Source organism: Citrobacter sp. MGH 55, from assembly GCF_016906145.1.
GTDB lineage: Bacteria > Pseudomonadota > Gammaproteobacteria > Enterobacterales > Enterobacteriaceae > Citrobacter_A > Citrobacter_A amalonaticus.
In genome coordinates, this window is sequence record NZ_CP070239.1 from 1,834,274 (window position 1) to 1,890,971 (window position 56,698).

58 protein-coding genes and 1 tRNA gene are annotated in these 56,698 nt (G+C 53.6%); 37 read left to right on the forward strand and 22 right to left on the reverse strand.

Annotated features, from left to right (window positions below):
- Positions 1–2: 2 nt before the first annotated feature.
- From JTI98_RS07260 to aspA, 5 genes are all read right to left on the reverse strand, one after another.
- Positions 3–578, reverse strand: coding sequence for a transcriptional regulator (locus JTI98_RS07260; RefSeq protein WP_044327889.1), 576 nt, complete (start codon positions 576–578; stop codon positions 3–5).
- Between the two features lie 35 nt (positions 579–613).
- Entirely contained in the window at positions 614–2,323 is a 1,710-nt protein-coding gene (locus tag JTI98_RS07265; RefSeq protein ID WP_216082082.1) for a protein-disulfide reductase DsbD, read from the reverse strand.
- Positions 2,299–2,646, reverse strand: coding sequence for a divalent cation tolerance protein CutA (gene cutA, locus JTI98_RS07270; RefSeq protein WP_044257253.1), 348 nt, complete (start codon positions 2,644–2,646; stop codon positions 2,299–2,301). The genes JTI98_RS07265 and cutA overlap by 25 nt, the downstream gene beginning before the upstream one ends.
- Positions 2,647–2,765: 119 nt before the next feature.
- Positions 2,766–4,067 carry an anaerobic C4-dicarboxylate transporter DcuA gene (dcuA, locus tag JTI98_RS07275; protein WP_042999157.1) on the reverse strand — a complete coding sequence of 434 codons (1,302 nt, stop codon included), beginning with the start codon at positions 4,065–4,067 and terminating at the stop codon, positions 2,766–2,768.
- Between the two features lie 114 nt (positions 4,068–4,181).
- Positions 4,182–5,618, reverse strand: coding sequence for an aspartate ammonia-lyase (gene aspA, locus JTI98_RS07280; RefSeq protein WP_042999158.1), 1,437 nt, complete (start codon positions 5,616–5,618; stop codon positions 4,182–4,184).
- Positions 5,619–5,958: 340 nt separating this feature from the next.
- Between aspA and JTI98_RS07285 the strand changes: the two genes are divergently transcribed.
- Entirely contained in the window at positions 5,959–6,435 is a 477-nt protein-coding gene (locus tag JTI98_RS07285) for an FxsA family protein (RefSeq protein WP_042999159.1), read from the forward strand.
- A 53-nt stretch (positions 6,436–6,488) separates the two neighbouring features.
- On the opposite strand, the gene yjeH is transcribed toward JTI98_RS07285, so the two are convergent.
- Positions 6,489–7,739 (reverse strand): L-methionine/branched-chain amino acid transporter, encoded by a 1,251-nt coding sequence (yjeH, locus tag JTI98_RS07290; protein ID WP_109739545.1) that lies wholly within the window; start codon positions 7,737–7,739, stop codon positions 6,489–6,491.
- 272 nt (positions 7,740–8,011) lie between these two features.
- On the opposite strand from yjeH, the gene JTI98_RS07295 reads away from it, so the two are divergent.
- The 3 genes from JTI98_RS07295 (at position 8,012) to JTI98_RS07305 (ending at position 10,507) form a co-directional block, all read left to right on the forward strand.
- Entirely contained in the window at positions 8,012–8,305 is a 294-nt protein-coding gene (locus JTI98_RS07295; protein ID WP_000027827.1) for a co-chaperone GroES, read from the forward strand.
- A gap of 43 nt (positions 8,306–8,348) precedes the next feature.
- On the forward strand, positions 8,349–9,995 hold the full coding sequence (groL, locus tag JTI98_RS07300) for a chaperonin GroEL (protein WP_003025464.1): 1,647 nt from the start codon (positions 8,349–8,351) through the stop codon (positions 9,993–9,995).
- A gap of 158 nt (positions 9,996–10,153) precedes the next feature.
- On the forward strand, positions 10,154–10,507 hold the full coding sequence (locus JTI98_RS07305) for a DUF4156 domain-containing protein (protein WP_042999161.1): 354 nt from the start codon (positions 10,154–10,156) through the stop codon (positions 10,505–10,507).
- A gap of 166 nt (positions 10,508–10,673) precedes the next feature.
- On the opposite strand, the gene yjeJ is transcribed toward JTI98_RS07305, so the two are convergent.
- Positions 10,674–11,540 carry a YjeJ family protein gene (gene yjeJ / locus JTI98_RS07310; RefSeq protein ID WP_216082083.1) on the reverse strand — a complete coding sequence of 289 codons (867 nt, stop codon included), beginning with the start codon at positions 11,538–11,540 and terminating at the stop codon, positions 10,674–10,676.
- Between the two features lie 161 nt (positions 11,541–11,701).
- Positions 11,702–12,730 (reverse strand): EF-P beta-lysylation protein EpmB, encoded by a 1,029-nt coding sequence (epmB, locus tag JTI98_RS07315; RefSeq protein ID WP_104445968.1) that lies wholly within the window; start codon positions 12,728–12,730, stop codon positions 11,702–11,704.
- 41 nt (positions 12,731–12,771) lie between these two features.
- On the opposite strand from epmB, the gene efp reads away from it, so the two are divergent.
- From efp to ecnB, 3 genes are all read left to right on the forward strand, one after another.
- Positions 12,772–13,338, forward strand: coding sequence for an elongation factor P (gene efp / locus JTI98_RS07320; RefSeq protein WP_042999164.1), 567 nt, complete (start codon positions 12,772–12,774; stop codon positions 13,336–13,338).
- Between the two features lie 63 nt (positions 13,339–13,401).
- Positions 13,402–13,536: an entericidin A/B family lipoprotein gene (locus JTI98_RS07325; protein ID WP_042999165.1), complete on the forward strand. Its 135-nt coding sequence runs from the start codon at positions 13,402–13,404 to the stop codon at positions 13,534–13,536.
- Positions 13,537–13,644: 108 nt separating this feature from the next.
- Positions 13,645–13,791, forward strand: a complete 147-nt coding sequence (gene ecnB / locus JTI98_RS07330) for a lipoprotein toxin entericidin B (RefSeq protein ID WP_042999166.1) — start codon at positions 13,645–13,647, stop codon at positions 13,789–13,791.
- A 33-nt stretch (positions 13,792–13,824) separates the two neighbouring features.
- On the opposite strand, the gene JTI98_RS07335 is transcribed toward ecnB, so the two are convergent.
- Positions 13,825–14,415 (reverse strand): LuxR C-terminal-related transcriptional regulator, encoded by a 591-nt coding sequence (locus JTI98_RS07335; RefSeq protein WP_044328366.1) that lies wholly within the window; start codon positions 14,413–14,415, stop codon positions 13,825–13,827.
- A gap of 256 nt (positions 14,416–14,671) precedes the next feature.
- Here JTI98_RS07335 and sugE point away from each other — a divergent pair, with 256 nt between their 5' ends.
- On the forward strand, positions 14,672–14,989 hold the full coding sequence (gene sugE / locus JTI98_RS07340) for a quaternary ammonium compound efflux SMR transporter SugE (RefSeq protein ID WP_042321373.1): 318 nt from the start codon (positions 14,672–14,674) through the stop codon (positions 14,987–14,989).
- On the opposite strand, the gene JTI98_RS07345 is transcribed toward sugE, so the two are convergent.
- From JTI98_RS07345 to frdA, 5 genes are all read right to left on the reverse strand, one after another.
- Positions 14,986–15,519: a lipocalin family protein gene (locus JTI98_RS07345; RefSeq protein WP_216082084.1), complete on the reverse strand. Its 534-nt coding sequence runs from the start codon at positions 15,517–15,519 to the stop codon at positions 14,986–14,988. The two genes, sugE and JTI98_RS07345, sit on opposite strands and share 4 nt — an antisense overlap.
- Positions 15,520–15,626: 107 nt before the next feature.
- Complete coding sequence (frdD, locus tag JTI98_RS07350; RefSeq protein ID WP_042999169.1) at positions 15,627–15,986, reverse strand: fumarate reductase subunit FrdD; 360 nt, start codon at positions 15,984–15,986, stop codon at positions 15,627–15,629.
- A 10-nt stretch (positions 15,987–15,996) separates the two neighbouring features.
- Positions 15,997–16,392, reverse strand: a complete 396-nt coding sequence (frdC, locus tag JTI98_RS07355) for a fumarate reductase subunit FrdC (protein WP_042321376.1) — start codon at positions 16,390–16,392, stop codon at positions 15,997–15,999.
- Between the two features lie 10 nt (positions 16,393–16,402).
- A complete protein-coding gene (frdB, locus tag JTI98_RS07360) occupies positions 16,403–17,137 on the reverse strand; it encodes a fumarate reductase iron-sulfur protein (protein WP_042999170.1) in 735 nt (244 codons plus the stop codon).
- Positions 17,130–18,920 (reverse strand): fumarate reductase (quinol) flavoprotein subunit, encoded by a 1,791-nt coding sequence (gene frdA / locus JTI98_RS07365; RefSeq protein WP_042999171.1) that lies wholly within the window; start codon positions 18,918–18,920, stop codon positions 17,130–17,132. The genes frdB and frdA overlap by 8 nt, the downstream gene beginning before the upstream one ends.
- A gap of 323 nt (positions 18,921–19,243) precedes the next feature.
- On the opposite strand from frdA, the gene epmA reads away from it, so the two are divergent.
- From epmA to JTI98_RS07380, 3 genes are all read left to right on the forward strand, one after another.
- Positions 19,244–20,221: an elongation factor P--(R)-beta-lysine ligase gene (gene epmA / locus JTI98_RS07370; RefSeq protein WP_054177263.1), complete on the forward strand. Its 978-nt coding sequence runs from the start codon at positions 19,244–19,246 to the stop codon at positions 20,219–20,221.
- Between the two features lie 428 nt (positions 20,222–20,649).
- Positions 20,650–21,360, forward strand: coding sequence for a hypothetical protein (locus JTI98_RS07375; protein WP_216082234.1), 711 nt, complete (start codon positions 20,650–20,652; stop codon positions 21,358–21,360).
- The gene (locus JTI98_RS07380) at positions 21,361–21,675 is read left to right on the forward strand and encodes a YjeO family protein (protein WP_216082085.1); all 315 of its coding nucleotides are present in this window, start codon (positions 21,361–21,363) and stop codon (positions 21,673–21,675) included.
- A 58-nt stretch (positions 21,676–21,733) separates the two neighbouring features.
- On the opposite strand, the gene mscM is transcribed toward JTI98_RS07380, so the two are convergent.
- From mscM to rsgA, 3 genes are all read right to left on the reverse strand, one after another.
- Positions 21,734–25,060, reverse strand: coding sequence for a miniconductance mechanosensitive channel MscM (mscM, locus tag JTI98_RS07385; RefSeq protein ID WP_216082086.1), 3,327 nt, complete (start codon positions 25,058–25,060; stop codon positions 21,734–21,736).
- 18 nt (positions 25,061–25,078) lie between these two features.
- Positions 25,079–26,050: an archaetidylserine decarboxylase gene (gene asd / locus JTI98_RS07390; protein WP_044327157.1), complete on the reverse strand. Its 972-nt coding sequence runs from the start codon at positions 26,048–26,050 to the stop codon at positions 25,079–25,081.
- 96 nt (positions 26,051–26,146) lie between these two features.
- Positions 26,147–27,199, reverse strand: coding sequence for a small ribosomal subunit biogenesis GTPase RsgA (rsgA, locus tag JTI98_RS07395; protein ID WP_044327158.1), 1,053 nt, complete (start codon positions 27,197–27,199; stop codon positions 26,147–26,149).
- A gap of 106 nt (positions 27,200–27,305) precedes the next feature.
- On the opposite strand from rsgA, the gene orn reads away from it, so the two are divergent.
- Positions 27,306–27,851 (forward strand): oligoribonuclease, encoded by a 546-nt coding sequence (gene orn / locus JTI98_RS07400; protein WP_042999177.1) that lies wholly within the window; start codon positions 27,306–27,308, stop codon positions 27,849–27,851.
- A gap of 295 nt (positions 27,852–28,146) precedes the next feature.
- Positions 28,147–28,222: transfer RNA gene (locus tag JTI98_RS07405), tRNA-Gly, on the forward strand.
- A gap of 269 nt (positions 28,223–28,491) precedes the next feature.
- Here the strand turns inward: JTI98_RS07405 and queG are convergent.
- Positions 28,492–29,631, reverse strand: a complete 1,140-nt coding sequence (gene queG / locus JTI98_RS07410) for a tRNA epoxyqueuosine(34) reductase QueG (RefSeq protein ID WP_216082087.1) — start codon at positions 29,629–29,631, stop codon at positions 28,492–28,494.
- On the opposite strand from queG, the gene nnr reads away from it, so the two are divergent.
- The 15 genes from nnr (at position 29,630) to JTI98_RS07485 (ending at position 47,511) form a co-directional block, all read left to right on the forward strand.
- On the forward strand, positions 29,630–31,177 hold the full coding sequence (gene nnr, locus JTI98_RS07415) for a bifunctional ADP-dependent NAD(P)H-hydrate dehydratase/NAD(P)H-hydrate epimerase (protein WP_216082088.1): 1,548 nt from the start codon (positions 29,630–29,632) through the stop codon (positions 31,175–31,177). The genes queG and nnr overlap by 2 nt on opposite strands.
- Positions 31,149–31,610 (forward strand): tRNA (adenosine(37)-N6)-threonylcarbamoyltransferase complex ATPase subunit type 1 TsaE, encoded by a 462-nt coding sequence (gene tsaE / locus JTI98_RS07420; RefSeq protein ID WP_042999180.1) that lies wholly within the window; start codon positions 31,149–31,151, stop codon positions 31,608–31,610. The genes nnr and tsaE overlap by 29 nt, the downstream gene beginning before the upstream one ends.
- A gap of 16 nt (positions 31,611–31,626) precedes the next feature.
- A complete protein-coding gene (gene amiB / locus JTI98_RS07425; protein ID WP_054177260.1) occupies positions 31,627–32,958 on the forward strand; it encodes an N-acetylmuramoyl-L-alanine amidase AmiB in 1,332 nt (443 codons plus the stop codon).
- Positions 32,959–32,967: 9 nt separating this feature from the next.
- Positions 32,968–34,833 carry a DNA mismatch repair endonuclease MutL gene (gene mutL, locus JTI98_RS07430; RefSeq protein WP_216082089.1) on the forward strand — a complete coding sequence of 622 codons (1,866 nt, stop codon included), beginning with the start codon at positions 32,968–32,970 and terminating at the stop codon, positions 34,831–34,833.
- Entirely contained in the window at positions 34,826–35,776 is a 951-nt protein-coding gene (gene miaA / locus JTI98_RS07435) for a tRNA (adenosine(37)-N6)-dimethylallyltransferase MiaA (RefSeq protein ID WP_044265686.1), read from the forward strand. The genes mutL and miaA overlap by 8 nt, the downstream gene beginning before the upstream one ends.
- An 83-nt stretch (positions 35,777–35,859) precedes the next feature.
- Positions 35,860–36,168 (forward strand): RNA chaperone Hfq, encoded by a 309-nt coding sequence (hfq, locus tag JTI98_RS07440; RefSeq protein WP_042999184.1) that lies wholly within the window; start codon positions 35,860–35,862, stop codon positions 36,166–36,168.
- A 74-nt stretch (positions 36,169–36,242) separates the two neighbouring features.
- The gene (gene hflX, locus JTI98_RS07445) at positions 36,243–37,523 is read left to right on the forward strand and encodes a ribosome rescue GTPase HflX (RefSeq protein ID WP_042321426.1); all 1,281 of its coding nucleotides are present in this window, start codon (positions 36,243–36,245) and stop codon (positions 37,521–37,523) included.
- Between the two features lie 189 nt (positions 37,524–37,712).
- Positions 37,713–38,969, forward strand: a complete 1,257-nt coding sequence (gene hflK, locus JTI98_RS07450) for an FtsH protease activity modulator HflK (protein ID WP_042999185.1) — start codon at positions 37,713–37,715, stop codon at positions 38,967–38,969.
- 2 nt (positions 38,970–38,971) lie between these two features.
- On the forward strand, positions 38,972–39,976 hold the full coding sequence (hflC, locus tag JTI98_RS07455; RefSeq protein WP_042321433.1) for a protease modulator HflC: 1,005 nt from the start codon (positions 38,972–38,974) through the stop codon (positions 39,974–39,976).
- Between the two features lie 86 nt (positions 39,977–40,062).
- Positions 40,063–40,260 carry a DUF2065 domain-containing protein gene (locus JTI98_RS07460; protein ID WP_042321436.1) on the forward strand — a complete coding sequence of 66 codons (198 nt, stop codon included), beginning with the start codon at positions 40,063–40,065 and terminating at the stop codon, positions 40,258–40,260.
- Positions 40,261–40,363: 103 nt separating this feature from the next.
- The gene (gene purA / locus JTI98_RS07465) at positions 40,364–41,662 is read left to right on the forward strand and encodes an adenylosuccinate synthase (protein WP_042321439.1); all 1,299 of its coding nucleotides are present in this window, start codon (positions 40,364–40,366) and stop codon (positions 41,660–41,662) included.
- A 220-nt stretch (positions 41,663–41,882) separates the two neighbouring features.
- Complete coding sequence (gene nsrR, locus JTI98_RS07470; protein ID WP_042321442.1) at positions 41,883–42,308, forward strand: nitric oxide-sensing transcriptional repressor NsrR; 426 nt, start codon at positions 41,883–41,885, stop codon at positions 42,306–42,308.
- Between the two features lie 227 nt (positions 42,309–42,535).
- Positions 42,536–44,977 (forward strand): ribonuclease R, encoded by a 2,442-nt coding sequence (gene rnr / locus JTI98_RS07475; RefSeq protein WP_044257223.1) that lies wholly within the window; start codon positions 42,536–42,538, stop codon positions 44,975–44,977.
- A 66-nt stretch (positions 44,978–45,043) separates the two neighbouring features.
- Positions 45,044–45,775, forward strand: coding sequence for a 23S rRNA (guanosine(2251)-2'-O)-methyltransferase RlmB (gene rlmB, locus JTI98_RS07480; RefSeq protein WP_042321448.1), 732 nt, complete (start codon positions 45,044–45,046; stop codon positions 45,773–45,775).
- A gap of 113 nt (positions 45,776–45,888) precedes the next feature.
- Positions 45,889–47,511, forward strand: coding sequence for an isovaleryl-CoA dehydrogenase (locus JTI98_RS07485; RefSeq protein ID WP_044326958.1), 1,623 nt, complete (start codon positions 45,889–45,891; stop codon positions 47,509–47,511).
- 37 nt (positions 47,512–47,548) lie between these two features.
- Here the strand turns inward: JTI98_RS07485 and yjfN are convergent, their stop codons facing one another.
- Entirely contained in the window at positions 47,549–47,824 is a 276-nt protein-coding gene (gene yjfN, locus JTI98_RS07490; RefSeq protein ID WP_072140690.1) for a DUF1471 family protease activator YjfN, read from the reverse strand.
- Between the two features lie 147 nt (positions 47,825–47,971).
- Positions 47,972–48,301: a biofilm peroxide resistance protein BsmA gene (gene bsmA, locus JTI98_RS07495; protein WP_042999188.1), complete on the reverse strand. Its 330-nt coding sequence runs from the start codon at positions 48,299–48,301 to the stop codon at positions 47,972–47,974.
- 181 nt (positions 48,302–48,482) lie between these two features.
- Between bsmA and yjfP the strand changes: the two genes are divergently transcribed.
- Positions 48,483–49,232, forward strand: coding sequence for an esterase (yjfP, locus tag JTI98_RS07500; protein WP_216082090.1), 750 nt, complete (start codon positions 48,483–48,485; stop codon positions 49,230–49,232).
- 99 nt (positions 49,233–49,331) lie between these two features.
- On the opposite strand, the gene yjfY is transcribed toward yjfP, so the two are convergent.
- Positions 49,332–49,607, reverse strand: coding sequence for a DUF1471 family protein YjfY (yjfY, locus tag JTI98_RS07505; protein ID WP_216082091.1), 276 nt, complete (start codon positions 49,605–49,607; stop codon positions 49,332–49,334).
- Positions 49,608–49,907: 300 nt separating this feature from the next.
- Between yjfY and JTI98_RS07510 the strand changes: the two genes are divergently transcribed.
- The 6 genes from JTI98_RS07510 (at position 49,908) to JTI98_RS07535 (ending at position 53,345) form a co-directional block, all read left to right on the forward strand.
- Entirely contained in the window at positions 49,908–50,672 is a 765-nt protein-coding gene (locus JTI98_RS07510) for a TSUP family transporter (protein WP_044327173.1), read from the forward strand.
- Positions 50,673–50,831: 159 nt separating this feature from the next.
- Entirely contained in the window at positions 50,832–51,227 is a 396-nt protein-coding gene (gene rpsF, locus JTI98_RS07515; RefSeq protein WP_042321529.1) for a 30S ribosomal protein S6, read from the forward strand.
- A 6-nt stretch (positions 51,228–51,233) separates the two neighbouring features.
- Entirely contained in the window at positions 51,234–51,548 is a 315-nt protein-coding gene (gene priB / locus JTI98_RS07520) for a primosomal replication protein N (RefSeq protein ID WP_042321531.1), read from the forward strand.
- A 4-nt stretch (positions 51,549–51,552) separates the two neighbouring features.
- Positions 51,553–51,780 (forward strand): 30S ribosomal protein S18, encoded by a 228-nt coding sequence (gene rpsR / locus JTI98_RS07525; protein ID WP_000135199.1) that lies wholly within the window; start codon positions 51,553–51,555, stop codon positions 51,778–51,780.
- 41 nt (positions 51,781–51,821) lie between these two features.
- Positions 51,822–52,271 carry a 50S ribosomal protein L9 gene (gene rplI, locus JTI98_RS07530; protein ID WP_042999192.1) on the forward strand — a complete coding sequence of 150 codons (450 nt, stop codon included), beginning with the start codon at positions 51,822–51,824 and terminating at the stop codon, positions 52,269–52,271.
- Positions 52,272–52,415: 144 nt separating this feature from the next.
- Positions 52,416–53,345 (forward strand): DMT family transporter, encoded by a 930-nt coding sequence (locus JTI98_RS07535; protein WP_042999193.1) that lies wholly within the window; start codon positions 52,416–52,418, stop codon positions 53,343–53,345.
- A gap of 110 nt (positions 53,346–53,455) precedes the next feature.
- On the opposite strand, the gene JTI98_RS07540 is transcribed toward JTI98_RS07535, so the two are convergent.
- Positions 53,456–54,100 (reverse strand): OapA family protein, encoded by a 645-nt coding sequence (locus JTI98_RS07540; RefSeq protein WP_216082092.1) that lies wholly within the window; start codon positions 54,098–54,100, stop codon positions 53,456–53,458.
- 222 nt (positions 54,101–54,322) lie between these two features.
- Between JTI98_RS07540 and fklB the strand changes: the two genes are divergently transcribed.
- Together fklB and cycA are read left to right on the forward strand one after the other, a co-directional pair.
- On the forward strand, positions 54,323–54,943 hold the full coding sequence (fklB, locus tag JTI98_RS07545) for an FKBP-type peptidyl-prolyl cis-trans isomerase (protein ID WP_042999195.1): 621 nt from the start codon (positions 54,323–54,325) through the stop codon (positions 54,941–54,943).
- A gap of 322 nt (positions 54,944–55,265) precedes the next feature.
- Positions 55,266–56,675 (forward strand): D-serine/D-alanine/glycine transporter, encoded by a 1,410-nt coding sequence (gene cycA, locus JTI98_RS07550; protein ID WP_042999196.1) that lies wholly within the window; start codon positions 55,266–55,268, stop codon positions 56,673–56,675.
- Positions 56,676–56,698 lie beyond the last annotated feature (23 nt).

The following is a 56,698-nucleotide window of genomic DNA, read 5'->3' on the forward strand; positions in this document are numbered from 1 at the left end:
GCTTAGGTCAGCGCACCGCCCTGGCGGCACTGGGCAAAGCGCAGAATATCTTCTGCCAGACGATGCGCCGTCTCCACATCCGCATGGCTGCGATTGACCAGCATGCGGCTCAGACAGCCTTCCAGCACCAGTTCCATCTGTTTAGCCACCATTGCCGGATCGTCAATCTCCAGCGTGGTCAGCAGTTCGTGAGTGAAATCGTGCGCCGCGCTTTTTTGCTGATCTGCCAGTTGATGAATGGGGTGCGACGGATCGGGATAAAACGTACAGGCGGCGATAAACAGGCAGCCCGGGTAACGATTGTTACTCACGCACTCTGCCAGCGCCGTGTAGCGGGCCAGCAGCTTTTGCTCGGCACTCAGGGTGTCATCCAGCAACAGCTGGCGACGCCAGATATCCACCTGTTGGCTGAGATAGCGCAGCGCGTCATACAGAATGGCCTCTTTGTCCGGCCAGAAACGCTGCATTTCAACGAGCGGATAATCTACGCGCTCGGCCACCATCTCCAGTGTGGTGTTCGCAATCCCATGGATCTCGAGTAATTTTAGGGCTTCTCCCAGGACATCTTCACGTTGCACGGTCATTCCTCCGTCTTTACCTCTGAAAGTGTCGCTCACGGTTGGCGATCGCGCAAATGCGCACTAAATGTCGCCGCATCCATAAAGCCCGTCACCCGTGCCTGCGGGTGTTCCTGACCTTGCGTATCAAAGAACAGGATGGTTGGCAGTCCTAATACCTGCAAATGCTTCAACAGCGCCACATCCTGTGCGTTATTGGCGGTGACGTTAGCCTGTAACAGTACCGTATCGCCCAGCGCCTGTTTGACCTGTGGATCGCTGAAGGTGTACTTTTCAAACTCTTTACAGGCGACGCACCAGTCGGCGTACAGGTCCAGCATCACCGGTTTGCCTTTCGCCTTGGCCAACGCCTGATTAAGCTCCTCAACGCTTGCCACCGGTTTGAAGTCCAGATGCGCCTGTGTCTGGGTCACCGTCGTGCCAAACGCCCAGTCCTGGAGCGGACGCACGCTGACCAGCGCCGCCGCCAGCAGGATTATCTGCACGATGCGCATCCAGCTACGCGTTGCTTGCAGGCTGGTAATGAACGCCCAGCCAAAGAAAGCCACGCCCAGCAGCGACCACAGGCGTAAGCCCCACGTATCGCCGATGATGCGCTCCAGCAAAAAGGCCGGCAGCGCGAGAATAACAAAGCCAAACGCCGTTTTGACCTGCGCCATCCACGGCCCGCTTTTCGGCAGCAGATGGTTACCAAAGACGGTGACCAGCATCAGCGGCAGCCCCATCCCTAGTGCATAGAGATACAGCGTACCGCCGCCGAGCCACAGATTCCCGCTCTGAGCGATATACAACAAAATGGCGCTCAGCGGTGCGGTGGTACACGGCGAACAAATCAGCCCGGCAATCGCGCCCATCACAAACACGCCACCCGCAGAACCGCCTTGCTGACGGTTACTCATCAGCGTGAGGCGCGTTTGCAGCGACGATGGCAGTTGCAGGGTGAACAGGCCGAACATCGACAGGGCGAGCAGGGTAAAGACCACTGCCAGGCCGATTAAGACATACGGATGCTGAAGAGCCGCCTGGAACTGCAATCCGGCGGCGGCCACCACCAGCCCCAGCGCGGTATAGGTCAGCGCCATCCCCTGTACGTAGATGAATGTCAGCAGCAGTGCGCGTCCGGTGGAAAGACGCTGTTTACCGCCCAGTACGATGCCGGAAATCAGTGGATACATCGGCAGTACGCAGGGGGTAAAAGCGATACCAATACCGATCAGCAGCGCCCACAGGGCGGAGAAGGGGAGCTGAGCTGGCGCTTGCTCCGGCTGCGGCGGTTGCTGTATTGCTGCTGGCGCCACTGGTTTCGGCTTCGCGCTGGCGGTCACTTCACTTAGCGGCACGGTTTTGCTTTCCGGCGGATAACAGAAACCCGCATCGGCACAGCCCTGATACGTGACCGTTAGCGTGGCGCCAGACTGCGCCTGGTTGACGGTGACCGGAATGGTGAGCGTATTGCGATAGATTTCGCTTTTCCCGTAGAACTCATCTTCATGCCAGACGCCCGCTGGCAGCGTCACTTCCGCGATTTCCGCCCGTGCAGGGGTAATACTGATCTGCTTGCGATACAGGTAATACCCGTCTTTCACCTGCCAGGTGAGATTAAGATCGTGTTGGTTTTGCTGAAAGTCAAAGGCAAAGGCCTGGTCAGCAGGGACAAAATTCGAGCGACCCGGCGCGTCGAAAAGTCCGGCAAAAGTCGATGTGCTGCAAAAAAGCAGGATCAGCGTAAGGATGCGTTGAGCCATGAGAGGTAATCACTGTCTCCGTGGGTAACGGGTAAAACCAGAAGCTCGGGCGTTTGATACGGGTGATGAGACTTCAGGCAATCGAGTAAGGCGTCCTGGTGTGCCACCGAGGTTTTTAAGATCATCTGGACTTCGTATTCCTGCTCCAGTTTTCCTTCCCAGTAATACAGCGAGGTGGCACCGGGAATAATCGTGGCGCAGGCCGCCAGTTTTTCTGCCAGCACTTTGGCCGCCAGATCCTGGGCGGTGGCTTCATCCGGCGCGGTACAGAGTACAACAACGGCATCGGAGAGGGCGATATCCTGACGACTCACATCATGCATAAACACCTCGAATGAACAGAATGACCGGCAAAAGAGTGGTCACTATACAACGGACGAGGGAAGGATGTTAGACAAAGGGGAGGGAAATGCGGGGCGTGAACACGCCCCGCAGGTAACACTTACAGCATGAAACTGCCCAGCAGGAAGCCGAAGCAAACCGCCAGTAACACACCCAGCGTACCAGGGATGAAGAACGGGTGGTTAAAGACAAATTTACCGATACGCGTTGTCCCGGTGTCATCCATCTGTACCGCCGCAACCAGCGTTGGGTAAGTAGGCAGAATGAACAGACCAGAAACTGCAGCGAAAGACGCAACGGCAGTCAGCGGAGAAACGTTCAGCGCCAGCGCCATCGGCATCAGTGCTTTAGCGGTTGCCGCCTGAGAGTACAGCAGTGCAGAAGCAAAGAAGAAGATGACAGCCAGCAGCCACGGATGGCCCTGAATCACTTCACCTGCAGTGTCTTTGATCCAGTCAATATTGTGAGACACGAAAGTGTCACCCAGCCATGCAACGCCCAGAATACAAATACAGGCGCTCATACCGGCTTTGAAGGTGCTGGAGTTGAGGATGGCGTCGGTTTCCACTTTGCACATGATCGTGGTCAGCGTCGCGACGCTCAGCATGATGATCAGGATAGCGTTGGTGGTGTTCATCAGCGGTTTCTCAACCAGACCGAGGCTCGGGCTGTTGATGATCGCATAAACCACTACGCACACTACGCCCAGCAGGAACAGCCAGACGGAGTTCTTGGCCATAGGTTTGATTTCGATCTGCTTCTCACCGCGCAGCTCAATCAAACCCTCTTCCAGACGTTTGCGGTATACCGGATCGTCAGAGAGCCTGGAGTTGAACAGCATGGTCACGAGGAAGGACATTACCAGCACCGCCAGCAGCGTGGACGGAATGACCACAGACAGCAGGTGGATGTAGCTAATGCCATGGCCTTCCATGACCGAAGACATGTAGACGACCGCAGCAGAGATAGGCGATGCAGTGATCGCTATCTGAGCGGAAACCACCGCGGTGGAGAGCGGACGGCAAGGCTTGATGCCCTGTTCCTTCGCCACTTCAGCGATAACCGGCAGCGTTGCCAGGGAGATGTTCCCGGTGCCTGCAAAAATAGTCAGGAAATAGGTCACGATCGGTGCAAGGATCGTGATGTATTTTGGATTCCGACGCAGCAGTTTTTCTGTCTGGTTAACCAGATAGTCCAGACCGCCCGCAACCTGCATCGCGGAGATAGCAGCGATAACCGCCATGATGATGGAAATCACATCGAACGGAATGTTACCCGGTTTCACGCCGATAGCGGCAAGAACCAGAACACCCAGTCCACCTGCAAATCCAATCCCGATGCCCCCAAGTCTGGCGCCCAAAAAGATTGCCAGCAAAACAATGATAAGTTCGACAACTATCATATTAGCCTTCCTTGTTGTTTAACAAGTTGATATTAAATTGTTGTTATTTAGTAACTTCTTATAAGAAAAAAGGCACGTCATCTGACGTGCCCTCCATGGTACTACCCTGTACGATTACTGTTCGTTTTCATCAGTATAGCGTTTTGCTTTATAAGCCGGGTGCATCAGGTTCTGCGCGGAGAAAATATCGTCCAGCTCAGCTTCAGTCAACAGACCGCGCTCCAGCACCACTTCACGTACGCTCTTACCGGTTTCGGCACAAATCTTACCGACGATGTCGCCGTTGTGGTGGCCGATGAACGGGTTGAGGTAGGTGACGATGCCGATAGAGTTGTAGACATACCCTTCGCACACTTCTTTGTTAGCGGTAATACCGTTAACACATTTCTCCAGCAGGTTGTAGCAGGCGTTGCTCAGGATGTGAATCGATTCAAACATCGCCTGACCAATCACTGGCTCCATCACGTTCAGCTGCAGCTGACCGGCTTCAGACGCCATGGTGACGGTGATGTCGTTACCGATGACCTTGAAGCACACCTGGTTGACGACTTCCGGTACAACCGGGTTCACTTTCGCTGGCATGATAGAAGAGCCCGCCTGCAGTTCCGGCAGGTTGATCTCGTTCAGGCCGGCACGTGGGCCAGAGGAGAGCAAGCGCAGGTCGTTACAGATTTTGGACATCTTCACCGCCAGGCGTTTCAGCGCGCCGTGTACCATCACGTAAGCGCCGCAGTCAGAGGTCGCTTCGATCAGGTCTTCAGCAGGAACGCAGGCAAAGCCAGTGACTTCCGCCAGTTTCTGTACTGCCAGCGGAGAGTACTCTTTCGGGGTATTCAGACCGGTACCGATAGCCGTTGCGCCGAGGTTAACCTCCAGCAGCAGTTCAGCGGTACGCTCGATGTTTTTCACTTCTTCTTTCAGCAGTACGCTGAAAGCACGGAATTCCTGACCCAGGGTCATCGGAACCGCATCCTGCAACTGGGTACGACCCATTTTCAGGATGTCCTGGAATTCGACAGCTTTACGCTCAAAGCCTTCACGCAGTTGGTTGATAGCATCGACCAGTTTTACGATAGAAGCGTAAACGGCGATGCGGAAACCGGTTGGGTAGGCGTCGTTAGTAGACTGACATTTGTTCACGTGGTCGTTCGGGTTCAGGTACTGATATTCACCTTTCTGGTGACCCATCAGCTCCAGCCCGATATTGGCCAGCACTTCGTTGGTATTCATGTTAACGGAGGTGCCTGCACCGCCCTGGTAAACGTCTACCGGGAACTGGTCCATGCATTTGCCGTTATTCAGGACTTCATCACATGCAGCAATGATGGCGTTCGCTACACTTTTAGGGATGGTCTGCAACTCTTTGTTTGCCAGAGCAGCGGCCTTCTTAACCATTACCATGCCGCGCACAAATTCAGGGATGTCACTGATTTTGTTGTTGCTGATGTAGAAGTTTTCAATCGCTCTCAGAGTGTGAACACCATAGTAGGCTTCGGCTGGAACTTCCCTGGTACCCAACAGATCTTCTTCGATACGAATGTTGTTTAACATGTGAACCTTCTTTATTTAAAGCTGCCAATGAATGCACTAAACACACAGAATATATGTGGTTTCGATTGTTTCTTGACCGACGATTATCCCCTACATCGGTCTGGTCAACGAGATCATATTCTGCTTCAGAAATTGTGCCGTAATCTGGATCACTTTAAGTGTGGTAAATTACTCCTTAATTATTATTTTGTGAAATAGGTCACCGCTTTAGGATTATCTCTAAAAATAAGTGTACAAATAGCTTGAAATTTTGCGAACTACCCCTACATCCGACTAATGCGAATCGCAACTATTTTCGGGCCGACGTGGGCATCACGGCGGTCGTTTGAGGAGAATCCTTTTGCGCTGGATACCGTTACTTGCAGTCTTTCTCTATGTTTATATTGAGATTTCTATCTTTATTCAGGTTGCCCATGTGATGGGTGTACTGATGACGCTCATACTGGTGATCTTCACCTCGGTCATCGGCATGTCGCTGGTACGCAACCAGGGATTTAAGAACTTTTTGCTGATGCAGCAGAAAATGGCGGCAGGAGAGAGCCCGGCTGAAGAGATGATCAAGAGTGTTTCGCTGATCATCGCGGGTCTGTTGCTGTTGTTGCCAGGCTTTTTCACCGACTTCCTCGGTCTTCTTCTTTTATTACCACCGGTGCAGAAGCATCTGACGATGAAGCTGCTGCCGCATTTGCGTTTTTCCCGGATGCCGGGTGGCGGCTTTAGCGCCGGAACCGGCGGTGGCGACACCTTTGACGGTGAGTTCCAGCGCAAAGATGAAGAACGTGACCGTATCGAACACAAAGACGATCGTCGCGACTGATTCCCGTAGGCCCGGTAAGCGTAAGCGCCACCGGGCATTTTCGTAGAACCGGCCTATAAGTGATGTTCAACCTTTTTTCGTTGTGGCAAAAACAGCCACAGTATCGCCAACATAATCAGCGCATACAGACTCTTCCAGCCGACCATTGCCAGTAACAGAAGGCATAGTAATCCGCCCACCATCGCCAGCGCGCGATACCGCCCTTTCAACAGGCGACACCCTGCTAGCATGCACAACAGATAGATCATGATAAAGATGCCGTTGGCATAGACGATGAGCGCATCGAGATTGATCTCTAACGCATAAATGCACAGCGTACTGACCACGCAGCAGCTCAGCACGGCATTGAGCGCGTTGCGTGGAATATGACGAGAGGAGAGACGGGCCAGATAATGGTCCGGTTTGTATTGCGCCTGTGACCACACCAGACGGGCAAAACTCTGAATATAAATATTGAGGCTGGCAAAGCAGGCCAGATAACCGATCACACAGGCTACCCACAGCGCCTGAACGCCAAACAATTGCACGACAATTTCCGGTAATGAGGCCGCCGCTGCCATCGTTTCGCCATAGGCATCAAAGTGCAGAACCACAACGGTGCAGGCCCAATAGACCGAACCGGCCAGCAGCAGACCCATCATCAGTGCGCGCGGGAAATCCCGTTCGGGGTCTTTGAATTCTGAGGCCAGATGGGCGAACGCTTCCAGACCGACGAAGCACCAGAACATCACCGATAGCGCGGAGAATAACCCCGACATTTCAATATCGGCTGGCGCAGGGAAAGGAATCTCTGCCGGTGTGAGGTCGCCAGCCCACCAGATAGCGACAATCAGCGCCACGATCAGACCGGCAATCACCGTTTGCAGGTTTGCGCTGGAGCTCGCGCCGCGTGAACCGATAAACCACACCAGCGCCAGGGTACCCAGTTCGGCCAGCAATAGTTGCCAGCCGTGCCAGCCAAACATCGCCTGACCAAACCCGGCGGCAATGTGCAGCGCGGCGGGAAGACCCACGGGAATGACGGACAAAAACAGCCAGCCGGTGACCCGTTCAAGATGTGGGCCAAACGCCATGCCGACGAAATGTGCGACGCCGCCTGCGCTGGGGTAATGTCGGCCTAGCAGGGCAAACACAATCGCAACGGGAAACACCAGCACAATCAAAACTGGCCAGGCCCACAGGCTGTTGTTGCCTGCTACCAGTGCCGCCAGGGCCGGGACGGCAAACACGCCTGTTCCCAATAATGATGTCGACAACAGGCCAATACCCTGAGCCAATCCAAGCTCTTGTTTCAGTCCACTCATGAGTTGTTATCCGTTTGCGCCTGAATGCCAGGCCACTGCGCAGGTTTTCGATGTTATCACAATCATATTTGCTTATGACGCCAGCGATTAAATAGGCGAGAAATGTGAGGTAAGTAGGGTTTTTACAGGATTTTTTGCTGATCAGAATTTTTTTTCACATTGCCCCTTGAAGGGGCAAAAACCCATCCCCATCTCTCTGGTCACTAGCCGGGAACCTTAGCGGGCCGGCGTCACCCATAACTGATAATGACTTTCTCAAAGGAGAGCTATCAATGAGTATTCGTCCGTTACATGATCGCGTGATCGTTAAACGTAAAGAAGTTGAGTCCAAATCTGCTGGCGGCATCGTTCTGACCGGTTCTGCAGCGGGTAAATCAACTCGTGGCGAAATCATCGCTGTCGGTAAGGGTCGCATCCTGGATAACGGTACCGTGCAACCGCTGGACGTGAAAGTCGGCGACATCGTGATTTTCAACGATGGTTACGGTGTGAAATCTGAGAAGATCGACAATGAAGAAGTGTTGATCATGTCTGAAAGCGACATCCTGGCAATTGTTGAAGCGTAATCCGCGAACGACACTGAACATACGAATTTAAGGGAAAGAGAAAATGGCAGCTAAAGACGTAAAATTCGGTAACGACGCTCGTGTGAAAATGCTGCGCGGCGTAAACGTACTGGCAGACGCAGTGAAAGTCACCCTCGGTCCGAAAGGCCGTAACGTCGTTCTGGACAAATCCTTCGGCGCACCGACCATCACTAAAGATGGTGTTTCCGTAGCACGTGAAATCGAACTGGAAGACAAGTTCGAAAACATGGGCGCGCAGATGGTGAAAGAAGTCGCCTCTAAAGCGAATGACGCAGCAGGCGACGGTACCACCACTGCGACCGTACTGGCTCAGTCCATCATCACCGAAGGTCTGAAAGCCGTTGCTGCGGGTATGAACCCGATGGACCTGAAGCGTGGTATCGACAAAGCGGTTGCGGCTGCGGTTGAAGAACTGAAAGCGCTGTCCGTACCGTGCTCCGACTCTAAAGCCATTGCTCAGGTGGGTACCATCTCTGCTAACTCCGACGAAACCGTAGGTAAACTGATCGCAGAAGCGATGGACAAAGTCGGTAAAGAAGGCGTGATTACCGTGGAAGACGGTACCGGTCTGCAGGACGAACTGGACGTCGTTGAAGGTATGCAGTTCGACCGTGGCTACCTGTCACCGTACTTCATCAACAAACCGGAAACTGGCGCAGTAGAACTGGAAAGCCCGTTCATCCTGCTGGCTGACAAGAAAATCTCCAACATCCGCGAAATGCTGCCGGTTCTGGAAGCCGTTGCGAAAGCAGGCAAACCACTGCTGATCATCGCTGAAGATGTGGAAGGCGAAGCGCTGGCAACGCTGGTGGTTAACACCATGCGCGGCATCGTGAAAGTGGCTGCGGTTAAAGCTCCTGGTTTCGGCGATCGTCGTAAAGCGATGCTGCAGGATATCGCGACTCTGACTGGCGGTACCGTGATCTCTGAAGAGATCGGTATGGAGCTGGAAAAAGCAACGCTGGAAGACCTGGGTCAGGCAAAACGCGTTGTGATCAACAAAGACACCACCACCATCATCGATGGCGTGGGTGACGAAGCGGCAATCCAGGGTCGTGTGACTCAGATTCGTCAGCAGATCGAAGAAGCCACCTCCGACTACGACCGCGAAAAACTGCAGGAGCGCGTAGCGAAACTGGCAGGCGGCGTGGCAGTCATCAAAGTTGGTGCTGCGACTGAAGTTGAAATGAAAGAGAAAAAAGCCCGCGTTGAAGATGCCCTGCACGCGACCCGTGCTGCGGTAGAAGAAGGCGTGGTTGCCGGTGGTGGCGTGGCGCTGATTCGCGTAGCCTCCAAAATCGCTGGCCTGAAAGGTCAGAACGAAGATCAGAACGTCGGTATCAAAGTTGCGCTGCGCGCAATGGAATCTCCGCTGCGTCAGATCGTTCTGAACTGCGGCGAAGAACCGTCTGTTGTCGCTAACACCGTGAAAGCGGGTGATGGCAACTACGGTTACAACGCAGCGACCGAAGAATACGGCAACATGATCGATATGGGTATCCTGGATCCAACCAAAGTCACCCGTTCTGCTCTGCAGTACGCGGCTTCTGTGGCTGGCCTGATGATCACCACCGAGTGCATGGTAACCGACCTGCCGAAAGGCGACGCGCCTGACTTAGGTGCTGCTGGTGGTATGGGCGGCATGGGTGGTATGGGCGGCATGATGTAATCGCCTACACCCTGCATCCTTCAGGCTGCAGGGTGTTAATCTCCCAGAAATGAGAAACCCTCGGGCAGAAATGTTCGGGGGTTTTTCTTTTGGTCATCTTTTTAGTATAAGATTCAGTGACGGACAAAACGTCCAGCTCATTGATTATGGGGAATAACATGCACGTGAAATATTTAGCAGGGATCGTCGGTGCCGCGCTACTGATGGCGGGTTGTAGCTCCAGCAACGAACTGAGTTCCGCAGGGCAAAGCGTTCGCTTTGTGGAAGAGAAGCCAGGCGCTGAATGTCAGTTGATTGGCACGGCCACCGGGAAGCAAAGCAACTGGCTTTCAGGTCAGCACGGTGAAGAAGGCGGTTCTATGCGTGGTGCGGCAAATGACCTGCGCAACCAGGCAGCAGCGATGGGCGGCAACGTGATTTATGGCGTCAGCAGCCCGAGCCAGGGCATGTTATCCAGCTTTGTCCCGACCGCCAGTGAGATGATTGGCCAGGTTTATAAGTGCCCTAATTGATTACACTTCATCCTTCAACCAGCCTCTTTGTTGGCTGCGCTGTGAAACCCCAGTCACATAGTTATCTATGCTCCTGGGGATTTCTTCGCTTGCCGCCGCGATTCTGATTGAATGATTTTGTGTAATGACTCGAAGTTATGTCGTAGGCCTGATAAGCGTAGCGCCATCAGGCGTGCTGTGTTGCGGCGTTAACGGACTGAACCCGTAAATGATGTAGCGCGCGCAGGCATTGCTCCTGGGTCAGCGTATGCGCTTTATTGGCCGTCAGCGTTCTGACAGAGACCTGACACGGTTTACCTGCCAGCTTTTTCAGCCTCGGGCTAAAGTCGAGTACACGACGGGAAATGGCTTCCGCCTCTTTACTACCCGATGGAACGCGGGTTTTCACGACAGCGCCGCAGAACCGTTCCTTTCCTGTTTCATCCGTAAAACGATAAAGTACCGCAAGATAATGCGTGAAAAGCGCGTGTTTCCACTCTGACTGCGTGTAGGCGTCGTATTCCAGTCGCTCATGGTCCAGACAGTCCGCATCGTACAGCGGCAAAAAATCCAGCAACGAGGAGATCCTCAGTGCCAGTTCCCGCATACCCGCGTTCTCTATCGCCCGAATAATGGCATACACCAAAGTATCAATCTGCAATTCGTTCACCCGCAGGTCGCAGGTTGTGCCATCGTGAAGCGTGAAGGTCAGTGTGATGTTGTCACCACTCGCGTCAGTTAAGGCGACGGCGGTGACACGACGATGAATATCCGCATGTCGAAGTTCGTTTTCCACCATCGCGGGAATGTTTTCCTGCATTTTCTTGCTGATAGCATCGCGCGTTTTTTCGTAGTGCTGACGTTCGGCAGCGTTCAGTTGCTGTTTCTGGTACAGACGACTTTCCACGGCAATCAGCAGATCGCGTAATTCCAGCGCAGGTAGAAAAAACAGCGATTCCTTGTTCCTTAGCTCTTTAATTTTCAGCGCCAGCGCGATGAATTCGTTCGCTTTACGAATAACACCCGTATTCACTCCTTTGATACTGATAGCCATAACGGTTCTCCCTCACCAATAATAAATTCAGCGATTAGTTGCGACTTATACATATGATTTTTAAATATATAGTTCGCAAGGTGTCGCTAAAATAGCATACAGAATGGGGGAATCCGGGGTTTTGGCGACAGGTGTCCGGATACGGACACCTGATTGCGAGGTTATTGTTGACGCAGTTGTAAATCCAGTGGCGTTTTACTCGGTTCGCCGCCAATTTCCCGCGCCAGTTTGGGCACCATATAACCCGAGACCAGGGTGAGCAGTTCACGCACAATCTGGCGCGCGTCATCATCCGTCACCATGAAATGCGCCGCCCCTTGCACTTTATCCAGCACGTGCAGGTAATAGGGCATGACGCCCGCATCAAACAGCGCATTACTTAGGTTCGCCAGCGTCTGCGCGTTATCATTGACGCCACGCAACAGGACGCTCTGATTGAGCAGCGTAACGCCTGCGATGCGTAGTTTCGCCATTGCTTGTCGAAACGCGTCATCCACCTCGTTAGCGTGGTTAATGTGATTAACCAGCAGGATCTGCAGCGAAGAACGGGTGAAGCGGGCAACCAGCCCCTCCGTAATCCTCGCAGGGATGACGATGGGCAGGCGGCTGTGAATACGCAGTCGTTTGATATGGGGAATGGCTTCCAGTTGTGTGAGCAGCCAGTCCAGCTCATGATCTTTGGCCATCAGCGGATCGCCGCCGGAGAAAATGATCTCATCCAGCTCGGTGTGCGCGTTAATGTAGTCCAGCGCCGTCTGCCAGTTTCGCTTATTTCCCTGATTTTCGGCGTACGGAAAGTGGCGACGGAAGCAATAGCGACAATTTACCGCACAGCCGCCTTTCACCAGCAGCAGCGCCCGGTTACGGTATTTATGCAGCAGTCCCGGTACGACGCTATGCTGTTCTTCCAGCGGATCGGTGGAGAAACCCGGCGCGGTAATAAACTCATCTTCGGAGGTAAGTACCTGACGTAAAAGCGGATCGTCAGGATTGCCTTTTTCCATACGTGCGATAAATGCACGCGGCACGCGCAGGGCGAACAGCCGTTTGGCGTCGCGTCCAGCCAACAGTTTTTCATCTGCGTCTATATTCAAAAGACGCAGGAGTTCATCGGGATTGGTCACAACATCGGCAAGTTGCGATAACCAATCTTCTCTGGATGGGGTATTTAGGGTTACAATATGCGCCATTTTGTGGCTTAGCTACCAGTTAACAATTTTCAGAGGGCCTTATGGCAACGTACTATAGCAACGATTTTCGTGCTGGTCTTAAAATCATGTTGGACGGCGAACCTTATGCGGTTGAAGCCAGCGAATTCGTTAAACCAGGTAAAGGTCAGGCTTTTGCGCGCGTGAAACTGCGTCGCCTGCTGACCGGTACTCGCGTTGAGAAAACCTTCAAGTCGACTGACTCTGCTGAAGGCGCTGACGTTGTAGATATGAACCTGACTTACCTGTACAACGACGGCGAGTTCTGGCACTTCATGAACAACGAAACCTTCGAGCAGCTTTCCGCAGATGCTAAAGCGATTGGCGATAGCGGAAAATGGTTGCTGGATCAGGCTGAGTGCATCGTGACCCTGTGGAACGGTCAGCCTATCTCCGTGACGCCGCCGAACTTTGTTGAACTGGAAATCGTTGATACCGATCCGGGTCTGAAAGGCGATACCGCTGGTACAGGTGGTAAGCCAGCAACGCTGTCTACTGGCGCCGTAGTTAAAGTGCCTCTGTTCGTTCAGATTGGCGAAGTGATTAAAGTGGATACGCGTTCAGGCGAATACGTTTCCCGCGTTAAATAATCCGCGCGTTTAGCTCATTATGGTGCAGCAACTTTGCTGCGCCATTGTTTATCCAGGGCAGGAATGATGAAACGTCTTCTCGGTCTTGTAACACTGATTCTTCTCACCACCTCGTTGCTGGCGGGCTGCAATACCGCGCGCGGCTTTGGTGAGGATATTAAGCACCTCGGCAATTCCATTTCCCACGCGGCCAGTTAATTTTCTTCTCATCGTCCTAAAAAGCGTCTATCTCCCGGCATTGTTCGGGATCTTGTCTATGATTAAGTGGCACTACACAAATAACATTGGCTAGAAAAGGAAGACGTTATGGTTAAAAAGACAATTGCAGCGATCTTTTCTGTGTTAGTACTTTCCTCCGTGTTGACTGCGTGTAACACCACACGTGGTGTGGGCGAAGACATCTCCGACGGCGGCAACGCTATTTCAGGCGCAGCAACCAAAGCTCAGCAGTAACGGTGAAAACGGTACGGCAGTGTTGTCGTGCCGTTAATTTTTCAGTTCGGCTGGCGCAAGAAACGGCGAAAAGCGATTATCCATGTGTAACTTCATGCGGATATTGCGTTTGTAGGTGTACACCGTTTTGCCATGAATACTGAGCGCACAGGCAATAGCGTTGTTACTCGCCCCCTCCATCCACATCGTCAGTACTTTCTCTTCTTGTGGTGTAAGCAGCGTCGAGGCATTGCCGGGCGCTTCCGATACCGAGCCGCTCAGCAGGGCGTTGTGGATATTTTCAGCCAGTATCGCCAAAGAGACCTGCTTGGTTAATGACGCACAGACAGGATAGCGCTGCGTCTCTACCATCACGCCTCCTGACTCCAGTAATATCAACGGACTGCTGCCGCAGGCGAGTAAAAATGGGGCAATGGACTCGGCCGACAGGGTGTCGTTGAGAAAACCGTATAAGTCCGCAATAACCAGGTGAGGTTTCCACTGCTGGATGTGCTCTTTAACCAGTAAGAGATTATTGAGCCCAGAGACCAGAAACGACGTATTAAAGAGTTCGGAATGATTAAGCCATGCCTCGATCCCTGTGCGGGTGAAGTGGCAACGGTCAATCACTAATATTTTCAACATAGCGTTTTCGCATTCAGAAGTAAGGCAAATGGCTTCCTGACTTCAGAAAGCGTCCCATCATAGAGAAGTCGGATGAGTGCTGAATGCGCAAAATACGCAGCGAAATGCGCCTAATTCAAGCTTTTAGGTGCGGAAAGATAAAAATGTTGAAATTCACCGCCGCTCGGGCAAGAATGTTTTTTCCACCTTCAGCTTTGCAGGACGACCTGCGAACGCTTCTTTCATCGGGGACGGCCCCATTTCTCTGGAGCCTGATATGTCCTGGATAATCTTATTAATCGCCGGTCTGCTTGAAGTCGTTTGGGCGGTGGGGCTGAAATATACCCACGGTTTTAGTCGCCTGACACCGAGTATCATCACCATTGCCGCGATGATCGTCAGTATGGCGCTCCTTGCGTGGGCGATGAAAACGCTACCCGTGGGTACCGCGTATGCCGTGTGGACAGGGATTGGCGCCGTCGGTGCCGCCATCACCGGTATTCTGCTGCTGGGCGAATCGGCCAATCCCATGCGTCTGGCAAGTCTGGCGTTAATCGTTGTCGGTATTATTGGTCTGAAATTAAGCACCCACTAATCGCCGGGCTGCTTCACCCAGATAAGTTTATTGACATCAAACCCTTCCCGGGTCGCGACGGCCAGCATCTGCTGCTTCATTTCGTCAGAAATGGTTGGCGTGCGGGCGAGTATCCACAAGTAGTCGCGATCCGGGCCGCAGACCAGCGCGTGTCGGTACTCTCTGTCGAGCGCGATAACGTTATACCCGCCGTAGAAAGGCCCAAAGAACGAAACCTTCAGCGCTGCGCGGCTTGGGTCACCGGTAAAATAGGCTTTTCCTTCACTTTGCTGCCATCTGTTCCTGTCCGGATTCCAGCCTTTATTGATGACAGTAAGGCCACCGTCATCGCGCTGGCTATAAGTCGCCGTGACCTTCTCCAGTCCGCGTTCAAAGCGATGATCAAAGCGGGCAATTTCGTACCAGGTTCCGAGATAGCGTTTGGCATCGAAGTTATTCACCACGGTAACGCCCTGTGGCGGGGTTGGGGTACTACAGGAGACCACCAGACACGCAGCGGTTACAGCGGCAACGATGGGGAGCAGGCGCATAGTTTTATCCTTAGGGTGTTTTTTCCTAAGTGTAGAACCTGGCGGGGGAAATAATGGCGGGAATGATAAAAACGCCCTCTTATCAGCAGACAAGAGGGCGGATGACGTTAGACGGACAGAATGCCAATCGCCGTGACGACGGTCAGGATGGCTGCCAGACCGTAGAACACCCATTTGCCAGCCGGCACATGGATTTTCAGGTCATGCATCGCGTGGTGCATACGGTGTAAGCCACACCACAGCGGCAGGACAATCATCAGGAACAGGAAAGCACGGCCGATAAAGCTCTGAGCAAACGCCAGAACACGCTCATAGCTCAGGGCATCGCCCGGGAACAGACCCAGCGGCAGCAGAATCCCCACCAGCAGAACCATCACTGGCGCGATAATCGCACCCCACATACCGCCTGCGCCAAACAGACCCCAGAATACGGGTTCGTCAGAACGTTTTGGATTTGGATTAATCATCCCGGACTCCTTACCAGAACAGGGCAACAAACAGTATGACTACGGTCGCCACCACAGTAACCGCCCAGAGACCTTTGATGATCGGCTCTGGCCCCATTTTTTCGTCTTTTACGATGATGTTGGCGGCTTTCGGCGCCAGCTCAAACCAGGTTTTGGTGTGCAGCAATGCTGCAGCCAGGGCGATCACGTTGAGGATCACCACCACCGGGTTTTGCAGAAAACCGACGAAGCCCGCCCAGGATTCGACACCATGCTTCAGTGCGAACAGGCCGAAAATCAGCTCAATGCTGAACCAAACTGCTGGAACGGCTGTGCCTTCGCGCAGCATGTAAAAGCGATAAAACGGCAATTTTTTCCACCAGGTGGACGTCATCGGCCGCACATAGGGTTTGCGTTTAGTCGTCATGTTGCACTCCTTAGCGTGGTTTCAGGGTAGCGATAAGAAAGTCTTTCGAGCTTTCTACTTTACCCTGCTGAATGGCAGCCGCCGGATCGACGTGCTTCGGACAAACTTCGGAGCAGTAGCCCACGAAAGTACAGGTCCATACGCCGTTCGGGCTGTTCAACTGTGCCATACGCTCCTTCTTACCGTGGTCGCGGCTATCTTCGTTGTAACGATGCGCCAGGGTAATTGCAGCCGGTCCGATGAACTCAGGGTTCAGGCCGAACTGCGGACATGCGGCATAGCACAGACCACAGTTGATGCAACCAGAGAACTGGTGATACTTCGCCATCTGCGCCGGGCTCTGGATATTTGGCCCCTGATCCGGCGTACGCGGGTTACCGATGATGTACGGCTTAATTGCTTCCAGACTTTCGATAAAGTGCGTCATATCGACGACCAGATCGCGCTCAATCGGGAAGTTACCCAGCGCTTCCACCTTAATACCGTTGGTGTAATCACGCAGGAAGGTTTTGCACGCCAGTTTCGGCACGTTGTTGACCATCATGCCGCAGGAGCCGCAGATCGCCATACGGCAGGACCAGCGATAGCTGAGGTCTGGCGCCAGGTTATCTTTGATGTAGCCCAGCGCATCCAGCAGTGACGTGGTTTCATCATAAGGCACTTCATAGAAAGCACTGTGCGGCGCGGTGTCGGTCTCAGGGTTATAACGCACCACCTCAACTTTCAGGTTTTTCATCTCAGCCATTAGCCTTCTCCTTCTTATCGGCTGCTTCCGCTTCGCCACCGTAAACACGTTTTGCCGGCGGCAGCGTGGTGATTTTCACGTCGCTATAGTCGAGGCGAGTCGTGCCATCAGCATCGCGGAAGGCGAGAGTATGTTTGAGGAAGTTGACGTCGTCACGTTCGGTGCAACCTTCGTCCAGACGTTGGTGTGCGCCGCGTGATTCCTTACGCGCCAGCGCGGAATGCGCCATACACTCAGCGACGTTCAGGCCGTGACCCAGCTCGATGGTGTACAGCAGATCGGTATTGAATACGCTGGAGGTGTCAGTGATGCGAACGCGCTTGAAGCGCTCCTGCAGTTCGGCCAGCTTATCCACGGTTTTCTGCATGAGTTCCGGTGTACGGTAAATACCGCAACCTTCTTCCATCGAAAGCCCCATTTCGTCGCGGATCTTCGACCAGTTCTCGTTACCTTCCTGGTTGACCAGGTCTTTCAGACGTTGTTCAACGCCAGCAACCTGTGCGTCAAGGGCGGCGTCGTTAGCAGTGCCCGCCGTTGCTGCACGCTCCATCGCCTGCTCGCCTGCCAGACGACCAAAGACCACCAGCTCAGCCAGAGAGTTAGAGCCCAGACGGTTCGCGCCGTGCAGACCCACAGAAGAACATTCGCCGACGGCAAACAGACCTTTGATGCGGGTTTCGCAGTTCTGATCGGTTTCGATACCGCCCATGGTGTAGTGCGCGGTCGGACGCACCGGAATCGGTTCTTTCACTGGATCGACGCCCACATAGGCTTTCGCCAGTTCACAGATGAACGGCAGACGTTCCAGCAGTTTCTTCTCGCCCAGATGACGCAGGTCGAGATGTACAACATCGCCACGCGGCGTGGAGATGGTGTTGCCTTTACGCCATTCGTGCCAGAAAGCCTGAGAAACTTTGTCGCGCGGACCGAGTTCCATATATTTGTTTTTCGGCTCGCCCAGCGGAGTTTCCGGACCCATGCCGTAATCCTGCAGATAACGGTAGCCGTTTTTGTTGACCAGAATACCGCCTTCACCACGACAGCCTTCCGTCATCAGAATACCGGAGCCCGGCAGACCGGTCGGGTGATACTGAACAAATTCCATGTCACGCAGTGGAACGCCGTGGCTCAGCGCCATGCCCATGCCGTCACCGGTCACGATGCCGCCGTTGGTGTTATAGCGATACACACGGCCTGCGCCGCCTGTCGCCATTACTACCGCGTTAGCACGAATCTGTACCAGCGTGCCTTCCATCATGTTCATCGCCACCAGGCCGCGAGCATGACCATCATCGACCAGGATATCCAGGACGAAGTGTTCGTCAAAGCGTTGGATCTGCGGGAACTGCAGAGAAGTCTGGAACAGGGTATGCAGCATATGGAAGCCGGTTTTATCCGCAGCAAACCAGGTACGCTCAATTTTCATCCCGCCAAAGCGACGAACGTTGACGCTACCGTCTTCGCGACGACTCCACGGGCAGCCCCATTGTTCCAGTTGGGTCATTTCGGTAGGACAGTGGTGGACAAAATAATCCACGACATCCTGTTCACACAGCCAGTCTCCGCCCGCTACCGTATCGTGAAAATGGTAGTCGAAGCTGTCATGATCCTGGGCGACAGCAGCTGAGCCCCCTTCAGCAGCCACGGTGTGACTGCGCATTGGGTACACTTTTGAAATCAGTGCGATTTTTGCATTAGGATTTGCCTGCGCTGCGGCAATTGCAGCGCGTAATCCCGCGCCACCGGCGCCTATAATGGCAAGATCGGCTTGAAAGGTTTGCACGACATTCCTCCAGATTATTGTAATTTCGCCACCACATATTTCGGGTAAAACCCCTGAAACAGGTGGGGTGCGAATGCGTTTCCACTGCTCCTTTATAGGTACAACAGTATAGTCTCTGCGATGAGTGGGAAATTTGACGTGTTCGATTTTTTTAGCGTGTCAGAGGCCGGAATTATCAGTGATCTTGATTAATTTAATTACTAAACCATCGCTTTACGGTTTTTTAACTCTTCAGCCGTGTCGGAGTATTCCTGAGCAAAATTTGTTTCATTGCCGCGTTACGAGTAGACTTCGTGCCCTTGTCTTAAACTGGAGAAAGAACCATGAGCGAAACGGCAACCTGGCAGCCGAGCGCGTCCATACCTAACCTGTTAAAACGCGCGGCAATTATGACGGAAATTCGTCGTTTCTTTGCCGATCGCGGCGTGCTGGAGGTTGAGACGCCCTGCATGAGCCAGGCGACGGTCACAGACATTCATCTGTTCCCGTTCGAAACGCGTTTCGTCGGCCCCGGTCACTCTCAAGGGATGAACCTCTATTTAATGACCAGCCCGGAATATCACATGAAGCGTCTGCTGGTGGCAGGGTGTGGTCCGGTCTTTCAGCTGTGTCGTAGCTTCCGTAATGAAGAGATGGGGCGTCATCACAACCCCGAATTTACTATGCTCGAGTGGTATCGTCCCCATTACGACATGTACCGGTTGATGAACGAAGTGGATGATTTGTTGCAGCAGGTGCTGGAATGCCCGGCGGCGGAGAGCCTCTCTTATCAACAAGCGTTCCAGCGTCATCTGGAGATTGATCCGCTGTCTGCGGATAAAACGCAGCTGCGTGAAGTTGCCGCAAAGCTGGATTTAAGCAACATTGCCGATACGGAAGAAGATCGCGATACCTTACTGCAACTGCTGTTTGCGATGGGCGTTGAGCCGCACATTGGTAAAGAGAAACCGACGTTTGTGTATCACTTCCCGGCAAGCCAGGCATCACTGGCGCAGATCAGTACGGAAGATCACCGTGTGGCAGAGCGTTTTGAGGTCTACTACAAAGGAATTGAACTGGCGAATGGTTTCCATGAGTTGACGGATGCGCGTGAACAGCAGCAACGTTTTGAACAGGATAACCGTAAGCGTGCCGCGCGCGGACTGCCGCAGCAGCCGATCGATAATAATCTGATTGAGGCGTTGAAAGTTGGCATGCCGGACTGTTCTGGCGTCGCACTGGGTGTGGATCGTCTGGTGATGCTGGCGCTGGGCGCAGAAAGCCTCGCGGAAGTGATCGCGTTTACTGTTGATCGCGCATAACTTGTTCAATCAAAAAAGCAAAGCGGCGTGTTTTTTCTCGCCGCTTTAAAGAATGCTTTTCAGTTAATATTTAACGCCCACATTTTATTTTTGTAACTTCTACCTTAAGGTTTCAACGTTAAGTCGCTGTAGATGGTTAGTATGAACGACTTCATCATATATTTATTTTACACAAGATATTTATTTAATCATTAGATGGACATTAATTGCAGAAGCTATATTGTTCTTTATATATAACGCGCTGTGTGAATATATAAACAGCATTATATATTTTCTTGTGTTTATAGATGGCTTGAATATCTTATTGTAATAAGATTGTGTTAGGCTGACATGCGTTTTTATAATTGTGATGTCTATCCCATCCTGAGTAGTTACGAAAGAGCTATTGTCTTTTCAATAGTGAGGTCTATCATAGGGTTGTTATCGTGATCAGTTCGCCTCCTTTTTGTGATATTGATGAATATGGTTTCCCTCATTGGAATGGTTGGGATTGTTTCCGTTGGTATGCGTTGCCTACTAATTGGCATTTTATGACAGGAAAAGCATATCTTTGGTATTACAAAACAGCCTGGTTAGTATATCATCGAATAAAAATTAAACAATATACTTATGAAGCGCGAATACCTGAATTACTCCTTGCGGGTGTTGCGGTTGCTGAAGTAGGGGGAACTCCGGAGAGATTCAAAGGTGTTGGCGTTCTGCAATTCAGACAAGTAATTGAAGAGATCCTGGGAAAGAACAACAATGAGTTGTCCAATGCAACATCTGTTGGTTCTATCGCGATCCAGATAGGCGTCGCTGCCAGAACAATCGGTATTCACCCAAACACGCTTTCGCATTTTCAGCAATTTAGGTTATCACAATGCTTACTCGATGACAGTTTTAACATTCGTGTTGTAGCATTCCATTTACATGACCTTATTCTCTATGATAATCCAGATACTGATACTCTTCACCTGACTGATGAGCAAATTATATTAGCGGGGTCCAGATATAATCGCGGAATTATTCGGGCCAAACAAGATATTATTCTCTCGATTAGTGAATTACCGGGCTCTCCAGATCGTGAATATAGTGAATATGGCCGGCGAATTATAGAAAAGAAAGATATTCTACAAAAGATTTTGCGAGGAAATTAAATGAACTGGAAAGCCTTTGTTTTGAATTTTATAGGAGGTGTGGTTTGTATTTTATTGATAACCATGTTATCAACGCAAAGTAAGGAATGGTTTATCGATGGAAGGGAGATTAAAAACATCTGTGATGTCATGATGTATATTGAAAATGACGATATTCGCGAAGCTGGAATGTTCATAACACTACCTCTCTTTATTCCATTCCTCTATGTGATTATATGGAAAAAACATCGCCGTATTTGGCAATATTTTGTTGTGTTAACTCTGCTGAGTTTTTGGTTATGGCGTTTTATTATTCGATATCATTTATGCCTCTAAAAAGTAGAGATTGGCTGATAGAATACAACCAACCTCTGCTGATACACGTACAAACGATTTACAAACTCCCCGCCGGACGACTTCTTCTGCCGGCAGAACTGAGCGTTTTCCCTGTTTGTCGGCCATTCAAACTTTCCAGACGCATCTGGAATGGCGGGAACGGCATATCGATACCGTGCTCGCGGAAGCCTGCCAGAATCAACTGGTGGATTTCATGGCGCAGTGGCATGCGATGACCCATCTCGGCGGCATAGATACGCAGTTCGAAGATCTGAATCCCCTGTTGTAAGTCCACAAGGAAGACTTCTGGCGCCGGGTTATCGATGACTAACGAGCAGCGGTGTGCGGCGGTTAGCAGGATTTGCGTCACCTCTTCGCTGTTCACATCGGATGGGGCCGGAATGGTCAGCACCACGCGTGTCACGGAATCAGACAGCGACCAGTTGATGAACTGCTCGGTGATAAACGCTTTGTTCGGCACGATGATCTCTTTGCGGTCCCAGTCGCTGATGGTCGTCGCGCGGGTATTGATCTTCGTTACGCTGCCTGTCAGATCGCGAATGGTCACGGTGTCACCAATACGAATCGGCTTTTCAAACAGGATGATCAGGCCGGAGATAAAGTTGGCGAAAATTTCCTGCAAACCAAAGCCCAGACCGACGCCGAGTGCCGCCACCAGCCATTGCAGTTTCGCCCACTCAATCCCGATCATCGAGAAGCCCACCAGACCGCCAATTAACATCAGCAGGTACTTGGTGATGGTGGTAATGGCATAGCCGGTACCCGGCGTGAGATCGAGGTGTTGTAGCAACGCCAGCTCGAGAAGCGCAGGCAGATTACGCACCAGTTGGGTGGTGATGATAAACACCAGAATCGCGATCAGCACCGCGCCCAGCGTAATGGGTTCTAAACTTTCAACCCCTTGCACCGTCGAGGTGACGTCCCACAGCGAGATGTTTTCGAGGAAGCCGAATGCGGAGTGAATTTCCGACCACAGCACAATGACCGACAGCAGGGCGATCAGCATCAGGATGGAGCGCACCAGACGGAGCGACTGGGCGCTGATAGCATCAAGATCAACTTCGCTCTCATCAACGTCGATGGTCCCTTCCAGACTGGTTGAATGAGCCGGTTCTTCTTCACCACGGGCGCGCTGGGCCAGCATTTCCGCGCGGCGGTGCTTGGCACGGTCAAAGGCCAGTCTGCGACGCTGAATCAGCATCCAGCGGCGAATGACGTGGTAAATCACCAGCAGCAGGAACCAGATGGCGACGGAGGTTTCCAGTCGCGCCAGCAGCGCCTGTGACGTCGCCAGATAACCCACGGCGGCAGCCAGTATCGCCACCACCGGCGCGCCTATCATCAGGTTCCACAGCATGCTGTTCACGATATTGTCGCCGCTGCCTTCTTTATCGAGATAGAGCGGGATCCCGGCTTTTTTCAGGCTCAGGGTGACCAGCGCCAGCGCGCCGCAAATCAGCATAAAGCACAGGCGACCGAGCGAGCCGGAGAACTCCCGATCGTTCAGGTTATCGAACATGATGAGCGCCATGATTAGCGGTACGATAAGCCCGATACTCATCAGGTAATAACGCATCGCACGCGACACGCGTTCGCGCGGCCAGCCGAAGTGGGCGATAAACAGGCCATTGGGCCGGGCAAATGTCGCGCAAATCATCACTACCCACAGCAGCGGCACCGTCGCCGTGACGCCATCGCCTATCGCGACGGCAAGCGGATAAGGCCAGGCCTCGCGTAGTCCGTATCCCAGCGTCATCCACAGTACTGGCAGCGGCGAGGCCACCAGTATCGACCAGAACACGGTACGAAGCGTCAGCCAGAAGTGATCCTGCGTCACCTTGCCCACTCGGGCGGCAGAACGCTCCAGAAAACGGGTAAAGTGGCGACGCGAGTAAATGCTGAACCCGACCAGAATCAACGCGCCAAACAGTGGCAGCAGGGTATCTCTGCTGGTCAGCATCATCACGCTGGCCTGACCTAACTGGCTGAAGGTGTCGAGTGAGATCAGCCGACGCAGATCCTGCACGATATCTATTGGCCAGGAAAATGACATTGGGCGAACGTCTGAGGTCCAGAACAGATAGCGGTGGGTCGCTTCGTTCACCTCTTTCAACGCATCTTCAAGCTGGCTATTGGAGACCTTCAGCTTGGTCAGTTCGAGGATCAGCGTGTCGCCGCCCTGTAACAGCGAATTCAGCAGCTCACGTTGGGTGCGCAGTTGCGCCTCAAGAATACGGTTTTGTTCAGCGGTGAGCGGCTGCCCGTCCGCCTGATGGAGCTGGCGCAGCTGAGGCTGCTTATTGAGCTGATCTTCATAGCGCAGACGCTGGACGCGCAGTTGCGCCATTTCAGTATCCAACTGCTGGGGTTTGGGCATTTCCGGCAGACGTGCCACCTGGGCGCGTAACGCTTCACCCAACAGGTTAGACGAGCCTAACCATTGCGACTGTTCACGCAACGTCGTCAACGCCTGACGTACCTGCTGAGTCTGGCTGGCGGCCTGACGTTGCTGAGAGGCGACGAGATCCATGCGCTGCGCCTGCTGATTCAGCGCGGCTGACAGTTCCCGGTTCACTTTGAACTGGGCGACAATATCCGGCGGTAAATCAGCGCTGTTCTCCGCCAGTAACTCGGTACTTTCCAGCGCCCGTTCGGCTTCACGCTGGCGCTGGCTGTTGAGCTGATTGCGCAGCGCCTGTAAATACGCATCCAGTTGCTGGCTCTGTTTTTCCGCCAGTTCCGAGCGCATACGCGCCAGTTCCTGACGGTTGTTGGCCGACAACTGCGCCAGCTCCAGCTCATCAACCAGCGCTTTCAGGCCGGCGGATTCAGCCTGCATGCTGAAATTTTGCGCCTGGTTGAGCGGGGTGTTGCCGGTGGCGCTGCCAATACGGCGTTCAATTTCGTTGAGCTGTCGGCGGGCATCGGTTTGCTGCTGAGGCAGTTGGCTTAATGAGTCGGCAATCTCACGGGCGCGTTCCTGCTCCTGCTGGGCCTGACGGCTTTTTTCCAGCAACTGGCTACTGACCTGGAGAATTTCCTGATTCAGCGCATCAGTCGTCATGCCCGGCGATACGCTGCGGGGTTCATCGCGCAGGTTGGTTAACTGCGCGCGCAGGCTGGCGGACATTTTCGGGAAATTATCGATAACCTGCTGATATTGCTGTGCGCGTTCGAGAGAACCTTTACGTTCCTCGAGCGCGTTCAACGCAGACTGAAGGGCTTCAACAACATCAGGCTGAGCAGGCTTTGCGGATTTCGCCTGCTCCAGTTCCTGAGTGATTTGTTTGGCGTCGGGGGCGGTTGCAGCGTACGCCCCTTGGCTGAGGCACCAGGCCATCAGAAACGCGATAATCAGGCGCACAGCAACGTCCTTCTACTATTAGGTTTCGTTTTTCTTATCGTCGACCAGCGGACTGGCGTCGTGTTCAGCTTTGATCTCTTCTTCTGGCAGTGGTGCAGGCTCGGCGTCGACTGGCGCAACGAATGTCTCTGTGGAGATCGCCAGCGGCTGACCAATTTTGGTCACGGAAAGACTTTCAAGCTGCTCGACCAGATTCACTTTACCTGGCGCAAACAGGTTGATCACCGTGGAGCCCAGTTTAAAGCGACCCATTTCCTGACCCTTCAGCAGCGCCACGGAGCCTTCGCTTTCTCCGGCAGGCCAGGTCCAGCGTTTGATCACGCCCTCGCGCGGCGGCGTGATGGTTCCCGCCCAGACGGTTTCGATACTGCCAACAATCGTAGCACCGACCAGAATTTGCGCCATTGGACCAAACTCCGTATCGAACAGGCAGATAACACGCTCATTACGGGCAAACAGGTTCGGGACGTTCTGGGCCGTCAGATGGTTGACCGAGAACAGATCGCCCGGAACATAAATCATCTCACGCAGAATGCCGTTACATGGCATGTGCACGCGGTGGTAATCACGCGGTGACAGATAGGTGGTCACAAACGACCCGTTACGGAAAAGATCCGCCATCAGGTAGTTACCAGCCAGCAGGGCTTCAAGACTGTAGTTATGGCCTTTGGCCTGCAGGATTTTATCTTCTTCGATAGCGCCTAACTGGCTGATGACACCGTCAGCCGGCATGACCAGCACGTTCGGATCGGTATTCAACGGGCGAACGTCGTCACGCAGTGGGCGGACAAAGAAATCATTGAATGAGCGGTAGCTGGCGGTATCTGGCTTCTGCGCTTCTTTCATATCGACCTTGTAGTACTTCACGAACAGATCGATAACCAGCTTAGTCAGCCATCCCGCTCGTTTGCTCGCGCCCCAGCCCGCCAGGCGAGTGAGCCATAGTTTCGGCAGAATGTATTGTAGCGAAAGTTTAAATGAGTTTAACAAGGTAGCCTCCAGGCTATTGTTTTATCGTTCCTGACCCGGCGTTGATGCCGGATCCTGAAAAAGGGGGGACGATTCTAGCGATGCTTAGCTTAGTTGTCAGTCATCGGTATCAGAAAAGTTTTTACGCGTTTTTACCTGCGACATGCTTTCGAGAATACGGTGATAATTTTCGAAACGGGTTTCCGCAATTTTCCCGTCCTCTACGGCGGCACGAATGGCGCAGCCTGGGTCAGTGTCGTGCTTACAGTCACGATATTTGCACAGCCCCAGATAGTCATGAAATTCGACAAAGCCATGGGTGATTTGTTCCGGCTCCAGGTGCCACAGGCCGAATTCACGCACGCCAGGGGAATCGATGACGTCGCCGCCATGTGGGAAGTGGTAGAGGCGGGCCGCGGTGGTAGTGTGCTGTCCCAGACCGGAGTTGTCAGAGACATCATTGGTCAAAATGGCTTCCTGCAGACCGAGCAATGCGTTGAGCAGGCTGGATTTGCCAACGCCAGACTGACCGGCAAAGATGCTGATGCGCCCGGTCAGCGCTTCTTCCAGCGGTTTCAGACCATCCTGAGTGTGGCTGGAGACCATCAGCACGCGATAACCGATATGACGATAGATATCCATCTGCTCATTCACAAACGCCATGCTTTCGTCATCCAGCAGATCGATTTTGTTGAGTACGATGATCGGCTCAACCTGCAATGTCTCACAGGCCACCAGATACCTGTCGATAATATTGAGTGACAGCTCCGGTAAAATCGCGGAGACAATGACAATCTGGTCGATATTGGCGGCAATGGGTTTTACGCCATCGTAGAAGTCCGGGCGCGTCAATACCGAGGTACGTTCATGCACCGCCTCGACGATGCCTTTGACGTTGACCCCTTCCGCAGCCGCTTTGCCGGGACGCCAGACCACACGGTCGCCGGTCACTAGCGAGCGGATCGTCCGGCGAATGTTGCAGCGGTGAATTTCACCGTCGGCAGATTCGACGTCGGCATGCATGCCAAAACGGCTAATGACGATCCCTTCAGCGGTCTCGCCAAACAGGTTGTCATCGTAGTCTGGCTTCTCCTTAGACGTTTTAAGACGACGCTGGTGATTAGCGTTCACGCGGCGCTGTTGGCCTTTGGAGAGTTTATTTTTACTCAATCGTACTGGCTCCTGGTCGCCCATGTTGGGCAAAACATCTATGATACACACAATTCTAGTTGAGAGTAGTCACACAGAATGTGACGCATGAGGGGTGGAAAATAGCATGAGTGCCAATGAAAACAACTTGATTTGGATTGATCTGGAGATGACTGGTCTGGATCCCGAGCGCGATCGCATAATTGAAATCGCCACACTGGTCACCGATGCCAACCTGAATATTCTGGCTGAAGGGCCAACGATTGCTGTTCATCAGTCCGATGAACAGCTGGCGCTGATGGATGACTGGAACGTGCGTACCCATACCGGCAGCGGGCTGGTGGAGCGAGTGAAGGCGAGCACAATGGGTGAACGTGAAGCGGAACTGGCGACGATTGAATTTTTACAAGCGTGGGTGCCAGCGGGTAAGTCGCCAATCTGCGGGAACAGCATCGGACAGGATCGCCGTTTTTTGTTTAAGTACATGCCAGAACTGGAAGCGTATTTCCATTACCGCTACCTGGATGTCAGCACGCTGAAAGAGCTGGCTCGTCGGTGGAAACCCGAAATTCTGGACGGTTTGAGCAAGGAAGGAACGCACAAGGCGATGGATGATATCCGCGAGTCGGTGGCGGAACTGGCTTACTATCGTGAGAATTTTATTAAGCTTTAAAAGGTGGCTATGCCGGGTGGCGGCTTTACCTTACCCGGCCTACAGTTTACATCCGGGAAGCTTGCGTATACCGAAGATTGCCGCTAAATTACTCGCTTTGCTGATAAAATCGTCACTCAAACGAAATTCACAAAAAATTGCGTTTGAAGGGGTTGCAGGAGAAAGGATTTCTCGTATAATGCGCCTCCCGTAACGACAGAGAATTATGCGTTACGGCAGCAACAAATTTTAATCAAAGCATTTCATGTTGCAGCAAGGCAGCCAACACAGCAGCAACATGAAAGAYGAAGATTAAGCGGGAATAGCTCAGTTGGTAGAGCACGACCTTGCCAAGGTCGGGGTCGCGAGTTCGAGTCTCGTTTCCCGCTCCAAATTCTTATCTCCAGAAAATCAACCACAGTGCGTTTATGCGTTGGGGTCGTTTCGTTTTGTATCTGTCATACTCTTGTGAACAGAGTTATCCACAGCTTCGGATTTTTCTACGGAATATTCAAATACTTCGCTAAGTGAATAGTTTCTTTATAACTATCTGAAATCAAAGTTTAAATTAAGATTGCAAATTGTTAATGCGATCACTTGACGATTTTCTCGTTCTTGAATAGCAATGTGTTTTTATTTCTATGCACAGCCTGTGGACGATTCAGGCGTCCCGTGGAAGTCCCTTTTCGATAGCATTAACCAGTCGCCTTTGCTTTGGTGATTGCACCTCGATCACGTCGGCGTTTCGCTTCGCGATCTGCTGCGCGACGGCCCACTCAATGTGTTCATCAAGAAGTGGGTGCTCACCCCGGCGGCTTTCCAGTGCGGAAAGGGCGGCGTCACTCCAGGGCGCATTACCGAGTGCTACCGCAATATTACGCAGCCAGCGCAGATGACCAATACGACGAATGGCTGACCCTTCTGTGACTTTTAAAAACCAGGCTTCATTTCTGGCGAACAGCTCAATCAACTCGGGCGCATGAAGCGGCTTACGGGGACTGAAATCGTCTTCGTCAGTCAGCTGCGAGTAGCGATTCCATGGGCAAATCAACTGGCAGTCATCACAACCGTAGATCCGGTTGCCCATCAATGGTCGCAATGCTTCAGGGATTACGCCTTCCAGTTCGATGGTGAGGTAGGAGATGCAGCGACGCGCATCCACCGTGTAGGGGGCGACAATCGCCCCGGTCGGACAGGTGGTGATGCAGGCGACGCACTTTCCGCATCCTTCCGCCACGGGAGCATCGACCGGCAGGGGCAAATCAATCAGTAACTCACCAAGAAAGAAAAACGACCCGGCCTCACGGTTGAGGATTAGTGAGTGCTTACCTGTCCATCCCAGACCGGCTTTTTCTGCCAGCGGGCGCTCAAGTATGGGCGCAGAGTCGACAAAAGGTCTAAAATTCAGCGAGACACAGTGCTGCTGAATCCTCTCACCCAGCTTTTTGAGGCGGTTGCGTAAAAGCTTATGGTAGTCGCGGCCCAGGGCATAGCGACTGATGTAACCCTGCGAGGGATTTTTCAGCGTACGGGCAAACGCGGCGTGGGCGGGAAGATAGTTCATGCGCACGCTGATGACGCGAAGTGTGCCAGGCAGTAGCTCATGGGGACGCGCGCGCATCATGCCGTGGCGCGCCATCCAGTCCATTTCGCCGTGGTATTGTTTGTCCAGCCACGCCTGCAGTTTGGGTTCGGACTCGCTCAGGTCAGTATCGGTAATACCGACCTGCTGAAAGCCCAGTTCCAGCCCCCACTGCTTAATATTTTGCGCTAACTGATTGAGATCGAGGGGCTCTGACATGACGGACCATACAATGAAGAAAAACCCCATCAGTATACCACACTCCATCTGGCCCGCCGATGACATCAAACGGCTGGAGCGAGAAGCTGCTGACACGCTGGGGCTCACGTTGTTCGAACTGATGTTGCGAGCGGGCGAGGCGGTGTTTGACGTGGCGCGCGAGTCCCGGCCTTATGCCCGGCGCTGGTTGGTGCTCTGCGGTCACGGTAACAATGGTGGCGATGGCTATGTGGTGGCGAGGCTGGCGAAAGCAGCAGGGATTCTGGTCACCCTGGTAGCGCTGGAAAGCGATAAACCGCTGCCCGAGGAGGCCGCACAGGCGCGGGAAGCCTGGCTGAATGCAGGAGGCGTGATCCATTCCCCGGCGATCGCCTGGCCGGAAAATATCGACCTGATTATTGATGCGCTGCTGGGGATTGGGTTAACCCAGGCGCCGCGCGAGTCGTTGTCTGAATTAATCGAACGGGCAAACGCCCACCCTGCGCCTGTTGTCTCAATAGACATTCCTTCCGGGTTGCTGGCACAAACGGGCGCGACGCCCGGTGCGGTCATCCGGGCCGAACGCACGGTCACCTTTATCGTCCTGAAACCCGGTCTGCTGACGGGGAAAGCCCGGGATGTGACCGGGCGCCTTCATTTTAATTCGCTGGGACTGGACGACTGGCTGACAGGGCAGGACGCGCCGATTCAACGCTTTGACGCCTCACAACTTGCGCACTGGCTCTCTCCGCGTCGTGCAACGTCGCATAAAGGCGATCACGGTCGACTGGTGGTGATCGGCGGCGAACACGGCACGGCGGGAGCGATTCGACTGGCCGGTGAAGCGGCGCTGCGCGCCGGAGCGGGGCTGGTACGCGTGCTGACGCGCAGCGAAAATATCGCCCCGCTGCTGACCGCTCGTCCCGAACTGATGGTACATGAACTGACGCCGCAGTCCCTTGACGAAAGCCTCGCATGGGCGGATGTCATCATCATTGGCCCTGGGCTCGGGCAGGCGGAGTGGGGGAAGAAAGCGCTGCAAAAAGTCGAGAATTTCCGTAAACCGATGGTCTGGGACGCCGATGCGTTGAACCTGCTGGCAATCAATCCCGATAAACGTCACAATCGCGTCATCACACCGCATCCGGGAGAAGCCGCGCGGTTACTGGGGTGTTCTGTCGCAGAAATTGAAAGCGATCGCTTACATTCTGCACAGCGTCTGGTAAAACGTTACGGAGGCGTTGCGGTGTTGAAAGGGGCGGGAACGGTGGTTGCCGCACAACCGGAGGCGTTGGGAATTGCTGATGTCGGCAACGCAGGCATGGCCAGCGGCGGCATGGGCGATGTGCTTTCCGGTATTATTGGCGCATTGCTCGGACAGAAGTTTACCCCGTATGATGCAGCCTGTGCTGGCTGCGTGGCTCACGGTGCGGCGGCCGATGTTCTGGCGGCGCGTGCCGGTATGCGCGGCATGTTGGCAACCGATCTTTTTTCCACGCTACAGCGTATTGTTAACCCTGATGTGATTGACGTTTATCATGATGAATCGAGTAATTCCGCTACCTGACGAACAGGCAACATTAGACCTGGGACAACGGGTAGCCAAGGCCTGCAACGGCGCGACCGTGATCTATCTCTACGGTGATTTAGGCGCGGGTAAAACCACCTTTAGTCGGGGATTCCTGCAGGCGTTAGGCCATTCCGGTAATGTAAAAAGTCCAACCTATACGCTGGTCGAACCCTATTCTCTCGATAACCTGATGGTCTATCACTTCGATCTGTATCGTCTTGCCGATCCCGAGGAGCTCGAATTTATGGGGATCCGCGATTATTTTGCCAACGATGCCATTTGCCTGGTGGAATGGCCACAACAGGGTAAAGGTGTACTCCCGGACCCGGATGTCGAAATACACATAGATTACCAGGCGCAAGGTCGTGAGGCGCGCATCCGTGCTGTCTCCTCATCAGGTGATTCGTTGCTGGCGCGTTTAGCCGGTTAACCTTAAAGGTGGCGGGATGATTTATCGCATCAGAAATGGGTTGGTGGCCATGCTGGTTCTGCTGTGCGCGCAGGCCGGAGCCGCCAGCCTCTCCGATATCCAGGTCTCCAACGGCGATCGACAGGCGCGTATTACGCTCAGTTTTATTGGCGATCCCGATTATGCCTTTTCCCATGAAGGCAAACGTACCGTTGCGCTGGATATTAAGCAAACGGGGGTCATTCAGGGGCTTCCGCTGATGTTCAGCGGTAATAACCTGGTGAAGACCATTCGTTCCGGCACGGCGAAAGATCCACAGTCACTACGACTGATGGTGGATTTAACCGAAAACGGGAAAACCGAGGCGGTAAAACGGCAGAGTGGCGGAAACTACACGGTAGTCTTTACCATTAACGCCGATACGCCTCCGCCACCCCCCCCTGCTCCAGTCGTTGCTAAACGCGTCGAAACGCCGGTGGTGGCGCCGCGTCCGACTGAACCTGCGCGAAATCCGTTTAAAACCAGCAACGATCGCACCACCGCCGTGATCAGCAGCAATACGGCGACGCGCCCGGCGGCCAGAGCGACATCCAGCAATGGTGACAAAGTGGTGATCGCCATTGATGCCGGGCACGGTGGGCAGGATCCCGGCGCGATCGGCCCCGGCGGTACGCGAGAGAAAAATGTCACTATCGCGGTGGCCCGTAAACTGCGCACGCTGCTTAATGATGATCCGATGTTTAAAGGCGTGTTAACCCGTGACGGGGATTATTTTATCTCTGTGATGGGGCGCTCTGACGTGGCGCGTAAGCAAAACGCCAACTTCCTGGTGTCGATTCACGCCGATGCCGCGCCCAACCGCAGCGCTACGGGTGCCTCCGTGTGGGTGCTGTCGAACCGGCGCGCCAACAGCGAAATGGCGAACTGGCTTGAAGAACATGAAAAACAGTCGGAGCTGTTGGGCGGCGCGGGGGATGTGCTGGCAAACAGCCAGGCCGATCCGTACCTAAGTCAGGCGGTGCTGGATTTGCAGTTCGGCCATTCCCAACGCGTAGGGTATGATGTGGCAACCAACATGTTAGGCCAGCTCGAACGGATTGGGTCACTGCATAAACGGCGGCCTGAACATGCCAGCCTGGGCGTTCTGCGCTCGCCAGATATTCCCTCGGTGCTGGTGGAAACCGGGTTTATCAGTAATCACAGTGAAGAACGTCTGTTGGCGAGCGATGCGTATCAGCAACAACTGGCCGATGCGATTTACAAAGGGCTGCGTAACTACTTCCAGGCGCATCCGATGCAGTCGGCTCCGCAGGGAAGTGCGGCGCAAACCGCGAGCGCCGCTACGCCGGGTGAGTCGTTGATCAACTAAGGAATTTGCATGCCGATTCAGGTGTTACCGCCACAACTGGCGAACCAGATTGCCGCAGGTGAGGTGGTTGAGCGACCTGCATCGGTGGTCAAAGAGCTGGTGGAAAACAGCCTTGATGCCGGGGCAACGCGCATCGATATTGATATCGAGCGCGGCGGCGCGAAGCTGATCCGTATCCGTGACAATGGTTGCGGGATCAGGAAAGACGAACTGGCGCTGGCGCTGGCGCGGCACGCCACCAGTAAAATTGCCTCTCTTGACGATCTGGAAGCGATCATTAGCCTGGGTTTTCGCGGCGAAGCGCTGGCGAGTATCAGCTCGGTATCTCGCCTGACTCTCACGTCACGCACCGCAGAGCAACAGGAAGCCTGGCAAGCCTACGCCGAAGGGCGCGACATGGAGGTAACAGTCAAACCGGCCGCGCATCCGGTAGGCACCACGCTGGAAGTCCTCGATCTGTTCTACAACACCCCCGCCCGGCGCAAGTTTATGCGCACCGAGAAAACCGAATTCAATCATATTGACGAGATCATTCGGCGCATTGCGCTGGCGCGTTTTGATGTGACGATCAATTTGTCGCACAACGGCAAAATGGTACGTCAGTACCGTGCGGTGGCGAAAGAGGGGCCGCAAGAGCGTCGTCTGGGCGCCATTTGTGGTACGCCGTTTCTTGAGCATGCGCTGGCGATTGAGTGGCAGCATGGCGATCTGACCTTACGCGGCTGGGTCGCCGATCCCAATCACACCACGACGGCGCTGGCGGAAATTCAGTACTGCTACGTCAACGGACGCATGATGCGCGACAGGTTGATCAACCACGCCATTCGTCAGGCCTGTGAAGATAAGCTGGGCGCCGATCAACAGCCTGCATTTGTGCTTTACCTTGAGATTGACCCGCATCAGGTGGATGTCAACGTGCACCCGGCCAAGCATGAAGTGCGTTTTCATCAGTCGCGCCTGGTCCATGACTTTATCTACCAGGGCGTGCTGAGCGTGCTGCAACAGCAGCTTGAATCGCCATTGCCGCTGGAAGCAGAAGGCGAACCCGCGCCCCGGCACGTTCCGGAAAACCGTGTGGCTGCAGGGCGTAACCATTTTGCTGAGCCGGCGCAGGCCCGCGAACCTACGGCACCGCGCTACGCCTCCACACCGACAGCGGGCAGCAGCACGCCGCGCCCAACGGCGGCAAGCTGGCCGCATGCCCAGCCGGGCTACCAGAAACAGCAGGGCGAGGTGTATCGCCAGCTCCTGCAAACGCCGATACCTGCGACAAAATCATCGCCTGCGCCGGAGCCAGCTGTGTCAGCACTGTCGGGACACTGTCAGAGCTTTGGCCGTGTGCTCACGATTGTGGGCAACGACTGCGCGCTGCTGGAGCGCGATGGGAGTATTCACCTGCTGGCGCTGCCCGTGGCAGAACGCTGGCTGCGTCAGGCGCAGCTTTCGCCGGGAGAGGGGCAGGTTTGCGCTCAGCCGTTGCTGATCCCGCTGCGGCTAAAAGTGTCTGCAGAGGAAAAGGCCGCGCTGGAAAATGCGCAGGGCGCACTGGTGGAATTGGGGATTGAATTTCAGGCAGATGCCCAGCATGTGACCATTCGGGCGGTGCCTTTACCCTTACGCCAACAAAATTTACAAATCTTGATTCCTGAACTGATAGGCTACCTGACGCAACAGTCAGCGCGTGAACCTGGTAATCTGGCGCAGTGGATTGCGCGTAATTTGATGAGTGAGCATACGCAGTGGACAATGGCTCAGGCCATTACCCTGCTGGCTGATGTGGAGCGGCTTTGCCCGCAGCTCGTGAAGGCGCCGCCGGGTGGTCTGTTACAACCTGTTGATTTACATACGGCGATGAATGCCCTGAAACATGAGTGATATCAGTAAGGCGAGCCTGCCAAAGGCAATTTTTTTGATGGGGCCTACGGCCTCGGGTAAAACGGCGCTAGCGATTGAATTGCGTAAAGTTTTGCCAGTAGAGTTGATAAGCGTCGATTCCGCCCTTATTTACAAAGGGATGGATATCGGGACGGCGAAGCCGGACGCTGAAGAGTTAAAGGCGGCTCCGCACCGATTGCTGGATATTCGCGATCCGTCGCAGGCGTATTCTGCTGCGGATTTCCGCCGCGATGCGCTGGCGGAGATGAGCGAGATCACTGCGGCGGGGCGTATTCCGCTGTTAGTGGGCGGTACGATGTTGTATTTCAAGGCATTGCTGGAAGGTCTTTCGCCGTTACCGTCGGCAGACCCGCAGGTCAGGGCCAGAATTGAGCAACAGGCGGCAGAGCAAGGGTGGGATGCGTTGCACCAACAGCTTCAGACAATCGATCCGGTTGCGGCTGCGCGTATTCATCCAAATGATCCGCAAAGACTTTCCCGGGCACTGGAAGTTTTTTTCATTTCGGGTAAAACTTTAACGGAACTGACGCAAACGTCAGGTGATGCTTTACCGTACCAGGTGCATCAGTTTGCCATCGCCCCAGCGAGCCGTGAGCTGTTGCATCAACGCATCGAGCAGCGTTTTCATCAGATGTTGGCTTCAGGATTTGAAGCAGAAGTTCGGGCGCTTTTTGCCCGTGGAGATTTGCATACGGACTTGCCTTCCATTCGTTGTGTGGGATACCGCCAGATGTGGTCATACCTTGAAGGCGAAATATCATACGATGAAATGGTTTATAGAGGTGTTTGCGCCACGAGGCAGTTGGCAAAGCGCCAGGTAACCTGGTTACGCGGTTGGGAAGGAGTGCACTGGCTTGACAGTGAGAAACCTGAGCAGGCGCGGAACGAAGTATTACAGGTTGTTGGTGCTATCGCGAACTGAATGTGTACAATTAAGGCGTATCGTGCGCAATTTTCAGAATCGAAAGATTCAAAGTACAAATAAGCATATAAGGAAAAGAGAGAATGGCTAAGGGGCAATCTTTACAAGATCCGTTCCTGAACGCACTGCGTCGGGAACGTGTTCCAGTTTCTATTTATTTGGTGAATGGTATTAAGCTGCAAGGTCAAATCGAGTCTTTTGATCAGTTTGTGATCCTGTTGAAAAACACGGTCAGTCAGATGGTTTATAAGCACGCGATTTCTACTGTTGTCCCGTCTCGCCCGGTTTCTCATCATAGTAACAATGCCGGTGGCGGTACCAGCAGTAACTATCATCACGGTAGCGGCGCGCAGGGTTCTGCGACGCAACAGGACAGCGAAGAGACCGAATAAGGTTTTTGGCTGTTTTACACACGGGGAGCCAGAATTTCTGCGTTCCCCGCTGATCTATATCGAGGGGTTGACGCTTGTTTGACCGTTATGACGCCGGTGAGCAGGCGGTACTGGTACACATCTATTTTTCGCAAGACAAAGATATGGAAGACCTCCAGGAGTTTGAATCTCTGGTCTCTTCCGCCGGTGTCGAAGCAATGCAGGTGATTACCGGTAGCCGTAAAGCACCGCACCCGAAGTACTTTGTTGGTGAAGGTAAAGCCGTTGAAATTGCGGAAGCCGTAAAAGCGACAGGCGCTGCCGTCGTATTATTCGATCATGCATTGAGTCCGGCCCAGGAACGTAACCTGGAGCGCCTGTGTGAGTGTCGTGTTATCGACCGCACTGGCCTTATCTTAGATATTTTTGCGCAGCGTGCACGTACCCATGAGGGGAAATTGCAGGTTGAACTGGCGCAGTTGCGCCATCTGGCTACGCGTCTTGTCCGTGGCTGGACCCACCTTGAAAGACAGAAAGGCGGGATTGGTTTGCGCGGTCCGGGTGAAACCCAGCTCGAAACCGACCGCCGTTTATTGCGAAACCGTATATTGCAGATCCAGTCGCGCCTGGAAAAAGTTGAAAAGCAACGTGAGCAGGGGCGACAGTCGCGCATTAAGGCGGATGTCCCGACCGTCTCGCTGGTGGGATATACCAACGCCGGAAAATCCACCCTTTTCAATCAGATAACCGAAGCCAGGGTCTATGCGGCAGATCAACTGTTTGCGACCCTGGATCCGACGCTGCGTCGCATTGACGTGGCGGATGTCGGGGAGACCGTGCTGGCGGATACCGTTGGGTTTATCCGTCATCTTCCGCACGATCTGGTTGCGGCGTTTAAAGCGACCCTCCAGGAAACGCGTCAGGCGACACTGTTGCTGCATGTGGTTGATGCAGCGGATGTGCGCGTGCAGGAAAACATCGACGCAGTGGATACGGTTCTCGAAGAGATCGATGCTCACGAGATCCCGTCCCTGATGGTGATGAACAAGATCGATATGCTGGATGACTTTGAACCGCGTATCGACCGGGATGAAGAGAACAAACCGATCCGTGTCTGGCTTTCCGCGCAGACAGGGGTTGGGATACCACAGCTTTTTCAGGCTTTGACGGAGCGACTTTCCGGCGAGGTGGCGCAGCATACGTTGCGTTTGCCGCCGCAGGAAGGGCGTCTGAGAAGCCGTTTTTATCAGCTTCAGGCAATAGAAAAAGAGTGGATGGAGGATGACGGTAGCGTAAGTCTGCAAGTTCGCCTGCCGATCGTTGACTGGCGTCGCCTCTGTAAACAAGAACCGGCTTTGGAAGACTATGTTGTCTGATCTGACGGATATGGCCTGAAGATTTTTTCGCCTCTGTACCTTGTGGAGGTTGAGCGGCAGGAAGGCGGCACGTCCTGAAAGCCCCCGGAGCATGGTCAACGATGTGACGGGTGTTGAGAGACGTAGCCAACGCATCTGCCGCGCAAAAAACACAGGTATAGCATCGCATAACAAATATGGAGCACAAACATGGCGTGGAATCAGCCCGGTAATAACGGACAAGACCGCGACCCGTGGGGAAGCAGCAAACCAGGCGGCAACTCTGAGGGAAATGGAAACAAAGGTGGTCGCGAGCAGGGGCCACCTGATCTCGATGACATCTTTCGCAAGCTGAGTAAAAAACTCGGTGGATTGGGAGGCGGTAAAGGTACCGGCTCTGGCGGCGGAAGCTCATCACAAGGCCCGCGCCCGCATCTGGGCGGACGTGTCGTCTCCATCGCGGCGGCAGCTATCGTCATTATCTGGGCGGCGAGCGGTTTCTACACCATCAAAGAAGCAGAGCGCGGCGTGGTGACACGCTTTGGTAAGTTCAGCCATCTGGTTGAACCGGGCCTGAACTGGAAGCCGACGTTTATCGACGAGGTGACGCCGGTGAACGTGGAAGCCGTCCGCGAACTGGCCGCTTCCGGTGTGATGCTGACGTCAGATGAGAACGTGGTGCGCGTTGAGATGAACGTGCAGTACCGCATCACCGATCCGCAAAAATATCTGTTTAGCGTAACCAGCGCGGATGACAGTCTGCGTCAGGCGACCGACAGCGCCCTGCGCGGCGTGATCGGTAAATACACCATGGACCGTATCCTGACCGAAGGGCGTACCGTTATTCGTAGCGATACCCAGCGTGAACTGGAAGAGACCATTCGTCCGTATAACATGGGTATTACCCTGCTGGACGTCAACTTCCAGGCTGCACGTCCGCCGGAAGAGGTGAAAGCGGCGTTTGACGATGCCATTGCTGCCCGTGAGAACGAACAGCAGTACATCCGTGAAGCGGAAGCGTATACCAACGAAGTTCAGCCGCGTGCGAACGGTCAGGCACAGCGTATCCTCGAAGAGGCGCGTGCTTACAGAACGCAAACCATCCTGGAAGCGCAGGGTGAAGTGGCGCGCTTCGCGAAAATTCTTCCGGAATATAAAGCGGCGCCAGAGATTACCCGCGAGCGTCTGTATATCGAGACGATGGAAAAAGTGTTGAGCCATACCCGTAAAGTGTTGGTTAACGACAAAGGTGGCAATCTGATGGTTCTGCCATTGGATCAGATGCTGAAAGGCGCGAGCGCGCCAGCGGCAAAGAGCGATAGCGGTTCGAACCTGCTGCGTCTGCCCTCCACGTCATCTTCCAGCAGCAGCGGAGCAAGCAACACCTCGTCCACCAGTCAGGGCGATATTATGGACCAACGCCGCGCTAACGCGCAGCGTAACGACTACCAGCGTCAGGGGGAATAACGATGCGTAAGTCAGTTATTGCGATTATCATCATCGTGCTGGTAGTGCTGTACACCTCAATTTTCGTGGTGAAAGAAGGCGAGCGCGGAATTAAGTTCCAGTTCAGCAGCGTCGTGCGTGATGCCGACAAAAAACCATTGATTTATGAGCCGGGTCTGCACTTTAAGGTACCGTTTATTCAGTCGGTGAAAATGCTCGACGCGCGTATCCAGACGATGGATAACCAGGCCGATCGCTTTGTCACCAAAGAGAAGAAAGACCTGATTGTCGACTCTTACATCAAATGGCGCATCAGCGATTTCAGCCGTTACTTCCTGGCGACGGGCGGCGGCGATATTTCTCAGGCCGAAGTTCTGTTGAAACGTAAGTTCTCTGACCGTTTGCGTTCTGAGATTGGTCGTCTGGATGTGAAAGACATCGTGACCGACTCCCGTGGTCGTCTGACCCTGGAAGTGCGTGACGCTCTGAACTCTGGCTCTGCCGGAACCGAAGACGAAGTGGCAACCCCGGCAGCAGATAACGCGATTGCCGAAGCCGCTGAACGTGTTCAGGCTGAAACCAACGGCAATGTGCCGGTGATCAACCCGAACAGTATGGCCGCATTGGGTATCGAAGTGGTCGACGTGCGGATCAAGCAGATCAACCTGCCGACCGAAGTGTCTGAAGCGATCTATAACCGTATGCGCGCTGAGCGTGAAGCGGTAGCGCGTCGTCACCGTTCACAAGGTCAGGAAGAAGCGGAAAAACTGCGCGCGACAGCCGACTATGAAGTGACCAAAACGCTGGCGGAAGCTGAGCGTCAGGGGCGTATCATGCGCGGTGAAGGGGATGCAGAAGCGGCGAAGCTGTTTGCCGATGCGTTCAGCCAGGACCCTGACTTCTACGCCTTTATTCGTAGCCTGCGCGCTTACGAGAAGAGCTTCGAAGGCAATCAGGATGTCATGGTCATGAGCCCGGACAGCGATTTCTTCCGCTACATGAAGACACCGAATACCGCAACGCGATAATATCGTCGCAACGGTTTTAGGTTAGACGCATAAAACCACCGCATCCTCAGGGATGCCGGTGGTTTTCTTTTTATAAAGGACGTCCGATGAACTCAACAATCTGGCTCGCGCTTGCGCTGGTGTTAGTGCTTGAAGGTTTAGGTCCGATGCTTTACCCGCGAGCATGGAAGAAGATGATTTCTGCCATGACGCAGTTGCCTGAAAATACTTTACGTCGTTTTGGTGGTGGACTTGTGGTTGCGGGCATTGTGGTCTACTACATGTTGAGGAAAACGATTGGCTGATCAAAAAACGTGCGAATTTAGCTAATTTTTGCATGCAAAAAGTGCTGTATATCTGAAAAAGCGATGGTAGAATCCATTTTTAAGCAAACGGTGATTTTGAAAAATGGGTAACAACGTCGTCGTACTGGGCACCCAATGGGGTGACGAAGGTAAAGGAAAGATCGTCGATCTTCTGACTGAACGGGCTAAATATGTTGTACGCTACCAGGGCGGTCACAACGCAGGCCATACTCTCGTAATCAACGGTGAAAAAACCGTCCTCCATCTTATTCCATCAGGTATTCTCCGCGAGAACGTCATCAGCATCATCGGTAACGGTGTTGTGCTGTCTCCGGCTGCGCTGATGAAAGAGATGAAAGGACTGGAAGATCGTGGTGTTCCTGTTCGCGAGCGTCTGCTGTTGTCTGAAGCATGCCCGCTGATTCTGGACTACCACGTTGCGCTGGATAACGCGCGTGAGAAAGCACGTGGCGCGAAAGCGATCGGGACTACCGGTCGTGGTATCGGGCCGGCTTACGAAGACAAAGTCGCCCGTCGCGGTCTGCGCGTTGGCGATCTGTTCGACAAAGCCACCTTCGCTGAAAAACTGAAAGAAGTGATGGAATATCACAACTTCCAGCTGGTTAACTTCTACAAAGTTGACGCGGTTGACTACCAGAAAGTGCTGGATGATGTGATGGCGATTGCCGACATCCTGACCTCGATGGTTGTTGATGTGTCCGATCTGCTGGACCAGGCGCGCAAGCGTGGCGATTTCGTCATGTTCGAAGGCGCGCAGGGTACGCTGCTGGATATTGACCACGGTACCTATCCGTACGTAACGTCCTCTAACACCACTGCGGGTGGCGTGGCAACAGGTTCTGGCCTGGGTCCGCGTTATGTGGATTACGTGCTGGGTATCATCAAAGCTTACTCCACGCGTGTGGGGGCGGGTCCGTTCCCGACTGAGCTGTTTGATGACATCGGTGAGTTCCTGTGCAAACAGGGTAACGAATACGGTGCTACCACGGGGCGTCGTCGTCGTACTGGCTGGCTGGACTCCGTTGCTGTGCGTCGTGCAGTACAGATCAACTCCCTGTCGGGCTTCTGCCTGACCAAACTGGACGTACTGGACGGTTTGAAAGAGGTGAAAATCTGTGTCGCTTATCGTATGCCGGATGGCCGTGAAGTGACCACAACACCGCTGGCGGCTGACGATTGGGAAGGTATCGAGCCGATTTACGAAACCATGCCAGGCTGGTCTGAGTCCACCTTCGGCGTGAAAGAGCGTAGCGGTTTGCCACAGGCAGCGCTGAACTACATTAAGCGTATCGAAGAACTGACCGGTGTACCGATTGATATTATTTCGACTGGCCCGGATCGTACTGAGACCATGATTCTGCGTGACCCGTTCGACGCATAATTTGGGTTCGTGGCGCAGTGCCTGATGGTGCTGCGCTTATCAGGCCTACAAAGTGTAGTTAGCCGGACAAGATGCCAGGCGTCGTCATCCGGCTTAATCGTGCGTTAAATCCTCGCTTTTTTCCTTCCGAACTGAAATAAATTAGCGGCCTGGCTAGTGGCTGGTTTATCATCAATATAAATAAGATGTATCCCGATTCCCCCTTTTCCCTGAGGTTGATGTGCAGTTAACGAGTTTCACCGATTACGGACTACGAGCGCTAATCTATATGGCATCACTCCCGGAAGGTCGCATGACCAGTATTTCGGAAGTGACAGACGTCTATGGCGTTTCCCGTAATCATATGGTCAAAATAATCAATCAACTTAGTCGGGCGGGCTTTGTAACTGCTATTCGGGGAAAAAATGGCGGGATCCGTTTAGGCAAAGCCGCGAATACCATTCGAATTGGCGATGTCGTGCGCGAACTCGAACCGCTGTCGCTGGTGAATTGTAGCAGTGAGTTTTGCCATATCACCCCTGCCTGTCGACTCAAACAGGCGCTTTCTAAGGCCGTGCAAAGTTTTCTAACGGAGCTGGATAACTACACGCTGGCCGATTTGGTTGAAGAGAATCAACCGCTTTATAAATTATTGCTGGTGGAATAGTGAAGTCCAAAGCATTTCGCGTCGTATCGCGGCGGCAACTGAGTGACAAATTCGTCAGGAACGAATTTGAACAGCCGCAGGCTGGCCTTCGGTGAGAGACAGGGATGTCTCTCATAAATCCCCAGGAGCTTACAAAAGTAAGCGACTGGGGAGAGCAAAGGCAGCCAACAAAGAGACGGCGTGAAAGACGACGGAATTCCACCGGAGCTGACAATGGAGGAACCTCAATGTCACAAGATCCTTTCCAGGAACGCGAAGCTGAAAAGTACGAAAATCCTATCCCAAGCCGGGAATTTATCCTCGAACATTTAACTAAACGCGAAAAACCGGCCAGCCGCGATGAGCTGGCTGTGGAACTGAACATAAAAGGCGAAGAGCAGCAGGAAGCCCTGCGTCGCCGCCTGCGCGCGATGGAGCGTGACGGACAACTGGTCTTCACCCGTCGGCAGTGTTATGCGCTGCCGGAACGCCTCGATCTGCTGAAAGGTACCGTTATTGGTCACCGTGATGGCTACGGCTTTCTGCGCGTCGAAGGGCGTAAAGACGATTTGTATCTCTCCAGCGAGCAGATGAAAACCTGCATTCATGGCGATCAGGTATTGGCGCAACCGCTGGGCGCGGATCGTAAAGGCCGCCGTGAAGCGCGTATTGTGCGCGTTCTGGTGCCAAAAACCAGCCAGATTGTCGGTCGTTACTTTACTGAAGCGGGCGTGGGTTTTGTGGTTCCTGACGACAGCCGTCTGAGCTTCGATATTCTGATCCCGCCTGAAGATATCATGGGCGCGCGCATGGGCTTTGTGGTGGTGGTTGAACTCACCCAGCGCCCGACCCGCCGCACCAAAGCGGTAGGGAAAATCGTCGAAGTGCTGGGCGACAACATGGGAACCGGTATGGCCGTCGATATGGCGCTGCGAACCCATGAAATCCCGTATATCTGGCCAGCCGCCGTTGAGAAACAAGTTGCCGGTCTGAAAGAAGAGGTGCCTGAAGAGGCAAAAGTCGGGCGTGTGGATTTACGCGATTTGCCGCTGGTCACCATCGACGGCGAAGATGCCCGCGACTTTGACGATGCGGTCTATTGCGAGAAGAAACGCGGTGGCGGCTGGCGTTTGTGGGTGGCGATTGCTGACGTGAGCTATTACGTGCGTCCGCCGACGCCGCTGGATCAGGAAGCGCGTAATCGCGGGACGTCCGTGTACTTCCCGTCGCAGGTGGTACCGATGCTACCGGAAGTGCTCTCCAACGGCCTGTGCTCACTGAACCCGCAGGTTGACCGCCTGTGCATGGTCTGCGAAATGACCATCTCTACCAAAGGCCGTCTGACGGGATATAAATTCTACGAAGCGGTGATGAGCTCACATGCGCGTCTGACCTACACCAAGGTCTGGCACATGTTGCAGGGCGATCAGGAGTTGCGCGAGCAGTATGCGCCGCTGGTTAAGCATATCGAAGAGCTACACAACCTCTACAAAGTGTTGGATAAAGCCCGTGAAGAGCGCGGCGGCATCTCGTTTGAGAGTGAAGAAGCGAAGTTCATTTTCAACGCGGAACGCCGTATTGAGCGAATTGAGCAGACCCAGCGTAATGATGCGCACAAGCTGATCGAAGAGTGCATGATTCTGGCGAACATCTCGGCAGCGCGTTTCGTTGAGAAAGCCCAGGAGCCTGCGCTGTTCCGTATACACGACAAACCGACGACTGAGGCGATCACTTCCTTCCGTTCTGTTCTGGCGGAGCTGGGGCTGGAACTGCCTGGGGGTAATAAGCCGGAGCCGCGCGATTACGCGGAATTGCTGGAATCGGTTGCCGATCGCCCTGACGCCGAAATGCTGCAAACGATGCTGCTGCGTTCGATGAAGCAGGCGATTTACGATCCGGAAAACCGCGGTCACTTTGGCCTGGCGTTGCAGTCGTATGCACACTTTACCTCGCCGATTCGTCGTTACCCGGATCTCTCCCTGCACCGCGCCATTAAGTATCTGTTGGCGAAAGAGCAGGGCCATAAAGGTAACACCACCGAAACGGGTGGCTACCATTATTCGATGGAAGAGATGCTGCAACTGGGTCAGCACTGTTCGATGGCTGAGCGCCGTGCGGATGAAGCAACCCGTGACGTCGCTGACTGGCTGAAGTGCGACTTCATGCTGGATCAGGTCGGCAATGTCTTTAAAGGCGTGATTGCCAGCGTCACCGGCTTTGGCTTCTTTGTGCGTCTGGACGAACTGTTCATCGATGGCCTGGTCCACGTTTCTTCGCTCGACAACGACTACTACCGTTTTGACCAGGTTGGGCAGCGCCTGACAGGTGAATCCAGCGGCCAGACTTATCGTCTGGGCGACCGCGTGGAAGTGAAAGTCGAAGCCGTGAATATGGATGAGCGCAAGATTGATTTCAGCCTGATCTCCAGCGAGCGTGCGCCGCGTAACGAAGGTAAAACGGCGCGTGAAAGAGCGAAGAAAGGCGATGCGGGTAAAAAAACCGGCCGCCGTCGTCAGGTCGGTAAAAAAGCCAATTTCGAGCCTGACAGCGCTTTCCGTGGCGAGAAGAAACAAAAACCAAAGGCGGCGAAGAAAGAGGCCAGAAAAGCGAAAAAGCCTTCTGAGAAAACGCAAAAAATAGCGGCGGCGACAAAAGCAAAGCGTGCCGCTAAAAAGAAAACGGCACAGTAAGCCGGACAGTGTAAGCCGGGGAAGCATTGCGTCACCCGGCATGATTAACTATTAACGAGTGATTTCATGAGTGAAATGATTTACGGCATCCATGCGGTGCAGGCCCTGCTGGAGCGCGCTCCTGAACGTTTTCAGGATGTCTTTATTCTCAAAGGCCGTGAAGATAAACGCCTGCTGCCGCTGATCCATGCTCTGGAAGCACAGGGCGTGGTCATCCAACTGGCAAACCGTCAGTTTCTGGATGAGAAAAGCGAAGGAGCCGTCCATCAGGGCATTATCGCTCGCGTGAAGCCAGGTCGTCAGTATCAGGAAAACGATCTACCGGATCTGATTGCTTCGCTGGATCAACCGTTCCTGCTGATCCTTGATGGCGTGACCGATCCGCATAACCTCGGTGCCTGTCTGCGTAGCGCCGATGCCGCTGGCGTTAATGCGGTGATCGTGCCGAAAGATCGTTCTGCGCAGTTGAATGCCACGGCGAAGAAAGTCGCCTGCGGTGCAGCGGAAAGCGTGCCGTTGATTCGGGTGACCAACCTGGCGCGTACCATGCGTATGTTGCAGGAAGAGAATATCTGGATTGTCGGCACGGCGGGTGAAGCTGACCATACTCTCTATCAGAGCAAAATGACCGGCCGTATGGCGCTGGTGATGGGGGCGGAAGGTGAGGGGATGCGTCGCCTGACGCGTGAACATTGCGATGAGCTGATCAGCATTCCAATGGCCGGAAGCGTCTCTTCGCTCAACGTTTCTGTCGCGACAGGCATCTGTCTGTTCGAGGCTGTGCGGCAGCGCAGCTAATAGACGATTTCTGAAGCCATCCAGCAGGATGGCTTTTTTGTGCTCTCCTTTCCAGGCATTCTCCCCTCAGACTGACCATACTTATTGGGATGCCATTGAAGGAGGGAAACACAATGCACTGGCAAACTCACACCGTTTTTAATCAGCCGTTACCCCTGAATAACAGCAATCTGTTCCTGTCTGATGGCGCGCTCTGCGAGGCCGTAGCGCGTGAGGGGGCAGGCTGGGACAGCGAACTTCTCGCCAGTATCGGTCAACAACTTGGCACTGCGGAATCGCTGGAACTGGGACGGCTGGCGAATGCCTGGCCGCCAGAATTACTACGTTACGATCCCCAGGGGCAGCGTCTGGACGACGTTCGCTTCCATCCCGCGTGGCATCTGTTGATGCAGGGACTGTGTGCCAACCGTATCCACAATCTGCCCTGGGCGGAGGCGGCGCGAGACGGATCGTTTGTCGCCCGGGCAGCCCGCTTTGTCCTGCATGCGCAGGTGGAGGCCGGCACGTTATGCCCCATCACCATGACTTTTGCCGCGACACCGCTATTGCAGCAAATGTTGCCCGCCGTATTCGCCGACTGGCAAACGCCGCTACACAGCGATCGCTATGATTCGCATCTTGCGCCGGGGGGCCAAAAACGTGGCCTGTTGATCGGCATGGGGATGACGGAAAAACAGGGCGGTTCTGATGTGTTGAGCAACACCACCCGCGCCGAGCGTCTGGCGGATGGGGCGTACCGGCTGGTGGGGCATAAATGGTTTTTCTCTGTGCCGCAAAGTGATGCCCATCTGGTGCTGGCACAGGCAAAAGGTGGCCTCTCCTGTTTCTTCGTCCCGCGCTTTTTACCTGACGGCCAGCGCAATGCGATCCGCCTTGAACGGCTGAAAGACAAGCTGGGGAATCGTTCCAATGCCAGCGCGGAAGTCGAGTTTCAGGATGCCATCGGCTGGCTTCTTGGTGATGAGGGAGAGGGCGTTCGTCATATCCTGAAGATGGGGGGGCTGACGCGTTTTGACTGTGCGTTCGGCAGTCACGGACTGATGCGCCGCGCCTTCTCGGTGGCGATTTACCACGCGCACCAGCGTCAGGTGTCCGGCAAGCCGCTGATTGAACAACCGATGATGCGTCAGGTGCTTAGTCGTATGGCGCTCCAGTTGGAAGGACAAACCGCATTATTGTTTCGTCTGGCCCATGCCTGGGATCGGCGTAGCGATGCCAAAGAGCGACTCTGGGCGCGTCTGTTCACGCCTGCGGCAAAATTTGCTGTTTGTAAAGGCGGCATTCCGTTCGTGGCGGAGGCAATGGAAGTGCTTGGCGGCGTAGGGTATTGCGAAGAGAGCGAACTGCCGCGACTGTACCGGGAAATGCCGGTCAATAGTATCTGGGAGGGATCCGGTAACGTCATGTGTCTCGACGTCTTGCGGGTTATCAACAAGCAAGCCGGGGTCGATGAGATGCTGAGTGAGGCATTCTCTGAGGTCAGGGGGCAGGACAGGCATTTTGATCGCGCGGTACGCCAGCTTTTGCCGCGACTTCGCAAACCTTCCGAAGAACTGGGTCGTGAGATCACCCAGCAGATTTTCCTGTTGGGATGCGGAATGGAAATGTTACGGCACGCATCACCGCCTGTTGCCCAGGCCTGGTGTCAGATGATGCTGGATACGCGCGGCGGAATGCGGTTATCAGAACGGGTACAGGACGCGTTGCTGCTGCGGGCGACGGGGGGATTGCGCTGATACGTTGCCGGATGCGTTTACGCCATCCGGCAATCTGTTATGCGTAGAGTATGGCTTGTACGCGCCAGTTATCGGGCTGCTGCTCTTCATACATCTGAATAATGCGATACCACGATGCGCCTTGTTCATCGGCTTTTAACGCGACAATACGCTCCACATCCTGTGGGTTTCCGGAAATATTACTGACAGAGATCAGGCCAATTTCATTGAGGCCAGTCACGCAATCCGCACTCGCGAATTCAGCAGACTGCGCCGTCGTACTCACCAGTCCGGCAGTTAACAGCAGTGAGGATAAGGCAAGAGATTGTTTCATCGTCAGCTCCATTTTACGTTTCCCCGCAATGCGCAGGGCATTCCATCGCCGAAATAAACGTCCAGCCTCCTGCTGTCGGTTTATTGTGCACAGGTAAACGTATAGAGGCGTAAAGCTACGTGAAATTGGCTTAAATTCCATCAATGATTATTTACGATATAAGACGGCCTGTGAGTACCACTGACCCGTCACGATAGTTTCATCAACCATGACAATAACGTAATAATCGGCTTTCGCTGCGGCGGCTTTCGCTCTGACTTCATCAACTGCATCATCCGGAGAGCCTCTGACCAGAGAGGTCACGGTTCCCATTCGCTGCAACCCTTGTGTCTGGTCGCGACGAATTTCCTGCGGATGATCGGCGACAGGCGGTGCTGGCTGTGGCGTTCCCTGAAGAATGCTACATCCACTTAACAGCATCACCAACATCAAAGAGGTAAACCGACGCATCACTCTATCTCGTTTCCTGATAGCCATAGTGTAGTGCCTTATTAATTTCCCTTTGGGGGAATGTTCCCAAAATGTTACCTTCCGCGCGATTTTCGAATGAAAATGTCGTGAAAGCGTAATCCAGTTCTCAACATTATGAATCGTTGTTGAATACGTCACCTTGTTTAATAATGTGACCTATAGCATACCCGCGCCAAAAGAGGTGCAAATGATTGAAATTGAAACATGTCAACTGGCGGAACATCATCTGCTTCACGCCTTTCCTTCGGGGCAACGCAGTACACCTTTGCCGTGTATTGTTTTCTACCACGGGTTTACCTCTTCCAGCCTGGTCTACAGCTATTTTGCCGTGGCGCTGGCGCAGGCCGGATTTCGGGTCATTATGCCAGACGCCGCCGGGCATGGGGCGCGTTTCAATGGTGACGAACAGGCGAGAATGGGCCACTTCTGGCAGATTTTGCAGCAGAGCATGCAGGAGTTCACGGCGTTACGTGCGGCACTGCGTGCAGAAAACTGGCTGCTGGAGGAACGTCTTGCGGTTGGCGGCGCATCGATGGGGGCAATGACTGCGCTGGGGATCATGACTCAGCATCCGGAGGTCAAATGTGTCGCCAGCCTGATGGGCTCGGGTTATTTCACCCGTCTGGCGCGAACGCTGTTTCCCCCTTGCGCCCTGGACACGCCCGCCCGACAGGAAGATTTCCCGCATATCATCGCCCCGCTGGCGAAGTGGGACGTGTCGCAGCAACTTGACCGACTGGCCGACAGACCGTTGCTGTTGTGGCATGGACAGGAGGATGATGTGGTTCCGGCGGCAGAAAGTTTCCGTTTACAGCAGGCGATGATTCAGGCCGGGCTTGACCAGAATCTGACCTGTCAGTGGCAAGCAGGCGTACGCCATCGCATTACGCCCGAAGCCCTGGCCGCAACGGTGTCGTTTTTCCGTCAGCATCTCTGATGCAGGCGTTAGCTAGCCATACATCATCATGCAAAAAAAAGCCCCCTGAACAGGGGGCAAGTCAAACTATGGCTTTCTTTTCGTTGGACTTTCCTGGTGCTAGCGATAAATATCTGCGCTGGCGCGGATGTTGCCGTTACTACCGGGTTCCCGCATCAGGATCGCGTGGTAGTACGTTGCGTCTTGCGCGTCGGTCTCTTCATTCAGTGCCCTTTTCGCATCACTTTCAGTGGCGAAGTTATGGTTGATGTAAATGACGCCTAAGCTCTGCACATCATCCATGTTTCGGGCTTGCTGGTGGTCTATTTCAATGGCGGCGAGCGTATTTGCACTGAGTAACAGTCCCGCCAGAAGGGTGACAAAACGGATTCGCATATCTACCTCCTCGACAGCTGACTCTGATTAGCGATTTCTCCTGTAAGTCGATAACGTCTGATTTAATTTTAATCGCTACTTTGTTGGTCGATAGCGACCATTTCTGATGCAGTTGTTCAAAAAATTACCGCGATCCGTTCTTTCTGAATGTAAACAATCGGCTAACCCGTTTTGCTGTGGCGAAAAATACCTGTTTTTCTGACAAGAACTCTTACCGAATCGTCAATATCACTGTCGGCCATCGCCGCTTATAGTGAGCCGAAACATAAAGCTAACTTTATGATAATAAGGCAAAAAGATATGGATACTTCATTCATGAATTTCAGCTACTTCGCCATTATGTTTATGGTGGCGCTGATAGCGGGTTTTATTAATGTAGTTTCAGGCGGCGGTGGGTTTTTATCGATTGGAGCGCTATTGCTCTCAGGATTGCCGCCAGCCAATGCGCTGGCCACCAATAAGATTCAGGCGCTGGGCAGTTCATTGACGTCGGGGATCTACTTTCTGCGTCGCGGACATATCAACGTCCAGCAGCATAAGTATGTCTTTTTATCCGCGTTTGTGGGATCGGCGCTGGGGACGACGCTTATCCAGTTCATTGAACCGGAACTGCTGAAAAAACTGTTACCGGTACTCATCATCGCGGTAGCGCTCTACTTTATTTTTGCCCCCAATCTCACTGAACCAAAAAAGAAGCAGCAAGTGTCACTGTTTCTCTTTTCCCTGATAGGGGGAGGGTGCGTTGGTTTCTATGATGGATTCCTCGGCGCCGGGGCCGGTTCCTTTTATACCCTGTGCTACATCCTGCTGTGGGGATACAGCATCGATAAAGCGCAAATTCACTCTAATTTCATTAATCTTGCGTCCAACATCGCCTCTATTCTGTTCTTCATTTTCGGTGGCAAAATGATCTGGTCGCTGGGACTGGTGATGTTCGCCGGGCAGGCGCTTGGCGCACGCCTGGGGGCGACGGTAGTCCTCACGCGCGGCAAGAAAGTGATCAGGCCGATGATCGTGATTGTCTCTATCTGCATCAGCGGCAAAATGCTATTGGATATGTATTAAGGGCGTCCTGACAAATATTCCTGGAATCACCTTGAGTTTGCGGCCTGACACCAGTATTATGACGCGTCAATTTTTCAGCCGACCTTTAACACGTTCCTTGCCTCCATGGGCCGCGGCTGACCCAGACAGGAGGCTGAATAATCCGTAAGGAGCAATTCGATGCGTCATTACGAAATCGTTTTTATGGTCCATCCTGACCAGAGCGAACAGGTTCCGGGTATGATCGAGCGTTACTCTGCTGCCATCACTGGTGCAGAAGGCAAGATCCACCGTCTGGAAGACTGGGGCCGCCGTCAGCTGGCTTACCCGATCAACAAACTGCACAAAGCTCACTACGTTCTGCTGAACGTTGAAGCACCGCAGGAAGTGATCGATGAGCTGGAAACAACTTTCCGCTTCAACGACGCCGTTATCCGCAGCATGGTAATGCGTACTAAGCACGCTGTTACCGAAGCATCTCCGATGGTTAAAGCGAAAGACGAGCGCCGTGAGCGTCGCGATGATTTCGCAAACGAAACCGCAGATGATGCTGAAGCTGGGGATTCTGAAGAGTAATTTCTGATGACCAACCGTCTGGTGTTGTCCGGCACCGTGTGCAGGACCCCCCTTCGAAAGGTCAGTCCATCAGGAATTCCGCACTGCCAGTTCGTGCTTGAGCATCGTTCTGTGCAGGAGGAAGCCGGATTTCACCGGCAGGCGTGGTGCCAAATGCCCGTGATTGTTAGCGGACACGAAAACCAGGCCATTACTCACAGTATAACGGTCGGTAGCGCAGTGACCGTTCAGGGGTTCATCTCTTGCCACAAGGCAAAGAACGGCCTGAGCAAAATGGTTCTGCATGCCGAGCAGATTGAATTGATAGATTCTGGAGACTAGCCATATGGCACGTTATTTCCGTCGTCGCAAGTTCTGCCGTTTCACCGCGGAAGGCGTTCAAGAGATCGACTATAAAGATATCGCTACGCTGAAAAACTACATCACCGAAAGCGGTAAGATTGTCCCAAGCCGTATCACCGGTACCCGTGCAAAATACCAGCGTCAGCTGGCTCGCGCTATCAAACGCGCTCGCTACCTGTCTCTGCTGCCGTACACTGATCGTCATCAGTAATCGGTCACGGTCCATTAATACGACTTTGAGAGGATAAGGTAATGCAAGTTATTCTGCTTGATAAAGTAGCAAACCTGGGTAGCCTGGGTGATCAGGTTAACGTTAAAGCGGGCTATGCTCGTAACTTCCTGGTACCACAGGGTAAAGCTGTTCCTGCTACCAAGAAAAACGTTGAATACTTCGAAGCACGTCGCGCTGAACTGGAAGCTAAACTGGCTGACGTTCTGGCTGCTGCAAATGCACGCGCAGAGAAAATCAACGCACTGGAAACCGTTACCATCACGTCTAAAGCAGGCGACGAAGGTAAACTGTTCGGTTCCATCGGTACCCGCGACATCGCTGATGCTGTAACTGCAGCTGGCGTTGAAGTGGCTAAGAGCGAAGTTCGTCTGCCGAACGGCGTTCTGCGTACCACTGGTGAGCACGAAGTGGACTTCCAGGTTCACAGCGAAGTATTCGCTAAGCTGACCATTAACGTTGTTGCAGAATAAGTTTTTATTCTGATAACGTCGTAAGAAACGCCGACCTTGTGTCGGCGTTTTGCTTTTCTGCTCCCCTCATTTTTCGCTCTGGCTATTCTTTGTCCTTTTCGGGATAATCACTAAAAATAAAACATAATTTCAATCTGGTGATGAATGGATACTCCGCACCCGCAACCTTTGTTTGCGCGTAAAAATGTTGTCTGGCTGAGCGCGGCGTTTTGTTGTCTGCTCTGGGGCAGCGCCTATCCGGCCATAAAGAGCGGTTATGAGATCTTCCAGATCGCCGCTGACGATATTCCGTCCAAAATTGTTTTCGCTGGTTACCGCTTCCTGTTCGCAGGTCTGCTGTTACTCTTGCTGGCGATAGCGCAGCGTAAGCCGATTGGCCGCCTGAGTTCCCGGCAGTTCGGGCAATTGACGCTGCTGGGAGTGACGCAGACCTCGCTGCAATACATCTTCTTTTACATCGGTCTGGCGTTCACTACCGGCGTGAAGGGCTCGATCATGAATGCCACGGGCACCTTCTTCAGCGTGCTGTTGGCGCACTTCATCTATCAGAACGACAAACTGAGTTACAACAAAACGCTGGGATGCATTCTCGGTTTTACCGGCGTGATGGTGGTGAACTTCAACAGCGGGCTGCTGGATTTTAATTTTACCCTGGCGGGCGATGGCTCGATTGTGCTGGCGGCATTTATTCTCTCCGCCGCGACGCTTTACGGTAAGCGACTCTCTCAGACGGTCGATCCAACCGTGATGACGGGGTATCAGTTAGGGATTGGCGGGCTGGTGTTGGTGATCGGTGGTTATGTCTTTGGCGGCACACTGGCGGTTCACGGTCTCGCATCGGTGGCGATTCTCGGTTATCTGACGTTACTCTCTTCGGTGGCGTTCGCGCTGTGGAGTATTTTGCTTAAGTATAACCGTGTGGGGATGATTGCGCCGTTTAACTTCCTGATCCCGGTCTCCGGCGCGGTGCTGTCCGCGATTTTTCTCGGTGAGAATATCCTGGAGTGGAAATACGCGATTGCGCTGGTTCTGGTGTGCTCGGGGATCTGGTGGGTCAATAAGGTGAAGCGGTAACGCCGCCAATGCCGTGGTAGGCCGGATAAGGGCAAGCCGCCATCCGGCACGGCGCTGATGTGCCTGATGGCGCTACGCTTATCAGGCCAGGCAGACCCCGGCACGATGAATTAACGTACGCGGATAAAGCTGCCGTCAGGTTGACGAGTAAAAAGCACCTGCTGATTGTTGCCGGTGTCGATAGTCAGTCCGGTCACCACGCCATTCGCGTTCTGGCGAATTTGTACCATCTGCCCACTCTGGAGGGTGCTTAGCGGTTTCCCCGCACCTTCAACCTGCGCCATCGCATAAACATCTGTAGGTGGCAGTCCGTGGTCGCGGAACAGTTGTGCCATGGTTTTACCGGGCTCTACGCGATAGGAGCGCCATTGCTGCTCAATGCCTCTATCCTGCTGGAAAGGCTGGGGTTGCGGTTGCTGTGACTGAGGTTGCTCTTCCGGTTGCCCTTCCTGAATGGGTTCCGGCGCAACGGGAGCGACCTGGCCTGGATCGTTTTGCGGGGCCACAAGCTGGGCCTGAAGCTGCGCTTCCGTTGGGGGTTGAGACTGCGACTGGAGATCCAGTTGCGCGTTACGGGTTACCGCTGCCGTATCGTTCGTGTCGCTTGAGGGGAGAAGGAAACCGACGACCAGCACAATCGCTGCAATGATAATGCCGCGGCGATGCATAGACGGAAGCGGATCCATAATGCGAAAATTGTCCGGTGCATGCCAGATTTTCGCCAGGGTTGGTTTTAATTCAAAGCGCCCGGGCATGGCTTTCCTCCTGCTCCGCGTCTCGTTCCCCAATCATAGAGTATAGACAGCTAACGCTATGATGTTCGTGATATTCCCCGTTTTTGGCACATATACAGGGGGATATCCCTATTGTTTCTTTTTCGTCGTGATTTGTCATCCACCCCGAGACAACATTTTACCGGGAGAAGCCTGGCTGTTATGCTGCCCGCTACTTTTTTATATCCGATGAAAGGAAATACGATGGCAACCCCGACTTTTGACACTATCGAAGCGCAAGCAAGCTACGGCATTGGTTTGCAGGTAGGACAGCAACTGAGCGAATCCGGACTGGAAGGGCTGTTGCCTGAAGCGCTGGTTGCCGGTATTGCTGACGCGCTGGAAGGCAAGCAGCCAGCCGTGCCGGTTGATGTGGTACACCGCGCGCTGCGCGAGATCCATGAACGTGCGGATGCCGTACGTCGCGAACGCTTCCAGGCGATGGCCGCAGATGGCGTGAAATATCTGGAAGAAAACCGTGAGAAAGACGGTGTGAACAGCACGGAATCTGGTCTGCAATTCCGCGTCCTGACTCAGGGCGAAGGCGCTATCCCGGCTCGTACTGACCGCGTTCGTGTGCACTACACCGGTAAACTGATCGACGGTACCGTCTTTGACAGCTCTGTTGCGCGCGGCGAACCGGCTGAATTCCCGGTAAACGGCGTGATTCCTGGCTGGATTGAAGCGCTGACCCTGATGCCGGTTGGCTCTAAATGGGAACTGACTATTCCTCAGGAACTGGCTTACGGCGAACGTGGCGCCGGTGCGTCGATCCCGCCATTCAGCACCCTGGTGTTTGACGTCGAACTGCTGGAAATTCTGTAACTAGTCACTTCTGTTCCCCCTCCACGCCGGAGGGGGACGAAAAATGCGCAATAACGCTGCCCGATTGCTTGGTATCGGAGTTTTATCTTGCAAATGCATCAGTTGCGTGTATTTTTGTGAGCTAATTCGCGTTACCAGAGTGATATGACACTCACTTTAAACATATAATTAACATAATATCTAAATCTTAGTATTCATCCCGCCGATTCTTACCTAATATCGATAAGTCCTGAAAACAGGATCGTCGTATCATTGATGCACAACAGACGCACTAAAGGCCGCAGAGCCCGCACAACACAGACAGGTACAGGAAGAATAAAACATGGTAGATCAGGTAAAAGTCGCCGCCGATGAACAGGCTCCGACTGAACAGTCGCTACGGCGCAATCTTACAAACCGACATATTCAGCTTATCGCCATCGGCGGTGCCATTGGTACGGGGCTGTTTATGGGGTCGGGTAAAACGATCAGTCTCGCCGGGCCGTCGATCATTTTTGTTTATATGATCATTGGCTTTATGCTCTTTTTCGTGATGCGCGCAATGGGAGAATTGCTGCTCTCGAATCTGGAATACAAATCTTTTAGCGACTTTGCTTCGGACCTGCTGGGTCCGTGGGCGGGTTATTTCACCGGCTGGACCTACTGGTTCTGTTGGGTGGTGACCGGGATGGCGGATGTCGTCGCTATTACCGCCTACGCGCAGTTCTGGTTCCCCGGTCTTTCCGACTGGGTCGCCTCGCTGGCGGTAGTGATCCTGCTGCTGAGCCTTAACCTTGCCACCGTGAAAATGTTCGGTGAGATGGAGTTCTGGTTCGCGATGATCAAAATTGTCGCTATCGTGTCGCTGATTATTGTCGGCCTGGTGATGATTGCCATGCACTTCCAGTCGCCAACCGGTGTGGAAGCGTCGTTTGCTCACCTGTGGAATGATGGCGGCTGGTTCCCGAAAGGCATTAGCGGCTTCTTTGCCGGTTTCCAGATTGCCGTGTTCGCCTTTGTCGGAATTGAACTGGTCGGGACGACGGCGGCGGAAACGAAAGATCCGGAGAAATCGCTGCCGCGCGCCATCAACTCGATTCCGATTCGTATCATCATGTTTTACGTCTTTGCGCTGATCGTCATCATGTCCGTAACGCCGTGGAGTTCAGTGGTGCCGGATAAGAGCCCGTTCGTTGAGTTGTTCGTGCTGGTAGGTCTGCCTGCCGCTGCGAGCGTGATTAACTTCGTGGTCCTGACGTCCGCTGCTTCCTCTGCAAACAGTGGCGTGTTCTCTACCAGCCGTATGCTGTTTGGTCTGGCGCAGGAAGGTGTGGCGCCGAAAGCATTCGCTAAGCTGTCTAAACGCGCGGTTCCGGCGAAAGGGCTGACCTTCTCCTGTATCTGCCTGCTGGGCGGCGTCGTGATGCTGTATGTCAACCCAAGCGTGATTGGCGCATTCACCATGATCACGACAGTGTCGGCGATCCTGTTTATGTTCGTCTGGACTATCATCCTGTGCTCATACCTGGTGTATCGCAAACAGCGTCCACATCTGCATGAGAAGTCGATCTACAAAATGCCGCTTGGCAAGCTGATGTGCTGGGTGTGCATGGCGTTCTTCGTCTTCGTGCTGGTACTGCTGACGCTAGAAGATGATACCCGTCAGGCGCTGCTCGTCACGCCGCTGTGGTTCATTGCGCTGGGTCTGGGCTGGTGGCTGATTGGTAAGAAGCGGATGGCAGGCGTTCGTTAAAAAAAGAGCCGCGACGCGGCTCT

Bases quoted from the DNA above. Each gene is read 5' to 3' on its own strand.
- JTI98_RS07265 (WP_216082082.1), bottom strand. From the start codon at position 2,323: ATGGCTCAACGCATCCTTACGCTGATCCTGCTTTTTTGCAGCACATCG.
- cutA (WP_044257253.1), bottom strand. From the start codon at position 2,646: ATGCATGATGTGAGTCGTCAGGATATCGCCCTCTCCGATGCCGTTGTT.
- dcuA (WP_042999157.1), bottom strand. From the start codon at position 4,067: ATGATAGTTGTCGAACTTATCATTGTTTTGCTGGCAATCTTTTTGGGC.
- aspA (WP_042999158.1), bottom strand. From the start codon at position 5,618: ATGTTAAACAACATTCGTATCGAAGAAGATCTGTTGGGTACCAGGGAA.
- yjeH (WP_109739545.1), bottom strand. From the start codon at position 7,739: ATGAGTGGACTGAAACAAGAGCTTGGATTGGCTCAGGGTATTGGCCTG.
- JTI98_RS07295 (WP_000027827.1), top strand. From the start codon at position 8,012: ATGAGTATTCGTCCGTTACATGATCGCGTGATCGTTAAACGTAAAGAA.
- groL (WP_003025464.1), top strand. From the start codon at position 8,349: ATGGCAGCTAAAGACGTAAAATTCGGTAACGACGCTCGTGTGAAAATG.
- JTI98_RS07305 (WP_042999161.1), top strand. From the start codon at position 10,154: ATGCACGTGAAATATTTAGCAGGGATCGTCGGTGCCGCGCTACTGATG.
- yjeJ (WP_216082083.1), bottom strand. From the start codon at position 11,540: ATGGCTATCAGTATCAAAGGAGTGAATACGGGTGTTATTCGTAAAGCG.
- epmB (WP_104445968.1), bottom strand. From the start codon at position 12,730: ATGGCGCATATTGTAACCCTAAATACCCCATCCAGAGAAGATTGGTTA.
- efp (WP_042999164.1), top strand. From the start codon at position 12,772: ATGGCAACGTACTATAGCAACGATTTTCGTGCTGGTCTTAAAATCATG.
- JTI98_RS07325 (WP_042999165.1), top strand. From the start codon at position 13,402: ATGATGAAACGTCTTCTCGGTCTTGTAACACTGATTCTTCTCACCACC.
- ecnB (WP_042999166.1), top strand. From the start codon at position 13,645: ATGGTTAAAAAGACAATTGCAGCGATCTTTTCTGTGTTAGTACTTTCC.
- JTI98_RS07335 (WP_044328366.1), bottom strand. From the start codon at position 14,415: ATGTTGAAAATATTAGTGATTGACCGTTGCCACTTCACCCGCACAGGG.
- sugE (WP_042321373.1), top strand. From the start codon at position 14,672: ATGTCCTGGATAATCTTATTAATCGCCGGTCTGCTTGAAGTCGTTTGG.
- JTI98_RS07345 (WP_216082084.1), bottom strand. From the start codon at position 15,519: ATGCGCCTGCTCCCCATCGTTGCCGCTGTAACCGCTGCGTGTCTGGTG.
- frdD (WP_042999169.1), bottom strand. From the start codon at position 15,986: ATGATTAATCCAAATCCAAAACGTTCTGACGAACCCGTATTCTGGGGT.
- frdC (WP_042321376.1), bottom strand. From the start codon at position 16,392: ATGACGACTAAACGCAAACCCTATGTGCGGCCGATGACGTCCACCTGG.
- frdB (WP_042999170.1), bottom strand. From the start codon at position 17,137: ATGGCTGAGATGAAAAACCTGAAAGTTGAGGTGGTGCGTTATAACCCT.
- epmA (WP_054177263.1), top strand. From the start codon at position 19,244: ATGAGCGAAACGGCAACCTGGCAGCCGAGCGCGTCCATACCTAACCTG.
- JTI98_RS07380 (WP_216082085.1), top strand. From the start codon at position 21,361: ATGAACTGGAAAGCCTTTGTTTTGAATTTTATAGGAGGTGTGGTTTGT.
- orn (WP_042999177.1), top strand. From the start codon at position 27,306: ATGAGTGCCAATGAAAACAACTTGATTTGGATTGATCTGGAGATGACT.
- nnr (WP_216082088.1), top strand. From the start codon at position 29,630: ATGACGGACCATACAATGAAGAAAAACCCCATCAGTATACCACACTCC.
- queG (WP_216082087.1), bottom strand. From the start codon at position 29,631: ATGTCAGAGCCCCTCGATCTCAATCAGTTAGCGCAAAATATTAAGCAG.
- tsaE (WP_042999180.1), top strand. From the start codon at position 31,149: ATGATGAATCGAGTAATTCCGCTACCTGACGAACAGGCAACATTAGAC.
- amiB (WP_054177260.1), top strand. From the start codon at position 31,627: ATGATTTATCGCATCAGAAATGGGTTGGTGGCCATGCTGGTTCTGCTG.
- mutL (WP_216082089.1), top strand. From the start codon at position 32,968: ATGCCGATTCAGGTGTTACCGCCACAACTGGCGAACCAGATTGCCGCA.
- miaA (WP_044265686.1), top strand. From the start codon at position 34,826: ATGAGTGATATCAGTAAGGCGAGCCTGCCAAAGGCAATTTTTTTGATG.
- hfq (WP_042999184.1), top strand. From the start codon at position 35,860: ATGGCTAAGGGGCAATCTTTACAAGATCCGTTCCTGAACGCACTGCGT.
- hflK (WP_042999185.1), top strand. From the start codon at position 37,713: ATGGCGTGGAATCAGCCCGGTAATAACGGACAAGACCGCGACCCGTGG.
- hflC (WP_042321433.1), top strand. From the start codon at position 38,972: ATGCGTAAGTCAGTTATTGCGATTATCATCATCGTGCTGGTAGTGCTG.
- JTI98_RS07460 (WP_042321436.1), top strand. From the start codon at position 40,063: ATGAACTCAACAATCTGGCTCGCGCTTGCGCTGGTGTTAGTGCTTGAA.
- purA (WP_042321439.1), top strand. From the start codon at position 40,364: ATGGGTAACAACGTCGTCGTACTGGGCACCCAATGGGGTGACGAAGGT.
- rnr (WP_044257223.1), top strand. From the start codon at position 42,536: ATGTCACAAGATCCTTTCCAGGAACGCGAAGCTGAAAAGTACGAAAAT.
- rlmB (WP_042321448.1), top strand. From the start codon at position 45,044: ATGAGTGAAATGATTTACGGCATCCATGCGGTGCAGGCCCTGCTGGAG.
- JTI98_RS07485 (WP_044326958.1), top strand. From the start codon at position 45,889: ATGCACTGGCAAACTCACACCGTTTTTAATCAGCCGTTACCCCTGAAT.
- yjfN (WP_072140690.1), bottom strand. From the start codon at position 47,824: ATGAAACAATCTCTTGCCTTATCCTCACTGCTGTTAACTGCCGGACTG.
- bsmA (WP_042999188.1), bottom strand. From the start codon at position 48,301: ATGGCTATCAGGAAACGAGATAGAGTGATGCGTCGGTTTACCTCTTTG.
- yjfP (WP_216082090.1), top strand. From the start codon at position 48,483: ATGATTGAAATTGAAACATGTCAACTGGCGGAACATCATCTGCTTCAC.
- yjfY (WP_216082091.1), bottom strand. From the start codon at position 49,607: ATGCGAATCCGTTTTGTCACCCTTCTGGCGGGACTGTTACTCAGTGCA.
- JTI98_RS07510 (WP_044327173.1), top strand. From the start codon at position 49,908: ATGGATACTTCATTCATGAATTTCAGCTACTTCGCCATTATGTTTATG.
- rpsF (WP_042321529.1), top strand. From the start codon at position 50,832: ATGCGTCATTACGAAATCGTTTTTATGGTCCATCCTGACCAGAGCGAA.
- priB (WP_042321531.1), top strand. From the start codon at position 51,234: ATGACCAACCGTCTGGTGTTGTCCGGCACCGTGTGCAGGACCCCCCTT.
- rpsR (WP_000135199.1), top strand. From the start codon at position 51,553: ATGGCACGTTATTTCCGTCGTCGCAAGTTCTGCCGTTTCACCGCGGAA.
- rplI (WP_042999192.1), top strand. From the start codon at position 51,822: ATGCAAGTTATTCTGCTTGATAAAGTAGCAAACCTGGGTAGCCTGGGT.
- JTI98_RS07535 (WP_042999193.1), top strand. From the start codon at position 52,416: ATGGATACTCCGCACCCGCAACCTTTGTTTGCGCGTAAAAATGTTGTC.
- JTI98_RS07540 (WP_216082092.1), bottom strand. From the start codon at position 54,100: ATGCCCGGGCGCTTTGAATTAAAACCAACCCTGGCGAAAATCTGGCAT.
- fklB (WP_042999195.1), top strand. From the start codon at position 54,323: ATGGCAACCCCGACTTTTGACACTATCGAAGCGCAAGCAAGCTACGGC.
- cycA (WP_042999196.1), top strand. From the start codon at position 55,266: ATGGTAGATCAGGTAAAAGTCGCCGCCGATGAACAGGCTCCGACTGAA.